The 56,686-nt window shown below is 59.1% G+C and carries 53 protein-coding genes and 1 pseudogene (2 of these 54 running past the window's edge); 22 read left to right on the plus strand and 32 right to left on the minus strand.

Going from position 1 to position 56,686, the window contains the following annotated elements:
• Positions 1-1,003, minus strand: the 5' portion of a protein-coding gene (locus GTU76_RS02945; RefSeq protein WP_180698041.1) for an aldehyde dehydrogenase. 491 nt of this gene lie to the left of the window's left edge; 1,003 of the gene's 1,494 nt are visible here — the first part of the coding sequence; it begins with the start codon at positions 1,001-1,003; the stop codon falls past the left edge of the window.
• A 239-nt stretch (positions 1,004-1,242) separates the two neighbouring features.
• Between GTU76_RS02945 and GTU76_RS02950 the strand changes: the two genes are divergently transcribed.
• Both GTU76_RS02950 and GTU76_RS02955 read left to right on the plus strand, forming a co-directional pair.
• Positions 1,243-1,605 (plus strand): cupin domain-containing protein, encoded by a 363-nt coding sequence (locus GTU76_RS02950; RefSeq protein ID WP_016985820.1) that lies wholly within the window; start codon positions 1,243-1,245, stop codon positions 1,603-1,605.
• A gap of 158 nt (positions 1,606-1,763) precedes the next feature.
• Positions 1,764-1,973: a hypothetical protein gene (locus GTU76_RS02955; protein WP_007920378.1), complete on the plus strand. Its 210-nt coding sequence runs from the start codon at positions 1,764-1,766 to the stop codon at positions 1,971-1,973.
• 76 nt (positions 1,974-2,049) lie between these two features.
• Here the strand turns inward: GTU76_RS02955 and rpmG are convergent, their stop codons facing one another.
• Together rpmG and rpmB are read right to left on the minus strand one after the other, a co-directional pair.
• Positions 2,050-2,205, minus strand: coding sequence for a 50S ribosomal protein L33 (rpmG, locus tag GTU76_RS02960; RefSeq protein WP_007894709.1), 156 nt, complete (start codon positions 2,203-2,205; stop codon positions 2,050-2,052).
• An 11-nt stretch (positions 2,206-2,216) separates the two neighbouring features.
• The gene (gene rpmB / locus GTU76_RS02965) at positions 2,217-2,450 is read right to left on the minus strand and encodes a 50S ribosomal protein L28 (RefSeq protein WP_007920377.1); all 234 of its coding nucleotides are present in this window, start codon (positions 2,448-2,450) and stop codon (positions 2,217-2,219) included.
• 448 nt (positions 2,451-2,898) lie between these two features.
• Between rpmB and GTU76_RS02970 the strand changes: the two genes are divergently transcribed.
• Positions 2,899-4,485: an ABC transporter substrate-binding protein gene (locus tag GTU76_RS02970; protein ID WP_175552667.1), complete on the plus strand. Its 1,587-nt coding sequence runs from the start codon at positions 2,899-2,901 to the stop codon at positions 4,483-4,485.
• Between the two features lie 133 nt (positions 4,486-4,618).
• Here the strand turns inward: GTU76_RS02970 and radC are convergent, their stop codons facing one another.
• A complete protein-coding gene (gene radC, locus GTU76_RS02975) occupies positions 4,619-5,293 on the minus strand; it encodes a RadC family protein (RefSeq protein ID WP_180698042.1) in 675 nt (224 codons plus the stop codon).
• 135 nt (positions 5,294-5,428) lie between these two features.
• Here radC and coaBC point away from each other — a divergent pair, with 135 nt between their 5' ends.
• The 4 genes and pseudogenes from coaBC to argB all read left to right on the plus strand — a co-directional run bounded on the left by coaBC (position 5,429) and on the right by argB (position 9,667).
• On the plus strand, positions 5,429-6,637 hold the full coding sequence (gene coaBC, locus GTU76_RS02980) for a bifunctional phosphopantothenoylcysteine decarboxylase/phosphopantothenate--cysteine ligase CoaBC (RefSeq protein WP_007920365.1): 1,209 nt from the start codon (positions 5,429-5,431) through the stop codon (positions 6,635-6,637).
• A 5-nt stretch (positions 6,638-6,642) separates the two neighbouring features.
• Positions 6,643-7,098: a dUTP diphosphatase gene (gene dut, locus GTU76_RS02985; RefSeq protein WP_016985816.1), complete on the plus strand. Its 456-nt coding sequence runs from the start codon at positions 6,643-6,645 to the stop codon at positions 7,096-7,098.
• A 269-nt stretch (positions 7,099-7,367) separates the two neighbouring features.
• A pseudogene (locus GTU76_RS02990) lies at positions 7,368-8,744 on the plus strand (phosphomannomutase/phosphoglucomutase); the annotation flags it as partial.
• 17 nt (positions 8,745-8,761) lie between these two features.
• Positions 8,762-9,667 carry an acetylglutamate kinase gene (argB, locus tag GTU76_RS02995; protein ID WP_007954443.1) on the plus strand — a complete coding sequence of 302 codons (906 nt, stop codon included), beginning with the start codon at positions 8,762-8,764 and terminating at the stop codon, positions 9,665-9,667.
• 169 nt (positions 9,668-9,836) lie between these two features.
• Here the strand turns inward: argB and pyrE are convergent, their stop codons facing one another.
• Complete coding sequence (gene pyrE, locus GTU76_RS03000) at positions 9,837-10,481, minus strand: orotate phosphoribosyltransferase (RefSeq protein WP_008078597.1); 645 nt, start codon at positions 10,479-10,481, stop codon at positions 9,837-9,839.
• Between the two features lie 82 nt (positions 10,482-10,563).
• On the opposite strand from pyrE, the gene GTU76_RS03005 reads away from it, so the two are divergent.
• Positions 10,564-11,343, plus strand: a complete 780-nt coding sequence (locus GTU76_RS03005) for an exodeoxyribonuclease III (protein ID WP_007920349.1) — start codon at positions 10,564-10,566, stop codon at positions 11,341-11,343.
• A gap of 75 nt (positions 11,344-11,418) precedes the next feature.
• Here the strand turns inward: GTU76_RS03005 and gltS are convergent, their stop codons facing one another.
• The 3 genes from gltS to rph form a co-directional block, all read right to left on the minus strand.
• Positions 11,419-12,627, minus strand: a complete 1,209-nt coding sequence (gltS, locus tag GTU76_RS03010; RefSeq protein ID WP_026000658.1) for a sodium/glutamate symporter — start codon at positions 12,625-12,627, stop codon at positions 11,419-11,421.
• A 363-nt stretch (positions 12,628-12,990) separates the two neighbouring features.
• A complete protein-coding gene (locus GTU76_RS03015) occupies positions 12,991-13,359 on the minus strand; it encodes a DUF4870 domain-containing protein (protein WP_007920344.1) in 369 nt (122 codons plus the stop codon).
• Between the two features lie 28 nt (positions 13,360-13,387).
• Entirely contained in the window at positions 13,388-14,110 is a 723-nt protein-coding gene (rph, locus tag GTU76_RS03020; protein WP_016985814.1) for a ribonuclease PH, read from the minus strand.
• A gap of 269 nt (positions 14,111-14,379) precedes the next feature.
• Between rph and GTU76_RS03025 the strand changes: the two genes are divergently transcribed.
• The 6 genes from GTU76_RS03025 (at position 14,380) to GTU76_RS03050 (ending at position 19,683) form a co-directional block, all read left to right on the plus strand.
• Entirely contained in the window at positions 14,380-15,243 is an 864-nt protein-coding gene (locus GTU76_RS03025) for a YicC/YloC family endoribonuclease (RefSeq protein WP_180698043.1), read from the plus strand.
• Positions 15,244-15,255: 12 nt separating this feature from the next.
• Positions 15,256-15,876 (plus strand): guanylate kinase, encoded by a 621-nt coding sequence (gene gmk, locus GTU76_RS03030; protein ID WP_180698044.1) that lies wholly within the window; start codon positions 15,256-15,258, stop codon positions 15,874-15,876.
• Between the two features lie 167 nt (positions 15,877-16,043).
• Positions 16,044-16,307, plus strand: a complete 264-nt coding sequence (rpoZ, locus tag GTU76_RS03035) for a DNA-directed RNA polymerase subunit omega (RefSeq protein ID WP_016985812.1) — start codon at positions 16,044-16,046, stop codon at positions 16,305-16,307.
• 57 nt (positions 16,308-16,364) lie between these two features.
• Entirely contained in the window at positions 16,365-18,470 is a 2,106-nt protein-coding gene (gene spoT, locus GTU76_RS03040) for a bifunctional GTP diphosphokinase/guanosine-3',5'-bis pyrophosphate 3'-pyrophosphohydrolase (protein WP_007920338.1), read from the plus strand.
• A gap of 24 nt (positions 18,471-18,494) precedes the next feature.
• Complete coding sequence (locus tag GTU76_RS03045; RefSeq protein ID WP_003229509.1) at positions 18,495-18,875, plus strand: RidA family protein; 381 nt, start codon at positions 18,495-18,497, stop codon at positions 18,873-18,875.
• Between the two features lie 67 nt (positions 18,876-18,942).
• Positions 18,943-19,683 (plus strand): hypothetical protein, encoded by a 741-nt coding sequence (locus tag GTU76_RS03050; protein ID WP_175552669.1) that lies wholly within the window; start codon positions 18,943-18,945, stop codon positions 19,681-19,683.
• A 140-nt stretch (positions 19,684-19,823) separates the two neighbouring features.
• Here GTU76_RS03050 and GTU76_RS03055 read toward each other — a convergent pair whose 3' ends face one another.
• On the minus strand, positions 19,824-20,681 hold the full coding sequence (locus tag GTU76_RS03055) for an SDR family oxidoreductase (RefSeq protein ID WP_180698045.1): 858 nt from the start codon (positions 20,679-20,681) through the stop codon (positions 19,824-19,826).
• A 188-nt stretch (positions 20,682-20,869) separates the two neighbouring features.
• On the opposite strand from GTU76_RS03055, the gene exbB reads away from it, so the two are divergent.
• The 6 genes from exbB (at position 20,870) to GTU76_RS03085 (ending at position 27,679) form a co-directional block, all read left to right on the plus strand.
• Entirely contained in the window at positions 20,870-21,823 is a 954-nt protein-coding gene (gene exbB, locus GTU76_RS03060) for a tonB-system energizer ExbB (protein WP_175552671.1), read from the plus strand.
• Between the two features lie 6 nt (positions 21,824-21,829).
• A complete protein-coding gene (exbD, locus tag GTU76_RS03065; protein WP_016985807.1) occupies positions 21,830-22,258 on the plus strand; it encodes a TonB system transport protein ExbD in 429 nt (142 codons plus the stop codon).
• Positions 22,255-23,001, plus strand: a complete 747-nt coding sequence (locus GTU76_RS03070; RefSeq protein ID WP_180698046.1) for an energy transducer TonB family protein — start codon at positions 22,255-22,257, stop codon at positions 22,999-23,001. The genes exbD and GTU76_RS03070 overlap by 4 nt, the downstream gene beginning before the upstream one ends.
• 183 nt (positions 23,002-23,184) lie before the next feature.
• Positions 23,185-24,114 carry a hydrogen peroxide-inducible genes activator gene (locus GTU76_RS03075; RefSeq protein ID WP_007920331.1) on the plus strand — a complete coding sequence of 310 codons (930 nt, stop codon included), beginning with the start codon at positions 23,185-23,187 and terminating at the stop codon, positions 24,112-24,114.
• Between the two features lie 9 nt (positions 24,115-24,123).
• Positions 24,124-26,199 (plus strand): ATP-dependent DNA helicase RecG, encoded by a 2,076-nt coding sequence (gene recG / locus GTU76_RS03080; RefSeq protein WP_180698047.1) that lies wholly within the window; start codon positions 24,124-24,126, stop codon positions 26,197-26,199.
• Between the two features lie 79 nt (positions 26,200-26,278).
• Positions 26,279-27,679 carry an aminoacyl-tRNA deacylase and HDOD domain-containing protein gene (locus tag GTU76_RS03085; RefSeq protein ID WP_016985804.1) on the plus strand — a complete coding sequence of 467 codons (1,401 nt, stop codon included), beginning with the start codon at positions 26,279-26,281 and terminating at the stop codon, positions 27,677-27,679.
• A gap of 103 nt (positions 27,680-27,782) precedes the next feature.
• Here GTU76_RS03085 and GTU76_RS03090 read toward each other — a convergent pair whose 3' ends face one another.
• The gene (locus GTU76_RS03090) at positions 27,783-28,166 is read right to left on the minus strand and encodes a helicase (protein WP_016985803.1); all 384 of its coding nucleotides are present in this window, start codon (positions 28,164-28,166) and stop codon (positions 27,783-27,785) included.
• Between the two features lie 583 nt (positions 28,167-28,749).
• Here GTU76_RS03090 and GTU76_RS03095 point away from each other — a divergent pair.
• On the plus strand, positions 28,750-29,121 hold the full coding sequence (locus tag GTU76_RS03095; RefSeq protein WP_077575052.1) for a DUF6124 family protein: 372 nt from the start codon (positions 28,750-28,752) through the stop codon (positions 29,119-29,121).
• Between the two features lie 56 nt (positions 29,122-29,177).
• On the opposite strand, the gene GTU76_RS03100 is transcribed toward GTU76_RS03095, so the two are convergent.
• The 8 genes from GTU76_RS03100 to GTU76_RS03135 all read right to left on the minus strand — a co-directional run bounded on the left by GTU76_RS03100 (position 29,178) and on the right by GTU76_RS03135 (position 38,245).
• Positions 29,178-30,335 carry a hypothetical protein gene (locus tag GTU76_RS03100; protein ID WP_246376002.1) on the minus strand — a complete coding sequence of 386 codons (1,158 nt, stop codon included), beginning with the start codon at positions 30,333-30,335 and terminating at the stop codon, positions 29,178-29,180.
• A 16-nt stretch (positions 30,336-30,351) separates the two neighbouring features.
• On the minus strand, positions 30,352-31,323 hold the full coding sequence (locus GTU76_RS03105) for a hypothetical protein (RefSeq protein WP_180698048.1): 972 nt from the start codon (positions 31,321-31,323) through the stop codon (positions 30,352-30,354).
• Positions 31,324-31,419: 96 nt separating this feature from the next.
• Positions 31,420-31,968, minus strand: coding sequence for a hypothetical protein (locus tag GTU76_RS03110; protein ID WP_180698049.1), 549 nt, complete (start codon positions 31,966-31,968; stop codon positions 31,420-31,422).
• A gap of 19 nt (positions 31,969-31,987) precedes the next feature.
• The gene (locus GTU76_RS03115; RefSeq protein WP_180698050.1) at positions 31,988-32,359 is read right to left on the minus strand and encodes a hypothetical protein; all 372 of its coding nucleotides are present in this window, start codon (positions 32,357-32,359) and stop codon (positions 31,988-31,990) included.
• 4 nt (positions 32,360-32,363) lie between these two features.
• On the minus strand, positions 32,364-32,819 hold the full coding sequence (locus tag GTU76_RS03120) for a hypothetical protein (protein ID WP_425503627.1): 456 nt from the start codon (positions 32,817-32,819) through the stop codon (positions 32,364-32,366).
• Positions 32,820-32,887: 68 nt separating this feature from the next.
• The gene (locus tag GTU76_RS03125; RefSeq protein WP_180698051.1) at positions 32,888-35,338 is read right to left on the minus strand and encodes an alpha/beta fold hydrolase; all 2,451 of its coding nucleotides are present in this window, start codon (positions 35,336-35,338) and stop codon (positions 32,888-32,890) included.
• A gap of 9 nt (positions 35,339-35,347) precedes the next feature.
• Positions 35,348-36,742 carry a TIGR01777 family oxidoreductase gene (locus tag GTU76_RS03130; protein ID WP_180698052.1) on the minus strand — a complete coding sequence of 465 codons (1,395 nt, stop codon included), beginning with the start codon at positions 36,740-36,742 and terminating at the stop codon, positions 35,348-35,350.
• Positions 36,743-36,880: 138 nt separating this feature from the next.
• Positions 36,881-38,245, minus strand: coding sequence for a lysozyme inhibitor LprI family protein (locus tag GTU76_RS03135; protein WP_180698053.1), 1,365 nt, complete (start codon positions 38,243-38,245; stop codon positions 36,881-36,883).
• Positions 38,246-38,256: 11 nt separating this feature from the next.
• On the opposite strand from GTU76_RS03135, the gene GTU76_RS03140 reads away from it, so the two are divergent.
• Positions 38,257-38,529, plus strand: coding sequence for a hypothetical protein (locus GTU76_RS03140; protein ID WP_157786313.1), 273 nt, complete (start codon positions 38,257-38,259; stop codon positions 38,527-38,529).
• A gap of 173 nt (positions 38,530-38,702) precedes the next feature.
• Here the strand turns inward: GTU76_RS03140 and GTU76_RS03145 are convergent, their stop codons facing one another.
• From GTU76_RS03145 to tssH, 14 genes are all read right to left on the minus strand, one after another.
• On the minus strand, positions 38,703-39,212 hold the full coding sequence (locus tag GTU76_RS03145) for a hypothetical protein (protein ID WP_180698054.1): 510 nt from the start codon (positions 39,210-39,212) through the stop codon (positions 38,703-38,705).
• Positions 39,202-42,237: a hypothetical protein gene (locus GTU76_RS03150; protein ID WP_180698055.1), complete on the minus strand. Its 3,036-nt coding sequence runs from the start codon at positions 42,235-42,237 to the stop codon at positions 39,202-39,204. Before GTU76_RS03150 ends, GTU76_RS03145 begins: the two co-directional genes overlap by 11 nt.
• A 16-nt stretch (positions 42,238-42,253) precedes the next feature.
• Positions 42,254-43,273: a tetratricopeptide repeat protein gene (locus GTU76_RS03155; RefSeq protein WP_026000654.1), complete on the minus strand. Its 1,020-nt coding sequence runs from the start codon at positions 43,271-43,273 to the stop codon at positions 42,254-42,256.
• A gap of 5 nt (positions 43,274-43,278) precedes the next feature.
• The gene (locus GTU76_RS03160; RefSeq protein WP_180698056.1) at positions 43,279-45,327 is read right to left on the minus strand and encodes a type VI secretion system Vgr family protein; all 2,049 of its coding nucleotides are present in this window, start codon (positions 45,325-45,327) and stop codon (positions 43,279-43,281) included.
• Positions 45,328-45,355: 28 nt separating this feature from the next.
• Positions 45,356-46,357 (minus strand): serine/threonine-protein kinase, encoded by a 1,002-nt coding sequence (locus tag GTU76_RS03165; RefSeq protein WP_180698057.1) that lies wholly within the window; start codon positions 46,355-46,357, stop codon positions 45,356-45,358.
• Entirely contained in the window at positions 46,354-47,082 is a 729-nt protein-coding gene (locus GTU76_RS03170; protein ID WP_007920303.1) for a PP2C family protein-serine/threonine phosphatase, read from the minus strand. Before GTU76_RS03170 ends, GTU76_RS03165 begins: the two co-directional genes overlap by 4 nt.
• Positions 47,082-50,621 carry a type VI secretion system membrane subunit TssM gene (tssM, locus tag GTU76_RS03175; protein ID WP_180698058.1) on the minus strand — a complete coding sequence of 1,180 codons (3,540 nt, stop codon included), beginning with the start codon at positions 50,619-50,621 and terminating at the stop codon, positions 47,082-47,084. The genes GTU76_RS03170 and tssM overlap by 1 nt, the downstream gene beginning before the upstream one ends.
• A 13-nt stretch (positions 50,622-50,634) precedes the next feature.
• Positions 50,635-51,510: a type IVB secretion system protein IcmH/DotU gene (gene icmH, locus GTU76_RS03180; RefSeq protein WP_016985783.1), complete on the minus strand. Its 876-nt coding sequence runs from the start codon at positions 51,508-51,510 to the stop codon at positions 50,635-50,637.
• Between the two features lie 5 nt (positions 51,511-51,515).
• Entirely contained in the window at positions 51,516-52,847 is a 1,332-nt protein-coding gene (gene tssK / locus GTU76_RS03185; RefSeq protein ID WP_007920300.1) for a type VI secretion system baseplate subunit TssK, read from the minus strand.
• A gap of 2 nt (positions 52,848-52,849) precedes the next feature.
• On the minus strand, positions 52,850-53,350 hold the full coding sequence (gene tssJ / locus GTU76_RS03190; protein ID WP_007920299.1) for a type VI secretion system lipoprotein TssJ: 501 nt from the start codon (positions 53,348-53,350) through the stop codon (positions 52,850-52,852).
• Positions 53,351-53,355: 5 nt separating this feature from the next.
• Positions 53,356-54,552 (minus strand): type VI secretion system-associated FHA domain protein TagH, encoded by a 1,197-nt coding sequence (tagH, locus tag GTU76_RS03195; RefSeq protein ID WP_116028532.1) that lies wholly within the window; start codon positions 54,550-54,552, stop codon positions 53,356-53,358.
• Positions 54,553-54,570: 18 nt separating this feature from the next.
• Positions 54,571-54,711, minus strand: coding sequence for a hypothetical protein (locus GTU76_RS03200; protein ID WP_007920296.1), 141 nt, complete (start codon positions 54,709-54,711; stop codon positions 54,571-54,573).
• A gap of 93 nt (positions 54,712-54,804) precedes the next feature.
• Positions 54,805-56,325: a sigma-54 interaction domain-containing protein gene (locus GTU76_RS03205; RefSeq protein WP_016985781.1), complete on the minus strand. Its 1,521-nt coding sequence runs from the start codon at positions 56,323-56,325 to the stop codon at positions 54,805-54,807.
• A 10-nt stretch (positions 56,326-56,335) separates the two neighbouring features.
• A protein-coding gene (tssH, locus tag GTU76_RS03210; RefSeq protein WP_180698059.1) for a type VI secretion system ATPase TssH crosses the window boundary here: on the minus strand, positions 56,336-56,686 show its 3' end. It continues 2,307 nt past the right edge of the window; only the last 351 of its 2,658 coding nucleotides appear in the window; the start codon falls outside the window, past its right edge; it ends in the stop codon at positions 56,336-56,338.

Raw genomic sequence — 56,686 nt, forward strand, 5'->3', positions numbered from 1 at the left:
GCGGATTGCCCGGTTTCCAGGTTTTCAGCGCCTCGATCACCATCGGCAGGAATGTGTCCTTGATCGAACGCTCGACCAGCAGACGCGAACCGGCGGTGCAGACTTCGCCCTGATTGAAGGCGATAGCGCTGGCGGCGGATTCGGCAGCCGCTTGCAGGTCCGGCGCATCGGCAAAGACGATGTTCGGGCTCTTGCCGCCGGCTTCCAGCCAGACGCGCTTCATGTTCGATTCGCCGGAGTAGATCATCAGTTGCTTGGCGATCTTGGTCGAACCGGTGAACACCAGCGTGTCGACATCGTTGTGCAGGGCCAACGCCTTGCCGACGGTGTGACCGTAGCCGGGCAGCACGTTGAGCACGCCTTTCGGGATCCCGGCTTCAACCGCCAGCGCGGCGATGCGGATGGCGGTCAGCGGGGATTTTTCCGATGGTTTGAGGATCACCGAGTTACCGGTCGACAGCGCCGGGCCGAGTTTCCAGCAGGCCATCATCAGCGGGAAATTCCACGGCACGATGGCGCCGACCACGCCTACCGGCTCGCGGGTCACCAGACCGAGCTGGTCGTGCGGAGTCGCCGCCACTTCGTCGTAAATCTTGTCGATCGCTTCACCGCTCCAGCTCAGCGCTTGCGCCGCGCCCGGAACGTCGATGTACAGCGAATCGCTGATCGGCTTGCCCATGTCGAGGGTTTCGAGCAGGGCCAACTCTTCGGCGTGCTGTTTCAGCAGGCCGGCGAAACGGATCATGGTGGCTTTGCGCTTGGTCGGTACCAGGCGCGACCAGACGCCGGAATTGAAAGTAGCGCGGGCGTTTTCCACAGCGCGCTGGGCATCGGCGGCGTCACAGCTGGCAATCTTGCCGAGCAGACGGCCATCGACCGGGCTGATGCACTCGAAGGTTTCGCCGGAGACGGCGTCGGTGTATTCGCCATTAAGGTAAGCGCGGCCTTCGATTTTCAGGTCGCGGGCGCGTTGTTCCCAGTCGGCACGAGTCAGGGTGGTCATTTCGAGTGTCCTCCGCTTGTTGAATACGAGCGCCGCGCGATCTTCGCCAGCGTCCTCAAGAATTCTGCCCGGCCGGCCGTTTTTTCGGCCAGAGGCACCCGCCACCCTAAACCAGCGGCCGGGGTTGTTTCAATATATTTGACATAAGGCGGCCATACGGCCTTGCGGTGTTGATTTTAATCAACATAGACTTTTGCCCTTTCCAGCCAATCGCGCCGTATTCACGGGGGATAACAACAATGAACATCCAGAACGTCGTCGACATCAGCCTGACCAGCAGCGAAGCCGAACGCTATCGTCCGGATCCAGCGAAAGTGCTCAAGGGTGACCCGGAGCAAGCCGTGTTCCATCAATACGACAGTCCGTGTGGGCAAATGGGCGTTGGCGTGTGGGAAGGTGCGGTTGGGCAATGGACAGTGAATTACACCGAGCATGAGTACTGCGAGATTTTGCAGGGCGTTTCGGTGCTGCGTGATGGTGAGGGCAATGCCAAGACGTTGCGCGTTGGTGACCGGTTTGTGATTCCGGCGGGGTTTCGTGGCACTTGGGAAGTGCTGGAGGCTTGCCGCAAGGTCTATGTGATCTTTGAACAGAAAAGCTGATCCTACACACACGGTGACGAGCAGGGTAAGGCATATCCAGCAGATTTGAGTGAAACTTCGGCTGGGCGCTTAGGAATCGAGAAAAGATCAGTCAAACCAGGAGGTTAGTCTGATTCGATGAATAGGGGCCTCAACTCAAACCAAAGCAAGGAGGCACAATGTCCAGCCAATGCAATCTCTACAACGCGCAATTTTTCCTCGGTGATGTTGCTACTACTGACAATCTGCTCGCTGTGCGCAACGCAGCCGGAGTAACAAAGCATCGCCTCGAAGTGCCGGACGGCATGTACAACCTGCGCACTGATGCGGACCGCATCAGAGTCCTGGTCAACGAGAAAAACGAGATCATTGAACTGATCTGTGGTTGATCGATCAGGCTTCAAGGCAACAAAAAAGGCCCGTATCGTGAGATACGGGCCTTTTTCGTAAGTCGGGAAAAATCAATTACTTGATTTTGCCTTCCTTGTAGATCACGTGCTTGCGAACAACCGGATCAAATTTCTTGATCTCGATTTTGTCCGGGGTAGTACGCTTGTTCTTGTCGGTAGTGTAGAAGTGACCAGTACCGGCGCTCGAGATCAAACGAATCAATTCACGCATGATTAGCTCCCTTAAATCTTGCCATCGCGGCGAAGTTCGGCGAGCACGACAGTGATGCCACGCTTGTCGATGATACGCATGCCTTTGGCAGATACGCGCAGACGCACAAAACGTTTCTCTTCTTCAACCCAGAAGCGGTGATGCTGCAGGTTCGGCAGGAAACGACGACGGGTTTTGTTGTTTGCGTGGGAAATGTTATTCCCAGTCACCGGACCCTTACCGGTAACTTGACATACTCTCGACATGCCTCAGCCCTCTAAAACCACATGCCCAACCCGGCATGGGTTGGCCGCTTAATCTCTCAGTCATTTGGCGCCAGGCGCCGCGTTTCTTTAGAGGTCTTACCGGCTACACCTACAGTGAAGGAACCGGGCCCCTAGAAAAGAGCGCTGCTTTATACCAGAAAGACTGGGGTGCAACAACATTCGGTGTGCAATCAATCCACAAAAAGGCGCTTTTTTGGCCTGCGGACGCCTTGGATAAAGGCTGGCAGCGGATTTTACCACTCGTCGCAGAAAACCATCCTTGCGTGCGATTCAGACTTCAAGCTGCGCCACGTGGTCTGAAAAACCGCCATCACTGTGCCCCGAAAATACAAAAAGGGGATAGTCATTTGTAATCCAGCCCTCTAGGGTAGGCCTTTTCCAGACTGCACTTGCAGATGGGCCTTCGATCTGTAAAAGGAAACCGACCATGCGCCTCGCTGCCCTACCCCTGTTGCTCGCCCCGCTCCTGCTGAGCCCTCTGGCCCAGGCCGCCGCGCTGAGCGTCTGTACCGAGGCCAGCCCGGAAGGGTTCGACGTGGTGCAATACAACTCGCTGACCACCACCAACGCCTCGGCCGATGTGCTGATGAATCGCCTGGTGGATTTCGACACCGCCAGTGGCAAGGTCGTGCCGAGCCTGGCCGACAGTTGGGAAGTCAGTACCGATGGCCTGACGTATGTGTTCAAGCTTCATCCGCAAGTGAAGTTTCATACGACCGACTACTTCAAGCCGAGCCGCGAGCTGACTGCCGAAGACGTCAAATTCAGCTTCGACCGCATGCTCGACCCGGCCAACCCGTGGCACAAGGTCGCGCAGAGCGGCTTCCCCCATGCCCAGTCGATGCAGTTGCCCGCGCTGATCAAGAAGATTGACGCACTCGATCCGCTGACCGTGCGCTTCACCCTCGATCACCCGGACTCTACGTTCCTGGCGACCTTGAGCATGGGCTTCGCCTCGATCTACTCCGCCGAATACGCCGACAAACTGATGAAGGCCGGGGCGACGGACAAGCTCAACAGCCAGCCGATCGGCACCGGCCCGTTCGTGTTCAACCGTTTCCAGAAAGACGCGGCGATCCGCTACAAGGCCAACCCGGACTACTTCGGCGGCAAGCCTGCGGTCGATCCGTTGATCTTCGCCATCACGCCGGACGCCAACGTGCGCCTGCAAAAGCTACGGCGCAACGAATGCCAGATCGCCCTCTCGCCGAAACCACTCGACGTACAGGCCGCGCTGAAGGAGCCGACGCTAAAAGTCGAAAAAACTGACGCGTTCATGACCGCTTTCGTTGGCATCAACAGCCAGCATCCGCCGCTGGACAAGCCGGAAGTGCGTCAGGCGATCAACCTCGCCTTCGACAAGGCCAACTACATCAAAGCAGTGTTTGAAGGCACCGCCGAAGCGGCCAATGGCCCTTACCCACCGAACACCTGGAGCTACGCGAAAAATCTGCCGGGGTATCCTCACGATGTCGCCAAAGCCAAGGCGCTGTTGGCCAAGGCCGGACTGAAGGACGGCTTCCAGACCACCATCTGGACGCGTCCGTCGGGCAGCCTGCTCAACCCGAATCCAAGCCTCGGTGCGCAGATGCTTCAGTCGGATCTGGCGGAAATCGGTATTCAGGCGGAAATCCGCGTGATCGAGTGGGGTGAATTGATTCGCCGCGCCAAGGCCGGCGAGCATGATCTGCTGTTCATGGGCTGGGCCGGTGATAACGGCGACCCGGACAACTTCCTCACGCCGCAGTTTTCCTGCGCCGCGGTCAAGTCGGGCACCAACTTCGCCCGTTACTGCAATGCCGATCTGGACAAGCTGATCAGCGCCGGCAAGACCACCAGCGAACAAGGTGTGCGCACCAAGTTGTACGAGCAGGCGCAAGCGCAGATTCAGCAGCAGGCGTTGTGGCTGCCGCTGGCGCACCCGACGGCGTATGCGCTTACGCGTAAGGATGTGCAGGGTTACTCCGTGAGCCCGTTTGGCCGGCAGGACTATTCCAAGGTCAACCTGAAATAACCTGCCCGGCACGTCACCTGTAGGAGTGAGCCTGCTCGCGATGGCGTCATTTCAGTCAACCCATTCGGTGACTGGAAAATTGCTATCGCGAGCAGGCTCACTCCTACAGGGGTTTAGCGTTTCCCCCTAAGCTTTACATCCAGCCACACTCAGCCATCGACAGCGGTTCACCATCGCCGACGATGAAGTGATCCAGAACCCGCACATCAATCAGCTCCAGCGCCTTCTGCAGGCGCTTGGTCAGCAGCCGATCTGCCTGACTGGGGTCGGTATTCCCCGATGGATGGTTGTGGCACAGGATCAACGCCGCCGCGTTATTGGCCAAACATCGCTTAACCACCTCGCGGGGATGCACGCTGGTGTTGTCGATGGAGCCGCGAAACAGTATCTCGAAGGTCAATACCTGATGTTTGGAGTCGAGAAACAGGCAACCAAACACCTCATGCGGCTCGTGACGCAGCATCGCTTTCAGATAATCGCGAACAACCTGAGGGTTTTCCAGGGCTGGTTTCTGCCGTGATTTCTCAGCCAGATGCCGCCTGTTCATTTCTTGAGCGGCTTGCAGTTGCGCAAACTTCGCCGGCCCGAGCCCCAATTGTTTGCTGAATGCGTCCTGATCGGCCTCAAGCAGCAAACGCAGGCTGCCGAATTGAGTCAACAGATTGCGCGCCAGGTCCACGGCGCTGATTCCGGGCAATCCGGTGCGCAGAAAAATGGCCAATAACTCAGCGTCCGAAAGGCTCGCTGCCCCGTGCTCCAATAACCTTTCCCGCGGGCGTTCCGCCGCAGGCCAATCGCGAATACTCATACACATTCCCTGTCTGTGGGCGCCGCTGTTCCGTAGCGGTCGCTGTGATATCGTAGCCCATCTTTTTTGCGGGCGAATTCACCCTGGGGAGGGGGTTTCGCCACGTATGCCACCCACGAAATGAAAGGCAGACCTATGCAGCGGCTGTATCGGAAACGCATCGTTCTGGGCGTCGGCGGCGGTATCGCTGCCTACAAGAGCGCCGATCTGGTTCGTCGCCTGATCGACCAGGGCGCCGAAGTGCGCGTGGTCATGACCCATGGCGGCGCCGAGTTCATCACCCCGCTGACCATGCAGGCCTTGTCCGGGCACCCGGTGCACCTCGACTTGCTCGACCCGGCCGCAGAAGCCGCGATGGGCCACATCGAGCTGGCGAAATGGGCAGATCTGGTGCTGATCGCCCCGGCCACCGCCGACCTGATCGCGCGTCTGGCGCAAGGCATTGCCAACGATTTGCTGACCACGCTGGTGCTGGCCACCGACGCTGTTGTCGCTGTCGCGCCGGCGATGAATCAGGCGATGTGGCGCGATCCGGCGACCCAGGCCAACCTGCAACTCCTGGAAAGCCGTGGCCTGAAGACCTTCGGCCCGGCGTCTGGCAGTCAGGCCTGCGGCGACGTTGGCATGGGCCGGATGATGGAAGCCACCGACCTCGCACAATGCGCGGCGGACTGCTTTCAGCGTCAAGCATTGACCGGCAAGCACGTGGTGATCACCGCCGGTCCGACCCAGGAAAACATCGACCCGGTGCGCTACATCACCAACCACAGCTCCGGCAAAATGGGCTTTGCCCTCGCTGAAGCTGCGGTTGAGGCCGGCGCCCGCGTGACCCTGATCAGCGGCCCGGTGCACCTGCCAACGCCAGATCGCGTCACGCGCATCGACGTAGTCAGTGCCCGCGACATGCTCGCGGCTTGCGAATCGGCGATCCCGTGCGACGTGTTCATCGCCTCGGCAGCCGTAGCGGACTACCGCCCGGAAGTCGTTGCCCCGCAGAAATTGAAGAAAGACCCTACGAGCGGCGACGGCTTCGTCCTGCAAATGGTGCGCAACCCGGACATCCTGGCCACCATCGCGACCCGTCCCGACCGTCCGTTCAGTGTCGGCTTCGCCGCCGAGACCGAACATCTGCTCGACTACGCTGCACGCAAGCTGAAGGACAAGAATCTCGATTTGATCGTCGCCAACGACGTCGCCAATCCGAGCATCGGTTTCAACAGCGAAGAAAACGCCTGCAGCGTGATTGACCGTGCGCTGCACGCCACGGTTTTCGCCCAGACCAGCAAGAGCAAGATCGCTCGCCAACTGGTCACTTTTATCGCCGAACGTCTGAACCAGGTTTAATTTACATGCACGCTTTGCAAGCCAAGATCCTCGACCCACGCATCGGTACCGAATTCCCGCTGCCGCAATACGCCACCCCGGGCTCCGCCGGCCTCGACCTGCGCGCCATGCTGGAACAGGACATCGTGATCAAACCGGGTGAAACCGTGCTGATCCCCACCGGTCTGTCGGTCTACATCGGCGACCCGAACCTTGCCGCGCTGATCCTGCCACGCTCGGGCATGGGCCATAAGCACGGCATCGTGCTGGGCAATCTCGTCGGTTTGATCGACTCCGATTACCAGGGCCCACTGATGGTGTCGTGCTGGAACCGTGGCCAGACCGATTTCACCATGACCGTCGGCGAACGCCTGGCGCAACTGGTGCTGGTACCGGTGGTGCAGGCGCACTTCGAAATGGTTGAAGAGTTCGTCGAAACCGAACGCGGCACCGGCGGCTTTGGCCACACCGGCACCAAGTAACCGCTGTCATCTCCTGCAGGAGCTGCCGCAGGCTGCTTCTACAGGGGAAAATTTCAGACAGATCAGCTGAAAGGTTTAACACCGTAAATCAAGGTTTTGCCGGCCCAGAGCCACGCCAGCCGAGGTGTCATGGCCCTTTCACACCACGAACTCTCTGTGAAAAACGCCGTCATACCCTTCAGTTTGAGCCTGCCGTCGAACGATTCGTCGGTCTGTCCCGCCCCTTTCTAGATGGAGCATTTGTGCAGATGAGCACCCCAGCCAAGATTGCCCCGAAGCTGCCCGACAGCATTTTCCGCGCCTATGACATTCGCGGCACCGTGCCGGAATTCCTCAATGCCGAGACCGCTTACTGGATCGGCCGTGCCATCGGTTCGCAGAGCCTGGCCCAAGGCGAGCCGAATGTGTCCGTCGGTCGCGACGGTCGCCTGTCCGGCCCGGAGCTGGTTGCAGAACTGATTCGCGGTATCGCCGAGAGCGGCTGCCACGTCAGCGATGTCGGCCTGGTGCCGACGCCGGCGCTGTACTACGCCGCCAACGTGCTGGCCGGTAAATCCGGCGTAATGCTCACCGGTAGCCACAACCCGTCGAACTACAACGGTTTCAAGATCGTCATCGCCGGCGACACCCTCGCCAACGAACAGATTCAGGCCCTGCATGAACGCCTCAAGACCAACAACTTGAGCAGCGGCACGGGCAGTGTCACCCAGGTCGAAATCCTCGACCGCTACAACACCGAAATCGTCCAGGACATCAAACTGGCCCGACGCATGAAAGTCGTGGTTGACTGCGGCAATGGCGCGGCCGGCGTGATCGCCCCGCAATTGATCGAGGCGCTGAACTGCGAAGTCATCCCGCTGTTCTGCGAAGTCGACGGTAACTTCCCGAACCACCACCCGGATCCGGGCAAGCCTGAAAACCTCGTTGACCTGATCGCCAAGGTCAAGGAAACCAACGCCGACATCGGTTTGGCCTTCGATGGCGACGGCGACCGCGTCGGTGTGGTGACCAACACCGGCAGCATCGTCTACCCGGATCGTCTGCTGATGCTGTTTGCCCGTGACGTAGTCGCACGCAACCCGGACGCGGAAATCATCTTCGACGTCAAATGCACCCGTCGTCTGGTGCCGCTGATCAAGGAATACGGTGGTCGGCCGCTAATGTGGAAGACGGGCCATTCGTTGATCAAAAAGAAAATGAAACAATCCGGCGCGCTGTTGGCCGGTGAAATGAGCGGGCACATCTTCTTCAAGGAGCGCTGGTTCGGTTTCGACGACGGCATCTACAGCGCCGCACGTCTGCTGGAGATCCTCAGCAAGGAAAAATCCACCGCGGAAGAGCTGTTTGCGACCTTCCCGAACGATATTTCTACGCCGGAAATCAATATCCATGTGACCGAAGAGAGCAAATTCAGCATCATTGATGCACTGCACGACGCACAGTGGGGCGCAGGCGCTGACCTGACCACCATCGACGGCGTGCGAGTCGATTACGCCAAAGGCTGGGGCCTGGTGCGCGCGTCCAACACCACTCCGGTGCTGGTGCTGCGCTTCGAGGCCGATGACGAGGCTGAACTACAGCGCATCAAGGACGTGTTCCACGCCCAATTGAAACGCGTTGCCCCTGATCTCCAACTACCGTTCTGATCCACCCGGAGCCCTGAATGACCCTCGAACGCGATGCCGCCGCCAACACTGCCAAGGTCCTGTCCGAAGCGCTGCCTTACATCCGACGCTATGTCGGCAAGACTCTGGTGATCAAATACGGCGGCAACGCGATGGAAAGCGAGGAGCTGAAAACCGGCTTCGCCCGCGACATCGTGCTGATGAAAGCCGTGGGCATCAACCCGGTGGTCGTGCACGGCGGCGGCCCGCAGATCGGTGATCTGCTCAAGCGCCTGTCGATCGAAAGCCACTTCGTCGATGGCATGCGCGTCACGGACGCGGCGACCATGGACGTGGTGGAAATGGTCTTGGGCGGTCAGGTCAACAAAAGCATTGTCAACCTGATCAACCGTCACGGTGGCAGTGCCATCGGCCTGACCGGTAAAGATGCCGGGCTGATTCGCGCGAAGAAGCTCACCGTCACCCGTCAGACCCCGGAGATGACTCAGCCGGAAATCATCGACATCGGTCATGTCGGCGAAGTGGTCGGCATCAACACCGAGTTGCTGAACCTGCTGGTCAAAGGCAACTTCATCCCGGTGATTGCACCGATCGGCGTGGGTGAGAACGGCGAGTCGTACAACATCAACGCCGATCTGGTGGCCGGTAAAGTCGCCGAGGCGCTGAAAGCCGAGAAGCTGATGCTGCTGACCAACATTGCTGGCCTGATGGACAAGTCGGGCACCGTGTTGACTGGCCTGAGCACGCAGCAGGTCGATGATCTGATCGCCGACGGCACTATTTACGGCGGCATGCTGCCGAAGATCCGTTGCGCACTGGAAGCGGTTCAGGGCGGCGTAGGTAGCTCGTTGATCATCGATGGTCGCGTACCGAATGCGATCCTGCTGGAAATCTTCACCGACACCGGTGTGGGCACGTTGATCAGCAATCGCAAGCGTCCGTAAGCTTTAGCGCAAACAAAAAGACCCCGCTCAGCCTGGCTGAGCGGGGTCTTTTTTTTGCACTGCAATCCCTGTGGGAGCGAGCTTGCTCGCGAAAGCGGTCTCTGCATCACATCAATATTGAATGTGAAGGCCTCTTCGCGAGCAGGCTCGCTCCCACAGTGCTCCGCCGCTAGACGCCGAACTGCGCGCGATAAGCTTCCACGGCTGGCAGGTGTTGCTTGAGCTGCGGATCATCGGCGAGGAATTCCAGCACCTGATTCAGCGACACAATGCTGATCACCGGGATGCCAAAGTCGCGCTCGACTTCCTGGATCGCCGACAACTCGCCGTTGCCACGCTCCTGACGGTTCAGCGCGATCAGCACGCCCGCAGCTTTGGCGCCGTCCTGGGAAGCGATGATCTGCATCACTTCGCGGATTGCCGTACCAGCGGTGATCACGTCGTCGATGATCAACACGTCGCCAGTCAACGGAGCACCGACCAGACTACCGCCCTCGCCGTGGGCCTTGGCTTCCTTGCGGTTGAAGCACCACGGCAGATCGCGGTCGTGATGTTCGGCCAGCGCGACAGCAGTAGTCGCCGCCAACGGAATGCCTTTGTAGGCCGGGCCAAACAGAACGTCGAAGGGAATGCCGCTCTCGGCAATGGCTGCAGCGTAGAAACGCCCCAACTGCGCCAGGGCCGAACCCGAGTTGAACAGGCCGGCGTTGAAGAAGTAAGGACTGGTGCGCCCGGACTTCAGGGTGAACTCACCGAAGCGCAAAACGCCGCGATCGATGGCAAAACGAATGAAATCGCGCTGATACGCTTGCATGAAAAAAACCCCAAATACCACGGATTTAGCTAATTAGCTTGACGCCGTGTATCATACACGCACGCGATTTTTGGGGCCATTTATGCGGATCATCAGTGTGAACGTCAATGGTATTCAGGCGGCAGTCGAGCGTGGTTTGCTCAGTTGGCTGCAAGCACAGAATGCCGACGTCATCTGCCTGCAGGACACCCGTGCCTCCGCCTTTGAACTGGATGACCCAGCCTTCCAACTGGATGGCTACTTCCTTTATGCCTGCGATGCTGAAGTCCCTGCCCAAGGCGGCGTGGCTTTGTATTCGCGGTTGCAACCGAAGGCTGTCATCAGCGGTCTCGGTTTCGAGACGGCCGACCGCTACGGGCGCTACCTGCAAGCAGATTTCGACAAAGTCAGTATTGCCACCTTGCTGCTCCCTTCGGGGATGAACGGCGATGAGGACTTGAACCAGAAGTTCAAGCTCATGGACGACTTCGGCAAGTACCTGGACAAACAGCGACGCAAACGTCGCGAGTACATTTATTGTGGCTCGCTGTACGTGGCGCAGCAGAAGCTCGACATCAAGAACTGGCGCGACAGCCAGCAATCCCCGGGCTTCCTGGCGCCAGAACGCGCCTGGATGGACGAGATTGTCGGCAACATGGGCTATGTCGATGCCCTGCGCGAAGTCAGCCGTGAAGGCGACCAGTACAGCTGGTGGCCGGATAACGAACAGGCCGAGATGCTCAATCTGGGCTGGCGCTTCGACTATCAGATCCTGACCCCAGGGCTGCGGCGCTTCGTGCGCAGCGCACGCCTGCCGCGTCAGCCACGGTTCTCGCAACACGCGCCGCTGATCGTCGACTACGATTGGACGCTGACCATCTAAGCGTTGGTTCGAAGTTGAAAAAATGCCCGTATCGCAAGATACGGGCATTTTTTTGCGCATCCGTTCGAGTCAGGTTCAAACAGCGGCGAAGAACGGCAAGGCCAGGTAGAGCTTGATCACGATGACATTAATAATGTCGATGAAGAACGCGCCAACCATCGGCACCACCAGAAACGCGATCTGCGAGGGACCGTAGCGCTGCGTGACCGCTTGCATATTGGCAATCGCGGTCGGCGTGGCGCCCAGGCCAAAACCGCAATGCCCCGCCGCCAACACTGCCGCATCGTAATTGCGGCCCATCACCCGGAACGTCACGAAGATCGCGAACAGCGCCATGACCAGCGCCTGCACCGCCAGGATGATGAAAATCGGCAACGCCAGTGCAGCCAGATCCCACAACTTGAGCGACATCAGGGCGATCGCCAGAAACAGCGACAGGCTGACATTGCCCAGTACCGAGACTTCACGCTCAAACACCTGATACAAGCCCAGCGCTGAAAGACCATTGCGCAGCACCACGCCTACAAACAGCACACAAACGAACGTCGGCAATTCGAGCGCAGTCCCTTGCAGCCAACCATTGATCAGGTTACCGGCCAACAGGCTGATGGCGATCAGTGCCAGGGTCTCGATAAACGAGAAGGGCGTGATTGAGCGCTCCTTGTTCGGCTGTTCAAAACCCTTTGGCAGTCGCGGCGCTTCCTGCTGATTGCAGCCAGGGACCTCCACACGCTTGATGAGCAGGCGCGCAACCGGTCCACCAATCAGGCCGCCCAGCACCAGACCAAACGTCGCGGAGGCTATTGCCAGCTCGGAAGCGGAGGCCAGACCGTACTTCTCGCTAAATACCGTACCCCACGCAGCACCCGTGCCATGGCCGCCCGCCAAGGTAATGGATCCTGTCAGCAGCCCCATCAACGGGTCGAGCCCGAGTATTTTTGCCAGCCCGATCCCCATCGCATTCTGCACCACCAACAGCCCAGTGACCGCCAGCAGAAATATCCCGACGATCCGGCCACCTTTCTTCAGACTGGCAAAGTCTGCGCTCAGACCGATGGTGGCAAAAAAGGCCAGCATCAGCGGTGTCTGCAGAGAAGTATCAAAACGAACTTCAATATCGAATGTTCGCAGCAGCAATAAAGTCAGGGCAACTACCAGGCCGCCCGCTACAGGCTCAGGAATATTATAACTGCGCATGAAACCAACACGCCTGACTAGCCCGCGCCCTAGTAGAAGCACTAGAGAAGCGGCCACAAGTGTTCCGTAAAAATCGAGCTGAATCATTGGAATTATTCTTGATTATATATTCAGAGGCGAACTTTTTACCTGTGCTCGCCTCATGAACCGGCTGATTGTCTCAACACTGATTACTGTGGAATTCAAGAGCCTTCGATGGCTTGAATATATCTTAATATTTCAGGAGAAATATTAGCCCGGCAACTTTAACAATCGCCATCTGTGATTCCAAGGATATGAACCAGAACCAAGGCACTACAGTTGTGACCAAAAGTGTAATTACGCCATTGATATAAAATATTACTTGCCACTCATCGCAACAAGATTATTCCTACACACCAAAGAGATTACTTTAGTTGCGCAAATAAAAATGCCCTGACATGTCAGGGCATTTTTAAACTGGGCGAGCTTTTATTTGATCAACCGCCAGGTAAACGGATATCGGTACGGGAAGCCTTCATTAGCCTTCACCCCCGCAATGATCGTCAAAACCAGTGCGCCGATAGCCAGTATTCCCAGCAGAAAGAACCCGATGATCAGCACCATCAGCAGGAAGCAGATCAACGATGCGATGGCGACGGTGATCTGAAAATTCAGCGCCTCTTTACCTTGAGCATCGATGAACGGGTCCGTTTCGCGCTTCATCTGCCAGAGGATCAACGGTCCGATCAGATTGCCGAACGGAATCCAGATCCCCAGCAAGGCGGACAAGTGACAAAACATCGCCCATTGGCGAACCTCCTGGCTCGGTTTGGGCAGCAGCTCTTGCTCGTCACTCATCGCGTCCTCCTTGCGGTTATCAACCTGCTCAGTCGGCCAGTGCAGCCTTTTGCAGTTCGAAGATTTCGTTCATGCCCTGCTTGGCCAGCTCCAGCATGGCGTTCAAGTCTTCAGGCTGGAACGGCGCGCCTTCAGCGGTGCCCTGTACTTCGATGAAGCCACCGGTGCTGGTCATCACGACGTTGAGGTCGGTCTCGGCAGCGGAATCTTCAAGATAGTCCAGATCCAGCACGGCCTCGCCCTGATACATACCGACCGACACGGCACCAATCATCTGCTTGAGCGGATCGCCGCCCTTCAGGCCACCACGCTTCTTGATCACTTTCAGCGCATCAACCAGCGCAACCATGGCACCGGTGATCGAAGCCGTGCGAGTACCACCGTCGGCCTGGATCACGTCGCAGTCGACGTACAGGGTCACGTCGCCCAGCTTGGACATGTCCAGCGCCGCGCGCAGGGAACGGCCGATCAGACGCTGGATTTCCAGGGTGCGACCGCCCTGCTTGCCACGGCTCGCTTCACGCTGGTTACGCTCGCCAGTGGCGCGCGGCAGCATGCCGTATTCGGCAGTCAACCAACCCTGCCCCTGGCCCTTGAGGAAACGCGGCACGCCGTTTTCGACGCTGACGGTGCAGATGACTTTGGTATCACCGAATTCGACCAGTACGGATCCCTCGGCGTGTTTGGTGTAGTTGCGGGTAATGCGGATCGAGCGGAGCTGATCGGCAGCGCGACCACTTGGACGTTTCATAGGGAATACCTGTACTGGGGACGGAAAACTGCCGAGCATTATAGAGCCCTGCACCGCGACTGGGCACTCGTTAAAAACCCGGGCGACGACCGAAGGCCCTGAAACACCCATTACCGACGGGCTGCAGCCCTTTGTCACACCGTGTGTTTGGGCGCATTCGCCGCACTGCGCTACAATCCTGCGCCTTTGTTGCCAGTCGGCTTAAATTCATTCATATCGCGCTCGCGAAATTCACGTTTCGCGCCGATCTGCATTGCGAGGTCACCGCCATGGTGCACAGCATGACCGCCTTCGCCCGCGTCGAAAAAGCCGGCGCACAGGGCACCCTGAGCTGGGAGCTGCGCTCGGTCAACAGCCGCTATCTGGAGCCCCACCTGCGCCTGCCGGAGTCGTTTCGCGACCTCGAAGGCGCGGTACGTGAAGCGCTGCGTCAGGGCCTGTCGCGAGGCAAACTCGAATGCACCCTGCGTTTCACCGAAGAAAGCACCGGCAAAACACTGCAAATCGATCGCGAGCGCGCCGCGCAGTTGGTCGCCGCCGCTGAGACGGTCGCTGGTCTGATCAAGAATCCTGCCGCATTGAGTCCGCTGGAAGTGCTGGCCTGGCCCGGCGTGCTGGTAGGCGATGCGACCGACCCGCAGGCATTGAACGCCGACGCGCTGGCCCTGTTCAATCAAGGCCTGAAAGAGCTGAAGGCTGGCCGCGAGCGCGAAGGCGCGGAGCTGGCACGCCTGATCAACGAACGCCTGACCTCCATTGAAGAAGACGTGGTGACCCTGCGTGAACTGGTGCCGCAAATGCTTGCGACCCAGCGCCAGAAAGTCCTCGATCGCTTCGCCGACATGAAGGCCGAACTGGATCCGCAGCGTCTCGAACAGGAAATGGTCATCCTCGCGCAAAAGAGCGACGTGGCCGAAGAACTGGATCGCTTGAGCACCCACATCATCGAAGTGCGCCGGGTGCTCAAATCCGGTGGTGCCGCCGGTCGGCGCCTGGACTTCCTGATGCAGGAACTCAACCGCGAAGCCAACACACTGGGCTCCAAGGCCTTCGACCCGCGCAGCACCCAAGCCGCCGTCAACCTCAAGGTGTTGATCGAGCAGATGCGCGAACAAGTGCAGAATATTGAGTAAGGCTACCCCGACATGACCCACAGCACCGGCACCCTGTACATCATTTCCGCGCCATCGGGCGCGGGCAAGAGCAGCCTGGTCAAGGCCTTGACCGACGCCATACCGGAAATTCGCGTTTCGGTTTCCCACACTACTCGCGCCATGCGCCCGGGTGAAGTGGACGGCGTGAACTATCACTTCGTGACCCGCGAAGAGTTCGTGAAGATGGGCGAGCATGGCGACTTCCTCGAACGCGCCGAAGTCTTCGGCAACTTCTACGGCACCTCGCAAAGCCGCCTGCAGCAGACGCTGGACGAAGGTCACGACCTGATTCTGGAAATCGACTGGCAAGGCGCCGAGCAAGTACGCAAGCTGATGCCGCAAGCACGCTCGATCTTTATCCTGCCGCCGTCGCTTCAGGCCCTGCACCAGCGCCTGACCAACCGCGGCCAGGACAGCGATGAGATCATCGACGGCCGGATGCGCGAAGCGGTCAGCGAGATGAGTCACTATGTCGAGTACGACTACCTGATCATCAACGACGATTTTGCTCACGCACTGGACGATCTGAAGGCGATTTTCCGCGCCAATCAACTCCAGCAGAAACGCCAGCAGGTATGTTTCGGCAAATTGCTGGCCGAATTGCTCGGTTAATCAGCACTTCCCAAAACCGCTGCAAGCGCTTTACATTGGTACTTGCAGCGCGTCGAAGGGTCTGGTCAAAAAATCAGCGCTTCCCTAATCGCTGGTGATTTTTTAAACTGCTCAGTCCGCTCGCCCACCCGGGCAGCGCGCATATTGCATTCGCTCCGAGGAATACCATGGCCCGCGTAACCGTTGAAGACTGCCTGAACCACGTGGAAAACCGTTTTGAACTGGTCATGCTGTCCACCAAGCGTGCCCGTCAACTGGCCACCGGCGGCAAAGAGCCACTGGTCCAGTGGGAAAACGACAAGCCGACTGTTGTCGCCCTGCGTGAAATCGCTGAAGGCCTGATGAGCTACGAGTTCATCGCCGAGCAGGAAATCGTCCAGGATGAGCCGCTGTTCGCAGCGTTCGAGGACGAGTCCAACGAGGCCGTCTAAGCCTATGCCTGGTCGACGTAGCACGGCGCGGGATCACAGCTTACGGCAGGAGTCATCATGCCGAGCATAGACGCCCTCGCCGATCGCTTATCGACCTACCTCGGCAATGACCAGGTCAACCTGGTCCGCCGAGCGTATTTCTACGCCGAACAAGCCCATGACGGTCAACGCCGTCGCAGTGGCGAGGCGTACGTCACGCATCCTCTTGCCGTGGCCAATATTCTTGCCGACATGCACATGGACCATCAGAGCCTGATGGCCGCGATGCTGCATGACGTGATCGAAGACACCGGTATCGCCAAAGAAGCGCTGCAAGCGCAGTTCGGTGAAACCGTGGCCGAACTGGTCGACGGGGTCAGCAAACTGACCCAGATGAATTTCGAGACCAAGGCCGAAGCCCAGGCTGAAAACTTCCAGAAAATGGCCATGGCCATGGCGCGCGACATTCGTGTGATCCTGGTCAAGCTTGCCGACCGCCTGCACAACATGCGCACGCTGGAAGTGCTGTCCGGCGAAAAACGCCGCCGGATCGCCAAGGAAACCCTCGAAATCTACGCGCCCATCGCCAACCGGCTGGGCATGCATGCGATCCGCATCGAATTCGAAGACCTCGGCTTCAAGGCCATGCACCCGATGCGTTCCGCGCGGATCTACCAGGCGGTCAAGCGCGCCCGGGGCAACCGCAAGGAAATCGTCAACAAGATCGAAGAATCCCTTGGCCATTGCCTCGCTATCGACGGCATCCAGGGCGAAGTCAGCGGTCGCCAGAAACACCTCTACGGCATCTACAAGAAAATGCGCGGCAAGCGTCGGGCCTTCAACGAGATCATGGACGTCTATGCGTTCCGGATCATCGTCGACAAGGTCGATACCTGCTACCGCGTACTGGGTGCTGTACATAATTTGTACAAACCGTTGCCGGGGCGCTTCAAGGATTACATCGCGATTCCCAAGGCCAACGGCTATCAGTCGCTGCACACCACACTGTTCGGCATGCACGGCGTACCGATCGAGATCCAGATCCGCACCCGCGAAATGGAAGAGATGGCCAACAACGGCATCGCCGCCCATTGGCTGTACAAATCCAGCGGTGACGAGCAGCCGAAAGGCACTCACGCCCGCGCCCGCCAGTGGGTCAAAGGCGTGCTGGAAATGCAGCAGCGTGCCGGCAACTCGCTGGAATTCATCGAAAGCGTGAAGATCGACCTGTTCCCGGACGAGGTCTACGTGTTCACGCCCAAAGGCCGGATCATGGAGCTGCCGAAAGGCTCTACGGCGGTCGACTTTGCCTACGCGGTGCACACCGACGTCGGCAACAGCTGCATCGCCTGCCGGATCAACCGTCGTCTCGCGCCGCTGTCCGAACCGCTGCAAAGCGGCTCCACGGTCGAAATCGTCAGCGCTCCGGGCGCACGACCGAATCCGGCATGGCTTAATTTCGTGGTCACCGGCAAGGCGCGCACGCACATCCGCCACGCGCTGAAACTGCAACGCCGCTCCGAATCCATCAGCCTCGGCGAACGCCTGCTGAACAAAGTCCTCAACGGTTTCGACAGCTCGCTGGAGAAGATCCCGGCTGAACGCGTCAAAGCAATGCTCACCGAGTACCGCCTCGAACTGATCGAAGATTTGCTCGAAGACATTGGCCTCGGCAACCGCATGGCTTACGTCGTTGCCCGCCGCCTGCTCGGCGAAGGCGAACAGCTGCCAAGCCCGGAAGGCCCGCTGGCGATTCGCGGCACCGAAGGTCTGGTGCTGAGCTACGCCAAATGCTGCACGCCGATCCCGGGCGACCCGATCGTCGGGCACCTGTCGGCGGGCAAAGGCATGGTCGTGCACCTCGACAACTGCCGCAACATCAGCGAAATCCGGCACAACCCGGAAAAATGCATCCAGCTCTCGTGGGCCAAGGATGTCACCGGCGAATTCAACGTCGAACTGCGCGTCGAGCTGGAACACCAGCGCGGCCTGATCGCCCTGCTGGCCAGCAGCGTCAACGCAGCCGACGGCAATATCGAAAAAATCAGCATGGACGAACGCGATGGTCGCATCAGCGTGGTCCAGTTGGTGGTCAGCGTCCACGATCGTGTGCACCTGGCCCGCGTGATCAAGAAGCTGCGCGCCCTGACCGGGGTGATCCGCATCACCCGCATGCGTGCATAACTCAACCATTACAAGGAGTCATACATGACCAAGACTGTTATCACCAGCGACAAGGCCCCGGCCGCCATCGGTACTTACTCCCAGGCGATCAAGGCCGGCAACACCGTTTACATGTCGGGCCAGATTCCTCTGGACCCAAAAACCATGGAACTGGTTGAAGGCTTCGAAGCCCAGACCGTCCAGGTGTTCGAGAACCTCAAAGCCGTGGCCGAAGCCGCTGGCGGTTCGTTCAAGGACATCGTCAAACTGAACATCTTCCTCACCGACCTGAGCCACTTCGCCAAGGTCAACGAGATCATGGGCAAGTACTTCGACCAGCCATACCCGGCCCGCGCCGCCATCGGCGTAGCTGCCCTGCCGAAGGGCTCGCAGGTTGAAATGGATGCCATTCTGGTCATCGAGTGATGCGCACGGCGCGGCCTTCAAACGCCGCGCCGACTGCTGCAAGAAAAGGTTTTGAAAGGATTCCACCATGCGCAAAGCGCTAGCTCTCCCGCTGCTCGCCATTTTCCTCGGCGGCTGCGCCAGCAACCCTGCCGACCGTGACATCAGCGGCACCTGGATCAACCAGGTGGCGATCGATGCCGCAGCCAAGGGCGGCCCCCTGCGCGAAGCGCTTCAGGCTTACGGCCCGAACCTTGAGTGGGACGTCAACACCAAGGCCAGCCAGGCCCGCTACACCAACGGTTTTGAGAACGTCGAAGGGCGGCTGCTGGGTGAAAAATCCGGCGCCTGGAAAGTCGACTTCTATGGCAGCTCCGCCAGTGAGCTGAAACGCGACGGCGGGCAACTGCAGCAAGCCGCCAGCGACAACGAACCCGAGCAGGTGTTCGACCGCGCACAGATTCCGGTGCCGGAAGGCGCGCCGATCGGCGCCAGTTTCGAACGCGCGCTGTATTCCGCCTACATGGGCGGTAGCTGGACAATCGCCAGCGGTCAGGGCGAAGGCAGCACCGTGCAGTTCCAGGCTGATGGCCAGGTTTCCGGTTTGCCGGGGGCCGACCGTTATGCCCTGTGCCTGGCGGGCGATTGCGCGTCGATGAGCAACGGTAACGACAGCATGTGGTTGCAGCAGAACGGCCAGGGCAATAACTGGATCTTTGTGCGCAAGGGCAAAGAGCTGGAAATCCTGCAAGCAGTGAACTCCGCTCAAGCGGACGAACAACCGCAGTTCACCGCAGGTGAGCGCAAGTGGTTGCTGGAAAAACAGTAACCCGCTTCTGAAACCGCTGAAGATCAAATGTGGGAGCGAGCTTGCTCGCGAATGCGGTGCAACAGCCAACAGAGATGTTGGATGTTAAGCCCTCTTCGCGAGCAAGCTCGCTCCCACATTCGTTTTGTGGTGTTTGGAAGTCAGCAGCGTCCTTCTAAAATGGCGGCATAACCTTCGCGGTAGCTCGGGTAGGTTGGCGTCCAGCCCAACGCTTTCGCCCGGGCATTGCTGCAGCGCTTGCTGCCGGTGCGCCGCACGCTGGCATCTTCAGACCATTCGGTAACGCCCAGATACTCCCGCAACCAGCCTACGACTTCAGCTAACGGCGCTGGCGCATCGTCGACACCGATGTAGAAATCCTCCAGCTTCACACCCTGCCGAGCCTTCTCCAACAGAAACGCCAACAACCCTGCTGCGTCATCGGCATGAATCCGGTTGCCGTACAACGGAGGTTCGACCGCCACGCGATAACCGCGACGCACTTGGGTCAGCAGCCATTCACGGCCCGGCCCGTAGATCCCGGTCAAACGCAGGATGCTCGCAGGAATACCACTCTTAAGCGCGACCTGCTCAGCCTCAAGCATCAATCGCCCGGAATAACCGGCAGCGATGGTCTCTGAGTTCTCATCGACCCACTCACCCTCCTGCTGTCCATACACACTGCTGCTGGAAACGAAGATCAGTCGCTCAGGCACCTGCCCATAGTCATCCAGCCAACTCAGCACATTCTGCAAACCCTGCACATAAGCCGCGCGATAACCGGCTTCGTCGTGATCGGTGGCCGCAGCGCAATACACCAGATAGTCCACCGCCCCAACCGGCCAAGTGGCCGGGCAGTCCTCATTGAACAGGTCACCGGCGACGCCGATCACGCCGTCAGGCAGCTTCGAAACGTCCCGGCGCAGGCCATGAACTTCCCAGCCAGCCGCCAGCAATTGCTTGGCCAGACGACTGCCGACATCACCACAACCGGCAATCAAAACAGAAGGCGCGGACATCAAAAAACTCCTATCGGAAAGACACAGACTAGCCTCGGGACAGGACGAGCGGCTAGCAATGCAGGAAAAAAAGATACTCTATTACTTTTGTTAACAAGAATTACTTGCAATAATGCACGTCACTTTTGTTCTCGGCCTCACGAGGCCTGGAAGAGCATCAACGTTTTTCTATCTCAGGTCCGGCCAGCATGACACGTAATCAAATCCCCGCTTCGCCAACCAATCGACCTCGCGCCTGGAGCGCAGTGGCGGCTCTGCTGCTCAGCCTGATGCTGGCGCCGACTGCCGCTTTCGCCGACGCCCAGGCACCTGCAACGCCAGCCACCACCGAGCAAAGCGCACCAGCCGCTGCTACGGCTGCCCCGGCCGCTACCGATCCGGTGCAAGCGGTTGACGCTGCCGACGTCCCTGAAGTTCTTGAAGCCGACAACAGCCTGGGCATGGCTCACGACCTGTCGCCGTGGGGCATGTACCAGAACGCCGACATCATCGTGAAAATCGTGATGATCGGTCTGGCCATCGCTTCGATCATCACCTGGACAATCTGGATCGCCAAAGGCTTCGAGCTGATGGGCGCCAAGCGTCGCCTGCGTGGCGAGATCGCCGCCCTGAAGAAAGCCACCACCCTTAAAGAAGCCAGCACCACTGCCGGCAAGGAAGGCACCCTCGCCAACCTGCTGGTGCACGACGCCCTCGAAGAGATGCGCCTGTCGGTCAACAGCCGCGAGAAGGAAGGCATCAAGGAACGCGTCAGCTTCCGCCTCGAGCGTCTGGTAGCAGCCTGCGGTCGCAACATGAGCAGCGGCACCGGCGTCCTCGCCACCATCGGTTCCACCGCGCCGTTCGTCGGCCTGTTCGGTACCGTGTGGGGCATCATGAACTCCTTTATCGGCATCGCCAAAACCCAGACCACCAACCTTGCTGTCGTAGCGCCCGGTATTGCTGAAGCACTGCTGGCCACTGCCTTGGGCCTGGTTGCGGCGATTCCTGCGGTAGTGATCTACAACGTCTTCGCCCGCTCCATCGCCGGTTATAAGGCGCAGGTTTCCGATGCGTCGGCAGAAGTGCTGCTGCTGGTCAGCCGCGACCTCGACCACCAGCCTGAGCGCAGCTCGCAGCCGCACATGGTCAAAGTGGGGTAATCGGCCATGGGCCTGCATTTGAAAGAAGGCGCAGACGACGATCTGGCCGAGAACCACGAAATCAACGTCACGCCGTTCATCGACGTGATGCTGGTGCTGTTGATCATCTTCATGGTGGCCGCTCCGTTGGCCACCGTGGACATCAAAGTCGACCTGCCTGCCTCGACCGCCAAACCGGCGCCGCGGCCAGAGAAACCGGTGTTCCTCAGCGTCAAGGCTGACCAGCGCCTGTACATCGGCGATGATGAAGTCAAAGCCGAAACCCTTGGCGCCGTGCTCGACGCCAAGACTCAGGGCAAGAAAGACACCACCATCTTCTTCCAGGCCGACAAAGGCGTGGATTACGGCGACCTCATGAGCGTGATGGACAAGCTGCGCGGCGCCGGTTACCTGAAGGTCGGTCTGGTCGGACTTGAGACGGCAGCCAAGAAATGATCACGACGCGCCATAAGCTGACGCGTTACAGCGGTAGCCTGGCCGTGGTGCTGGGCGTTCATGCGCTGGCCATCGCGCTGGCGCTGAACTGGACCGCCCGCCCGCCCATCGAATTGCCGCCGCAGGCAATGATGGTCGAGCTGGCCCCGGTTCCGGCCCCGCCACCGCCTGCTCCGCCGAAAGTCGTCACACCGCCGCAGCCACCGGCTCCGGTTGAAGAGTTGCCGATTCCGAAGCTGGCCGAAGCACCGAAAGCTGAAATCGCGGTGCAGAAGCCCAAGCCGAAGCCAAAGCCTAAACCGCCGAAGCCGGTCGAGAAGAAGCTGCCTGATCCACCGAAGGAAAAACCTTCCGAGGAGAAACCGGCCGATACACCACCGACCCCGGCACCGACGGAGAAATCCGCTGCACCGGCGCCCGGCCCGTCGCCGGCACAGTTGGCCGCCAAGGCCAGTTGGCAGGGCACCCTGCTCGCGCATTTGGCCAAGTACAAGAAGTACCCGCAAAGTGCACAGGCACGGGGCAAGGAAGGCTTGAACCGCCTGCGTTTTGTGGTGGATGGCGAAGGTAATGTGCTGTCGTTCGAACTGGTGGGCCGCTCTGGCAACGCTGATCTGGACCGGGCCACCCTAGAAATGATCCGCCGCGCACAACCGTTGCCCAAGCCACCGGCCGACATGTTGACCAACGGCTCGATCGAAATTGTTGCGCCGTTTGTTTACTCCCTCGAACGCCGCCGTTAAGTAGCAAGATCAAAAGATCGCAGCCTTCGGCAGCTCCTACATTGGAATGCATTTCCCTGTAGGAGCTGCCGAAGGCTGCGATCTTTTGCTTTTTGCAGTAGTCGCATTGAGCGCTCAGTCTGATAACGTGCGTCTATCGATTGCAGCCGGTATGCTTGGCCCGCATCTTCATGGACGCTTGCTATGACCCTCACAGAATTACGCTACATCGTAACCCTCGCCCAAGAGCAGCATTTCGGCCACGCCGCCGAACGTTGCCACGTCAGCCAGCCGACCCTGTCGGTGGGCGTGAAAAAGCTTGAAGACGAACTCGGTGTGCTGATTTTCGAGCGCAGCAAAAGCGCCGTGCGCCTGACCCCGGTCGGCGAAGGCATCGTCGCCCAGGCGCAGAAAGTCCTCGAGCAAGCGCAAGGCATCCGCGAACTGGCCCAGGCCGGCAAGAACCAGCTGACCGCGCCGCTGAAAGTCGGTGCGATCTACACCGTCGGCCCGTACCTGTTCCCGCACCTGATTCCACAACTGCACCGGGTCGCCCCGCAGATGCCGTTGTACATCGAAGAAAACTTCACCCACGTGCTGCGCGACAAACTGCGCAACGGCGAACTCGACGCGATCATCATCGCCCTGCCGTTCAACGAAGCCGACGTGCTGACCCTGCCGCTCTACGACGAGCCCTTCTACGTCTTGATGCCGGCCCAGCACCCGTGGACGCAAAAAGAAACCATCGACGCCGGCCTGCTCAACGACAAGAGCCTGCTGCTGCTCGGTGAAGGCCACTGCTTCCGCGATCAGGTTCTCGAAGCCTGCCCGACGCTGACCAAGGGCAACGACGGCGCCAAGCACACCACGGTTGAATCCAGCTCGCTGGAAACCATCCGCCACATGGTCGCGTCCGGTCTGGGCATCTCGATCCTGCCGTTGTCGGCCGTCGACAGCCATCACTACGCCCCCGGCGTGATCGAAGTGCGTCCGCTGTCGCCACCGGTGCCGTTCCGCACCGTGGCCATTGCCTGGCGCGCGAGCTTTCCACGGCCAAAAGCCATCGAGATCCTCGCCGACTCCATTCGCCTGTGTTCGGTGGCCAAGCCAGCGGCACCGGTTACGGCCGGTTAAGCGAGCGTCATGACGGAGCTGTCGCAAGTGACGGTGACGGCACTCAAGGGTGTCGGCGAAGCCATGGCCGAGAAACTGGCCAAGGTCGGTCTTGAGAACCTGCAGGACGTGCTGTTCCACCTGCCGCTGCGCTATCAGGATCGCACTCGTGTGGTGCCGATCGGCGCGTTGCGGCCGGGACAGGACGCCGTGGTCGAAGGCACCGTCAGCGGCGCCGACGTGGTCATGGGCCGCCGGCGCAGCCTCGTCGTGCGCTTGCAGGATGGCACCGGCGGTCTCAGCCTGCGCTTCTACCATTTCAGCAACGCGCAGAAAGAAGGCCTCAAGCGCGGCACGCGGGTTCGCTGCTACGGCGAAGCCCGGCCCGGCGCGTCAGGACTGGAAATCTACCACCCGGAATACCGTGCCATTACTGGTGACGAACCGCCGCCAGTGGATGAAACCCTGACCCCGGTCTACCCGCTCACCGAAGGCCTGACTCAGGCGCGTCTGCGCCAGTTGTGCATGCAAACGTTGACCCTGCTCAAGTCAGACACCCTGCCCGACTGGCTGCCGACCGAACTGGCCCGCGACTATCAACTGGCGCCGCTCGCCGATGCGATCCGCTACCTGCACAACCCGCCCGCCGATGCCGATGTCGATGAACTCGCCCTTGGTCATCACTGGGCGCAGCATCGTCTGGCTTTCGAAGAACTGCTGACCCATCAGCTGTCGCAACAGCGTCTGCGCGAAAGCATGCGTTCGTTGCGCGCACCAGCCATGCCGAAGGCGAAAAAGCTGCCACCGAAATACCTGGCCAACCTCGGCTTCAACCCGACCGGTGCGCAACAGCGCGTCGGCAATGAAATCGCCTACGACCTCAGTCAGCACGAACCGATGCTGCGCCTGATTCAAGGCGACGTGGGCGCGGGCAAAACCGTGGTCGCCGCCCTCGCTGCGCTGCAAGCATTAGAGGCTGGCTATCAAGTCGCGCTGATGGCGCCAACCGAGATTCTCGCCGAGCAACACTTCATCACCTTCAAGCGCTGGCTCGAACCGCTGGGCATCGAAGTCGCGTGGCTGGCCGGCAAGCTCAAGGGCAAGAACCGCGTTACCGCGCTGGAACAGATCGCCAGCGGCGCGCCGATGGTGGTCGGCACCCACGCGCTGTTCCAGGACGAAGTGCAGTTCAAGAACCTCGCGCTGGTGATCATCGACGAACAGCATCGTTTCGGTGTGCAGCAGCGTCTGGCGCTGCGGCAGAAAGGCGTCGGCGGACGCATGTGCCCGCACCAGCTGATCATGACCGCCACGCCGATTCCACGGACATTGGCGATGAGCGCCTACGCCGACCTCGACACCTCGATCCTCGACGAACTGCCGCCCGGTCGAACCCCGGTCAACACCGTGCTGGTCACCGACACCCGCCGCGTCGAGGTCATCGAACGCGTGCGCGGTGCCTGCGCAGAGGGCCGTCAGGCCTATTGGGTGTGCACGCTGATTGAAGAATCCGAAGAGCTGACCTGCCAGGCCGCCGAAACCACCTTCGAAGACCTCACTCTTGCCCTCGGCGAACTGAAAGTCGGGCTGATCCACGGGCGTATGAAACCCGCCGAGAAGGCCGCCGTGATGGCCGAATTCAAGGCCGGCAACCTGCAACTGCTGGTCGCCACCACGGTGATCGAAGTCGGCGTCGACGTGCCCAACGCCAGCCTGATGATCATCGAAAACCCCGAACGCCTCGGCCTTGCGCAACTGCACCAGTTACGCGGCCGTGTCGGTCGGGGCAGCGCAGCCAGCCATTGCGTGCTGCTTTACCATCCGCCGCTGTCGCAGATCGGCCGCCAGCGCCTCGGCATCATGCGCGAGACCAACGACGGTTTCGTCATCGCCGAAAAAGACCTCGAACTGCGCGGCCCCGGGGAAATGCTCGGCACTCGCCAGACCGGCCTGCTGCAATTCAAAGTCGCCGACCTGATGCGCGACGCCGACTTGTTACCCGCCGTCCGCGACGCCGCGCAAGCCTTGCTGGAACGCTGGCCAACCCACGTCAGCCCATTACTCGATCGCTGGTTGCGTCACGGGCAGCAATACGGCCAAGTGTGAGCACCGTCGCAGTTTCTGACAGATCGTTCCGACCAAGCTGGTTATACTCCTGCCATTGTTTCAAAAACGGATACAGACCATGACCGAAGCCGCTCTCGCCCCCGAATCCCCGCACGCGCCGTCTGTCATTCGGCTGCTGCTAGGCAAGCTGGGCATCGCCTACGAAGAAGTGCTCGACCACCACGGCCTCAATGCATCGCGCAAGGTACAAGCCGTGTTGCTGGACGATGCCGTCGGCGCGCTGATGGTGCTGTTTCCGCAGAGCCAATTGCTCGACCTCAACCGCCTCGCCGAACTGACTGGCCGTCGCCTGACCGCCGTGTCCACCGAGCGCCTGGAAAAGATGCTCGGCAAACACAGCCTGAGCCTGCTGCCGGGCTTGCCGGCGCTGACCAGCTCGCCATGTCTTTACGAAGAAAGCCTGCTGCGCGAACCGAAGTTGCTGATCAACTCCGGCGAGCCGGGCCTGCTGCTGGAAATCGCCAGCGAAGACTTCAAGACCATGCTGACCAAGGCCAGCGCCGCCAACTTCGGCGAAGCCCTGAGCAGCATCCGCCCGAACCTCGACCGCCCGGACGATGACCGCGAGGAAATCACCCAGGCCGTGCAAGCGTTCACCGCGCGGCGCATTCAGCAGCGTCTGGAAGCGACCATCGAAATTCCGCCGCTGGCCGAAACCGCGCAAAAAATCATCAAGCTGCGCGTTGACCCCAACGCCACCATCGACGACATCACCGGCGTGGTTGAAACCGACCCGGCGCTGGCCGCGCAAGTAGTAAGCTGGGCGGCGTCGCCGTACTACGCCTCGCCGGGCAAAATTCGCTCGGTGGAAGATGCGATCGTCCGCGTACTCGGCTTCGATCTGGTGATCAACCTTGCGCTGGGCCTGGCCCTCGGCAAGACCCTGAGCCTGCCGAAAGACCACCCGCAACACACCACGCCGTACTGGCAGCAATCGATCTACACCGCCGCCGTCATCGAAGGCCTGACCCGCGCCATGCCGCGCGCCCAGCGCCCGGAAGCCGGCCTGACCTATCTGGCCGGTCTGCTGCACAACTTCGGTTACCTGCTGCTGGCCCACGTGTTCCCGCCGCACTTCTCACTGATCTGCCGCCACCTGGAGGTCAACCCGCACCTGTGCCACAGCTACATCGAGCAACACCTGCTCGGTATCAGCCGCGAACAGATCGGCTCGTGGCTGATGCGCTACTGGGACATGCCCGACGAACTGGCCACCGCCCTGCGCTTCCAGCACGACCCAAGCTACGACGGTGCCTACGCCGAATACCCGAACCTCGTCTGCCTGGCCGTGCGCCTGCTGCGCAGTCGCGGCATCGGCTCCGGCCCGGATGAAGATATTCCGGATGCGTTGCTTGAACGTGTGGGCCTGACCCGCGACAAAGCCAACGACGTCGTCAGCAAAGTGCTTGAAGCCGAAGTCCTGCTACGCGAACTGGCCTCGCAGTTCAGCCAGGCCTAAAAGCTTGCTCGCGAAGAATCCAACTCGGTCTACCAGACCGCCCCTGATCGTTCCCACGCTCCGCGTGGGAATGCATCCCGTGACGCTCCGCGTCACCAAAGGCTCAAGCCTTAGGCTTAGCCTTCCTCGGCACCAAATACTTCATCAACCCCTGAAACCACATCACCAGCGCCGGATTGCCCTTGAGCTGGATCGACTTGTCCTGAATCCCCTGCATAAACGCCAGCTGCTTGTTCTTCGCCTGCATCGTCGCAAAGCCATAACCGGCATCTTTAAACGCAATCGCAAACGCCGGCTCTGCCACCACGCCAGACTTGCTGGTGATGCGCTGATCCTTGACCACAAAATGCCGCGCCACTTTCCCGTCCAGCGTCTGCAGCTGAAACACCAGATCCTTGTCACCCAACTGCTGCTGGAACGCAGGATTTGTCCGGCTGGCCTTACCCATCAACAAACCCATCATCCACAGAAGAAAACGAAATTTCATGCGCACAGCCTCAAAAGGAAAATGAACGGCCGGGGCAGTGTAAGGGATTCGGACGATAACGCCAGTATCTGACTCTGTTGGAAGAGGATGTAGTCCAATTCCCGCACGATGACCGCCAAGTCACGATTCAACGTTTCCCCCTGATCGTTCCCTCGCTCCGCGTGGGAATGCATCCCGAGACGCTCCGCGTCTCACCACTCACCTTTCCTACACCTGTTGAAACACATCCCTGTAGGAGCCGGCGAAGCCTGCGATCTTTTGATCTTCCGGCCCGCGAATCTATGGGAAATTTCCTGCAAAGTGCGGTGCTGTCCATGAACTAGGCGAGTTGGCTGGCTATCGATAGGCTCTGTGTGTCGCCGCAGATTGGCGATACGGACGTGCAAGTCCGGTTGGAGTACACATTGGTTATGGCAATTCGCCGAGCGTTTTCCTATGCTCGCGGATCGTTATGGCGGCTGTGTATGGGAGGCCTTCGGGTCTGCCGGGTTACTCCACCGGTCTTGCACACCTATGCACAGCTGCCACCACTTTCGAAGTGCGAGCGAAACGGTGTCGGCTCCTTAAACTGGAGTAAGACCGAATGATCAAACCAACACCCAATCCCCCAGAAAACCCGGATATTTCGCCCTACGAATCTCTGGAATCAAAGAAATTCCACGAAGCCGCCGAACGCGCCCTCGACCACCATTTCAAACCAGCCGTCGATCCACATCCCAAACGTGAGAACGGCCTCTTCAAACTCTCCCCCGGCACCGACGCCGAAGCCCTCATGGCCAACGCCTCCGAAGACCTCCTGTCCATCAGCGTCATCGCCTGCGACCTCGCCGACGACCTCCACGGCTCTCGCCGCTCGGTGGCGCTGGCCCTGAGCAGGATGGCGGACGGGGTGAGATTGATGGTGGAAGGGACGCTCGACCAGATTGAAGTGCGAAGCGTGGCGGCCAAGCCGTAGCGAGATTTGCGGATGAAAAAAGGGGACGTTAAGTCCCCTTTCTGCAGTCGTCTTCGCTATCTAAAGTCTTCAGCGCTTTTAGGCAGTGCCTCTATACCCTGACGGGCAACCCGACTAACAAATGAATAACCACCCGCGCTGCAAGACTGCCGGAACACCACCTTGTCATCCTTGAGCACCGTCAGAAAACTCCCAAACGCCTGATTAACGAGGTAGGTATACGGGCCCTTTTTGAATTTGATGTTGTTCAGGTTAACGCTGCCTTCCGACGCATCCACTACGAAGAACTTGCCCTTGGGAGGCACGTTTTTCTGCGGATAGAGCATTTCTATCTTTCCCGGAACACCGTAACGGTATTGAACATATCCGGCAGTGGGCTTGTTGTTCCCTTGCGCGCAAACAGAAACCGTTTTACCCCCCGACAAAGGACAGCTGAAGTAGATGTCTTCTTCGGCGGAGCACAACGTTCCATCCTGCCCGCCCTTCAAAGGCGCTGTTTCTTGCGAGACGCGTTCTGGTATTTGAGTGACATCGGCGCAATTGGACAAACACACCAGCTTCGAAAGCTCCGGAACATCACTTTCAGTAAACAGGTACGTCGCTGAACCGTCACGGTTGCGGGCGTGGTAAACGGGAACACTGACGGCCAGCCCCTTGGCTGATACGGGCACTGCCTTGTCTTTTCCTGAGACCACCCAGCCCTCAGCACCACCGCACAACGCCTCCAAGGCAACGTCGCTGAAGGGTTCTTTCGTTGGCACTGCGAACGGCTTGGCATCACCTCGGCAGTCGTAGCCGTGCCAGTAGGGTCCGGTGTTCGGGTCAATGTCTATCGAGAAAATATAGGCGCCGTGGAGAACTACTTTTCCGCTGTCATAGGTAAAAACCAGCCAACGTCGGGACTTTGCTTGGGAGTAGTTTTCATTCTCCAGGATGTAACGCTTGCCATCTCGATACAACCAGAAACCACTCATTGCCCCGGCCGACTCTGCTTCCTCGGAGAAACGTTGTCCGGAGATTGCGTCCACAAGAACGTTATCTTTCAGCGCCAACGCGCAGCCGCTGTCGGCCTTCATGCATGACTTGAGGGACGGGAACATCGGCCCCGCAGCCACAGAGAAAGAACACAACAATAACGCGATCAAGACTATTTTTTTCAACTTGCTTCCCTGCTCATGATTTACGGATCTGATTGAACAGACTTCTTTCTTCAACCCAGTTCTCTGCGTTTTAAAGCGAGTAATCCATCACTTCTTCCAACTGCCAGCATTGCCCACGGACAAACCGATACTCGAAGACGTAGTCGGTATCTGGCTTCTGCAGGATCGCAATTGCCTTGTCGCCCCGCTCTTCCTTGACGGTCAACGTCAGGCCCTGGGCCTCTCGCTTTGCTTGATCCGGAATGACAGGAAACTTAAGTTGATCGCCGCTGAGACTGCGCTTTTCCATCTCGGGCTCGGGATCGCCGGCCACGGTCGTGGCCATTCTCAGCGGTTGTTGTACGAAGGCTTTTTGCACATCTGCGCGTTCGGAGAAAGCTGAGAGGAACGCTGAAAAGTCGGTCGAAGGGCAAGCAACATTGGACGTATCAACCTCGGCTTTGAGTGGATTCTGGCCGTTGTCCTGATGCAGTTTTGAATCCGCAATTATCTTTGCATCCAAGTCTGCCAAGCGCTTTTTAATGCTGGTCGCATCCTTGTAAGCACATTCGACCTTTACATCATCCGCCAGATTTCGACCGTCGAGACAGTTCTCAAGCTCGGGATCTGGTGGGCCGCCGCTAAAAAACCGCAAAGCCAATTGTTCGCCATCCTTCACCAGTGGCAATTCCAGCACCGAATAGGAATCACCTTCGAATTGACTGTGCGAGACTTTTTGTTTTGTCAGAACAAACATGGACTTCCCCGCTTGCTCCGGGAATTTGCGCTCGAAGAAGAACACCGAGGCAATCTGCTCACCTTCGACTTTCCACACATAATTCAGCGAAGGCTTCACCGCATTCATGGTGGTGTAGAAGATCTCGGCATAAGGAACATGTCCTTCCCTAACTTGACCTTTGAGGTTGTTCTTCAAAAAGAACACTGTGATCTTTTGATCACCGAGCGAGGCAACCACAGGCGGATGCAGCTCACCGATGGTTTGTGGGTCACTCGCTATTGCCTGCTGAGCCAACAAGGCAACCACGAATCCGAGCGCACTCATACAACTTAAGAGCCTGGCCAATTCCACTCACTTCCCTGTTGATCAATCTTCGAATGTTAATGCTGATGGTTTCACGATGACTCAGGTGCGTCACACTTAAGGCTGGCCATAGACGATCCTCTTCACCACCGGGCTTTCTGACATTAACTGTCTCTTCGTAACGCCATAGGCCTTGATCAGCTCGTCCCGAGATCCCTTCGAGCCAAACGAGCGCTGGTTATTATCGAAGCTGTATTGCTCCAATCGCCCTGCTGTCGAGTAATACCCATGCCACTCCCCGCAGGCACCACAACCGCCATAGCCGCCTATCGAAACAAGACTGCCCTTGGTGCCTTCCACGCAATCCATCGCCACAACGACATTGCTCAACATCTTCGTCTTCGCACCGTCGGAAGTGAGTTGTGAAACTTTGCTGATATCGCGTCGAAGCACTTTGCCGCCGATTTTGATGGTCTGGTCGGAGCAGACCGGGATGACGTGGGTTTGCGCACCATCCACCGTCACCGATCGGCGGGACGACACCAACACCACTTCAACACCGCCGCACTGCATGACATCGCGTTGGGTGTAAGCATCCGTCGGCGCGGCGAAGGCTGGGAAAGAGAACAACCATGCCAGGCCCCCGGAAAACAAAAGCTGATTCATTGAGAAATCCTTTTCGCCGTTAGCCGGCCTTTTGTTTTGTCAGGCACTTTGCATAGCCGTCCGCAAACTTGGCGTCGAATGACAACGCCACCGGTTCATCCAGCTCGGCCGAGGTGTTGAGCAATTCGTGGGTAGCCGAGGTGTATTTGATCCAGCCAATCGTGCCGGTGCCGTCGGTGTCGAAAAACAGCTGAGCGCGCACTACTTCACCGTCGTCCTCGTCGATCAGCAAATTGACCTTGTCCTTGCCGACATAACGAAACGGAAAATCGCTGCTCCTGACAAGCTCAGTAAGGTAGCCGTAGCAACTCCCTTCGCTGGCAGTCGCGGGCAGTGAATGAGGTAAAAGCGAAAGCGCAATCAGCACCGACCGAATGAAAAACCGGTTCATCCACTCACTCCTCATCCATCGGCGACGATTCCACATCGGTCATGCTTAGCAGCCGAAACTCATTGTTCACAAACTCGTAGTAACGATCCCGGTTACCACTTTCCAAAGCATTCCCATGCGCATCTTCTTCGCCGTCGAGCGTGATGCCGGACACGATGATCAAGCGGCTGTCGGGCTGGTAAACCATGCCGAACGTGCTGCCGTCGTAAGCATTCGGCAGACCACCAACAACCTCACCGGTCTGGGCGTCCAGCACTTCGCCACAAATGGCGCTGCCGCCACAGCCGAGCCTGTGCAGGATGTAATGACCGGCGAAGTTGACCTTGCCTTTCAGGGCTTGCACCCGTGCCTGATCCATCATTGGGCTGCTGTTTTCTTGCGGCACCAGCTTATGGTTGGGGCCGGTGAAAACTGGCGTGACGGTGTAATCCTTGAAGGCTGGATCGGCAGCGAAGGCCATGGCGGTTGAAATTGCCAAGAGACTGCCCGCTACCAGTGACAGCCAGTTCATACGCAACAACAGTGTTTTCACTTCCTATCCTTCGAATTCATCAGTTCCAACTCACCATCCCGATACAACACCTCACACCCCACCCACGCCGGATCCACCTGCGGCATCACCGCCGATGGCTTGCGCAGCTCCCGCAGCAACGTCGAGCCATGCGACAAGCGCCCACCCATCCGCGCAATTACTGCCCGCGCTGTTTGATAGTGCGCGTGTCGCCCCGGATCGAGGGTGTCTTCGAGCAAAATATCCTCGCCGAGGATGCCCCGCACCTGCCCCGGATAAATCATGAACCCGGTGGCCAGCTCCGCACCTTCGCGACCGTCCTGCCAGAAGCTGCCATCGCGGGTGCGCACATCGGGGTGCGGTGCAAACCAATGTTCGCGATCCGCCAGCGGCATGGCGTGGTGCAGACGGAAGAAGACGCGCATCAGGTTGTCGCGGTACCACTCGCGCACTTGCAGGTAGTAGCCGCGCAGGCCCGGCAGGCCGCTCGAATGCGCGAAGCGGATCAGCCCTGACCATTGAGGGAATGGCTGTAGCGGCAGTTCGCTCGACGCGGGTCGAGGTGTAGCCGGATCGGTTTCCCACGGCAATCGATGCGGACTGTTTTCAAGGTTGTCGTAAGCGGTCGGCGGGCGGCCCAGCCAATCACCGCCGCTGCTGGCCAGCGCCGTGGCGATGCACAGATTGCCTTGCACCACGAACACGTAAAACCGGGTGAACCAGTCCGCGAGTTGTTGGCCATCGGCAGCTTGGGCGACGAGTTCGGCCAGCTCTCGATCGAAACGCTGCAAACCATTTTCAAGGTTCAGCAAATGCCCGCGAGCCTTGCGTTGCATACGCAAAAACAGCGGCAACGAACACAGCATCTTCAGCGATTGCCACGGCAAGTGCGGAGTCGCCCCGCCAACTTCACCGGCGTAGTTGCTGGCGCTGATGCCCCAGTCGGCGAGTCGGGCGAGAAAAAGGTCATTGTTGATGTAGGACGCGCCGCCGAACACTGCGGTGAACGGCTCGTTGTCCTGCAACACCCGCGCATCCCAACGCGCCATGATCGCCGGGATACTTACGGCGGCGCGGCGCTGGGCGTACTCCACCAGTACGCTCGGTTGCGGCGGCAGGATCTCGGCGATATTCGCGGCGGTCAGGTGTCTGCGCCAGCCGTAATCGCTGATCGGCCGGTATTGCAGCAGCCACAGTTGCGCGCCGTCCCAGGCCCATTCAACATCGCCGGGCACGTAGTGGAACACGCGCAACACGTCTTGCAGAAAGTGCCAGAGCAGGTCTTCGGTCAAACCGTGGGATGGCGTGAACGTGCCGCTTCGCCACGCATCGCCAACCCGCGAAAGCGTTGCTCGCGAAGGGCTGACGTGACCGTCGGCCAGCGATTCGAGATGGCCTTCAACCCACTCCAGCTCTACCGAGAGATGGCGCACAAAAGCGATCCCGGACACTACCGGGGTGATGAAGCGCTGCACCACCACTTCCTCGACGCCTTCGGCCGTCAGTTCGGCAATGCGTGTTGGCACATTGGCGGTCGGCTCGCGCAGATAGGTGGCGCTCAAACCGGCATTCGCCGAGTCGGCCTGATCCTCGCCATAACTGGAGGAGCGCACCGCCCAGGTCACATCAGGTTGGGCGGCGAGAAATGCCGGCAGGCGCGGATCGCTGCAATCGTTGAGCGTCAGCGCTGCCGGTACCGCTTGCCGCGCCAGTTCAGCCAGGCGCAAACGCCCACCCTTGGTGTGCGCGACAAACCCGCGCTGGCCCGACTCCAGCCACTGCGCGAATTCGGCGGGCGAGTCGATCCACGGGTAATGACCCCAACCGGGTTTCAGGCTAATGGTCAGATCAGCGCGGGCGAGAATCGCCGACCATGCCGCCGCTTGCTCGATGCCGAGCACCGCGTCCTGATCGCCCCAGACCAGCTCGACCGGATCGGTGATCCACTCCAGCAGCGGCAGCGCAGTGTCGGCGCGAACCAGATCCCAGTGCGGTACGAACGCACGGCAGCGCGCATAACCGGCGCCCATGCGCTGGTACTGCGCGGGTGTCCAGGTCTGGTTGGAGAACTTGCGCGCGAACAGCGTGGGTTTGTTCGACAGCAGCCAGTGAATGGTCTTGCGAATCGGCAGCGGCGACATCAGTGCCGGCAACCGCCGCTGCCAGAGAAACGCCCCCACCGGCGCCAACAAAACGCTGCGGGAAAAGTGCCCGGGACGACGTTGCAACGCATGCAACACCAGCAACGCATTGACCCCGACTGCCATGATCGCGCTGCCCTGCTGCGTCATCGCCAGCAAGGTCTGCGCGTAGTCCGCCAGATCCTCGCAAGGCGGTTGCGGATTGGCGCCGAAGCCCGGCAACTCCAGCGGCACCACGTCGTAGTGCTGGAAGTGCGGCAGTGCGTCGTCCCACCAATCGGCAGCGCTGCCGTTGCCGGCCAGCAGGTACATCAACGGCTTGCTCATGAGCGATCCTCAGGTCAGATCGCGCAGAGCGGCGTCGAGAGTTGGATAACGGAATGTGTAGCCGGCCGCGGTCAAACGCTGCGGCACCACGCGCTGACCGTCGAAAAACAACTGCGCCATCTCCCCCGCCATAGCGCGCACCGGCGCAGCGGGAATGTGCAACCACACCGGACGCTTGAGGACCTTGCCGGCCTGCTCGGCGAACGCGGCCTGACTGACCGTTTCCGGCGCGACCATGTTGTAGGTGCCACGCAGATTTTCGTCGTTGAAAGCCCGCGCGATCACCTGAAGCACATCATCGCGATGCACCCAACTCATGATCTGCCGACCATCGCCCATGCGCCCGCCGAAACCCAAGCGAAACGGCAGCAGCAACGGTGTCAACGCACCGCCGGGGCCGAACACTACGCCGAGACGCAGCACTACCTGACGCACGCCAAACTCAGCGGCCGGTTGCGCGGCGGCTTCCCAGCGCGCGCAGAGTTCGGCCATGAAACCTTCGCCCTTGCTGGCGTGTTCGTCGAGGTTTTCGCTGGCATCGCGTACGCCGTAGAAGCCGATGGCCGAGGCTTGAATCCATAGCGCTGGTTTGTGCTTGGTGTTCTTCAGCCAGGTCATCAACGCTTCGGTGGTGCCGACTCGGCTGGCGAGCAGTTGCGCCTGACGCTTGGGAGTCCAGCGCGGGCCGGCGACGGGGGCGCCGGCGAGATTTATCACTACGTCGAAGGTGTCGTCGTGGCTGAGTTCGCTGAGTGAATGCACACAGCGGACGCGGCCGTTGAATAGATTGGCCGCGCTCAACGGATCGCGCGTCAGTACGCTGACCGAATGGCCGGCGTCTAGCAGTTGGTTGACCAAGGCTTCACCGATAAACCCGGTGCCGCCAGTGATCAGCACACGCTTGAAAGCGCCGCCGGCAAACGGGTTGGATTGGCTCGGAGTCTTTACTGAAGGGGATTTTCGGCGGTCATGCCGATACAGCCAAAACAACGGTGGCAGTAAAACCAGCAACGCAAAACCATCGAGCCACAGGTGCGACCAGACCTGTTGTTGCGCTGAGAGCCACATGTCCTGCGGCGCCCATAACAGGATGCCGGCGCTCAACCAGCCCCAGACTGCCGGGGCTTTCAAGCGATTGCCCAAGTGCACCAGCGCGAGCATGTACAGCGAATAACTTTGCAACGTCGCGCCGAACAGCGCGAGCCACCAGACTTGTTGTTCGTGGCCGGCCGCAGGTACCGCATCAGCGCCCCAGAATGCGAGTTCGAGATTGTGCAGGTAGCCGTCGAGTAATCCGGAATGCCCGGCCCAGGTCAGGGTGAGACCGGCGAGTATGTGCACGATCGCAGCGGCGTATAACCAGAGCACTAACGCGGGGCGAAGGGAGATCGAGGGGGCTGGCATTCCGTGTCCTGAGCGCATTCCTTGGGGGTGGGGAGTTTAAAGGAAAATCGCGGTCGTCAGATGCTCAAAAACTAAACGTTTTACCGGACGGATTCAGACCCAACGACTGCGAAAACGCATCAGACATGACCCGGCATTTCAGATGCAGTGGCTGGCCTTGATCGGTGCTGCGCCTGTCGATCCCAATCGCCCCACGTTGAAGATGCCCAACTGATTACCTTTGTCAGCCGCCATCTGATAACAGGCTAACGCCCGGGACATATCCTTCGTTCCAAACTCGCCACCTTCAAAGGTCGAGGCCAGATAATTCATCGCATCAGCGGAGCCCATGGAAATAGCACGAATAACCTGCTCTTTTGCCTGCTCGGGATGGAGGCAAGGGCCGTTATAGTCAGTGGAGTTTCCTGAACAAAGAAACGTGGCATAGGCCAACGCGCCACTCGGTATTTTCGAGGCCGCTTTGAATAGCGCCTCAACCTTCGGGGTTTCCAACTGAGACGCCATTTGCGAAAGGCTCAGGCTTGCCGCCGACAGGCTCGCCTGTGCGTCACCCGACTCCGCAGCACAGACAAAATTTTCCAGCGACGCTTCAATCAACTCCACAGTCAGCGGGTATTGCTCAAGAAACCCCAGCCCACCTAGCGCTTCGGCACGCTGATAACAGAAGTTCTCGGCGCGGCTCATTCCCGGGTTATCTGTTGCGACAAGATCCTTCTCGCTGATCGACCAATCCTCAATCCCCTCAAGCACCCAGCACGCCTGACGAGAGAAGTTGAAGATTTTCACATTGCTGTTGCCCGCTCGCTTATCCACCACGTTGACGTGACTATCATCGACCTCTTCGATTTCAACTCCAGGTGTTTTGCCGGGCGTGATAGCGGCCATCAGCGGGTAGGTGAACGTTGTTCCACTGACACCCGAGGTCGAAGGCTCAAAGGTACTACGTTCCTTTCCCGCCACCGGTTTCAACACCAGCGACTTGACCGTCATTGCAGTGAGACGGCGTTGTGATTCGCTGTTGGCGGAAAACGCAGTCAGGAAAACAGGGAACTCCTCCGAAGGACAAGCGCCGCTGGCTGGCGCCGTTGAAGTGCTCTTATCGGAAGCAAGAGCAGGGACGATCTTGTCCAGATACGCCGAACGCTCATGACTCATTCTGGCGATGCACGAGTTGACAGCGAACACATGCGCCGGCATCCCCGTCTCGATTTCGAATGCCTCCAAAGGGCAGTTCGCATCGCGCAATTTCAACCACGCACGTTGCGACTCTTTGACGTTCGCTGCGTACTCCGCGCCCAATGCCGGATCTGCTCGATAGTCAGATTCAAGCCGCGTCATTAACTGCTTGTAGCTGACATTCAACTGCGCATCGGCAGCCTTCTTCGACGCCTCCGAGCAGGGCACCATTTCCAGGCTTGAGGTGACATTGCGGCAGTCGTCCTGCGCGTAGGCGGCTGAAGCCGGCAGTAGCACGGCCAGCAGAGTAAAAACAAAACGTTTCACGTTGTTCTTCCTTGAGTCATTCAGGTTTTGCGTTTGGTGAATCGGGTGATGCATTGATCTGGTCCGTTCATGCCCCAGTAAGTGCTGAGCAACGTCTTACGTTTTTTGTCGACGCGCAGGTTAACGAAGCCATCGCCGCAGTCCGGCTGCAACTCTTCAAACGTGCCGGATTTGGGGCTGATTTCGTGTCGACACCGTTGACGGGACTCAATGTGGTGGTTTCAGCTAAGGCAGGCATCGTCCAAGTCAGACCGATTAGTGATGCCGCTAAAGGGTTGAACTGAATTTACCCGCCCTACTCCCACCTGCGCCCGGAATCCCAGGAGTGCAAACGGGTCGTTGCAACATCAGGGATAGTCGATGGCGACAAGGCAGGAAATGAACACGCTGGAGAAAGGGGAGGTGCGGACTTAGCCAGAGGCACATCCGTCACCTTTCCCCTTGGAATAAACCAAATTTACTGATCGACAAGTTCGATCAGAGTGAGCTTCTTGCCATCGAACTCGTAGAAGCGCTGCCGGTTACCCTCCTCGAGGTCGTTACCCTCTACATCCACTTCCGGATCGGCCGCTACACCCATAATCTCGAGCAATTTGCTGTCTGGCTTGTAGACGGCCGCGTAGGGTGCGGTACCGTCATTTCCGATGATGTAGTAGGCATTAGGAAAGGACGTAACAACCTGCCCCGTTTTCACGTCAAGAATTTCGCCACAGATAGACCCGCCGCCACAGCCGTTTGCGTAAACAACATAATGGCCTGCAAAACTTACCGGTTGCTTGATGGCTTTTTTACGCCCCTCAGCCCAGCTTTTATTTTCATCACTGGCAACAGCATCGTGCTGTTGACCCTTAAAAACCTCGTCGACTTTATAGTTTTCGAACCGAGGCACATCGGCCTTGGCAAAACACGAGAAGAGAAAAAGCGCGCCCAGCCAAAACAAGCGGGACGCTGATAACTTACTTGCCATTGTTTTTTGACTCCTCGAGAACACGAACCATGTCAGCCGGCAAAATGTGAGCGGTATTGAGACCGTCGCCCGCATAATACGACTGTCCCTCAAAGCTGGCGACCCTCGCGAGCATCACCGGTTTGCCGTCTTTCATTTCGATGTTTCCGTGCTCATCTTTCTTCGGCACCGGGCTAATGGTCTTGCCCTTTCTTACACCTGCCGAGGCGAATTCCAAGGCCCAGGCATAGGCAGCTTTTTCGACGTCGCCATCGCCTTCCAGATACTGGATGAATGCCTTGCGCTTAACTTTTATCAAGTATTCCTCAAAAATCTTGTCCTGAGTCTCTTCGTCAAACTTAAGCGTGGAAGCAAGTTCGAGCTTTTTCACAGCACCATTGATCGTATCAGGAACCATTTGATAGCGACCCGCCGCAAAAATATCCCGATCCTTCTGTTTCTGCTGTAGTTCAGCGATGGTCAACGTAGTCAAATCAGTTTTATAAAACGCTTTCAGTCCACCCTTGGTCCTGTTGTAAGCCGTGTAATCATTATTCGACTCAACGCTCGCGAGCAAATTGGCAAACGCACTGTGCGCCCAACCTTTTCCAGGCACCGCAAACTTCATGAAATTATTGACGAACGCAATCGGGTGAAAATGATAGACCTGTTTCGGAAGAGGCATCTGTAACGCACCCGCCAGCTCATCCCAAAAAACAAGCTTGTCAATCCGCTCTTTTTCATGTTCCAGTAACTTTGGCGACTCAGCGAGCAGTTGATCAAGACGACTCCACTTGGGCTCGGAAGACTTCGCCTGCCACTCGGTGGGGTGGTAAGCAATCAACTTTGTCCATTTATCCCGGAACTCCACATTCTTCAATGCCGAGTTCAAGTCCGCGGAGGTAACTTCACCATCTTTGTCACCCAAAGCGTCGAGTTTCGCATGGAGCTCCTTGAAAAAAGGCGGCATCGAGTCCGGATCAAGAAAACCATCTGAATTCTCATCGCCCTCTTTGACAACTGCATATCCCAACTTTGCCCAATCATGTTGAGATATCAACTGAGCACCTGAAGACGTAAAGGTAACATCTGCCTTTTTTATCAGGCCCGTCAGCTTTTTATCTTTCTCTGTAACGGTCGGCTCATACCACTCAACCCCTTTTGAGTCTTTGAACACAGAAACCGATCCCATAGGAACTATATGTTTGGACTCAAGGGTCGCGGGCTGTCCCGTGGACGCCTTACTGGCAAATACCGTGCCCGCCGGCAGATTCAGGTAACTCATGCCAATTTTCAGGGCTGCTTCATTCTGCAAGAATTTATCGAGACCCGTATCACTGGTGAATATCTCAATATGAGCGTGATATTTGCTAGAGATTGAACCCTCAACTTTCCCGAGGTTCTCCTGCAAGCCTAAAAACCCTATTGGATGGCCTGCTTTTATCGCTGCTTCGCAAGCAATTACCTTATCGAATTCGGCAGGTGTGACTTCGGCCCACGTGACCATCCGAGCGTTACCGATATCTTCGACGCTCGCCCAGAATGTTGACGGAGCCGTCCCTGCGCCTCTCAAACCGCCAGACAGGCAGGTGCACTCAGCCATCCGAACCAGAGAACTTCCAACCTTCAGATTAAATACTTTGGTACCGTCGAATTTAATTTCACTGTTCAAACAGAGGGCCATTTCTCCCAGCGGTTCACCAGCACTTTCACCGTTAGCAACAGCTTTGGGCGCTGCGAACAACGGCAATCCGTTCGGGGCGCTGACACGAGCCTTAACCAGCCCTTTCCAATAGCCTGGCCGGGTTCGTTCCGGCGGTAATATTGCGCTCCAGATCGCGGTGTCTTTTTTATTCTTGACTGCCACACCGTCTTTCTTATAAGCAAACCAAGATTCTTCCCCTAACTTCCTGTTAGGCACCTTGCCACTTAACAACTTACCTCGGGCATAAGTGATACCGTTGCTGGCAAGCTTTTCTTCTAGAACTTCAAAGACAGAGCCCGCAGAAATCAGCCCATACTTCACGCATTCCGGACCTTCCTCAGAATCACTGCGGGCAGTAAAATCTCCCACCGTGAACTTTATCTTCGGCTTACCCAACTCCTCCTCTGTAGGCAAATAGCCTTTATAGGGCATCAAGTGCATATAAAGACTGAAAAATACCAGCTTATTTTGTTTCCCTTTGTTCGGGCCCTCTTCCGGGTTAGCGGGCGACTTGTAGTCATGCCGAACCAGGCAGAAAGAATTAGAGTATTTAAGCTTGGCCGGTTTATCTCCAGCGTACTCCGACTGTAAATAATCTTCGTTGAGGCGATAGGCTACAACCACACCATCCGCCATGCATCGTACGGGCTCGTCTTTCACACAGTAGGATGCACTGGCATTGCTAATATGAATGCCACCGTGCCAAAAGTTATAGCTACCCAAAAGGTATTGACCTGAGGTCTCATTTTCGATGGCGGTATACAGTTCATTGGCACTGTCGAACTGTTTCCCATCAGCCTTTCTTATGGGGAATTGAAAGTTTAGAACAGGCTCCGGTCCAGCAGGCGTCGGTGCAGGAGCGGGGGCAGGGGTAGGTTGTTCCGCTGCGCCGGTTCTATACTCTTCTTTAGCCCTGAGAAACTTTGTAGGAATCGGCCAGTAGAAGGCCGGATCTTTAGTGCCAAAATAAGTAAATGATGGCCCTTTCCTCGTCTGCGCGCCGAAGAACTTGCCTGCAGTACCGGTGGGATTAACGTCAACAACAATACCGGTATGAAATAACTTATCCCCACCACCCAGCGGATCTTCATTAATCCAAAGAGCGATATCACCTTTCTTGACGTCGGGTGGCACCACGGTTGTGTAGTAAGTGGAATCCACCATTACACGGGTATCTTGATACGGGATTTTGTAGCCAGCCCCCGTCAGCAACAAATTAACCATGTGCGAGCAGTCGATTAATTTATTACCGGCCGCATTTGTTTTTATGCCATCGCCACCCATCTTGTACACGTAGCCACGGTTTTCGTAATTACCCGTTAAATCTAATGGTTCTGTCATTTCTGCATCCTGCAAATCAATAGCAATGGCTGGTTTCTGTGGCGTCAGCGGTTTGCGATTTCAATCTGGTTAAATTACTCAGGGCGATGGCATTTCCTTTACTGGCGGCCAAGCGATAGCAATCCAGTGCTCTGGAGGCATCCTTGGTTACCAATCTTCCGGTCTCGAACGTATCACCCAGTTTATTTTGAGCATCGGAAGAGCCCATCGATGCGGCGCGAATCAATTCCCTTTCTGCTTCTTCAGGATGCTGACAAGGGCCCTCGGGGTCTGTGTCATTGCCATAGCAATAGAATGTGGACAATGCAGAAGCTCCGCTTGCCAGAGTAGTAGCGGCGGCCTTGAACAGGGCTTCGACCTTCTCTGTTTCCAATTGAGAAGCCATTCCGGAAAGACTCAGACTGGCAGCACTGAGACTTGCCTGAGGATCGCCGGAAGCTGCTGCACACAGGTAGTTTTCCAATGCTGCTTCAAAGAGTTCTCCGGTCAGGGAGTATTTGTCCAGGCCACCAAGGCGCCCGTAAGTTCGCGCACGCTGATAGCAAAAGTTCTCGGCGGTACTCAGGGTCGGCGTGGTCGCTTCAACAAGGTCTTTATCATTGATCGACCAGTTCTCGACGCCCTCGAGTACCCAGCATGCCTGACGAGAAAAATTGAAAATCTTGATGTTGCTGTTACCCGCTCGCTTGTCCACAACGTTGACGTGACTGTCGTCGATTGTTTCGACTTCAACCCCGTCTGTCTTGTCTGTGGCTAAAGGTGCCATCAGCGGAAACACCAATGTGGAACTGTTGATCTCCGTCGTTTGCGGCTCAAGAGTCCGCCCCTCTCCTTCGGGTTTCAACACCAGCGACTTCACCGTCATCGCAGTCAACCGCTGCTGAGTTTCGGCATTCGCAGAAAACGCCGGCAGAAACTGGGAAAAGTCCTCGGACGGACATTCATCCGCATAAGCGCTGCCATGAAACAGGCTCAACAGCGACGCGGTGAAAACCGCTATCGCGATGCCATTGCTCTTCTTCAAAACACCATTCATGTCGATCACTCGGAAAACACAAAAAAAGCCTTCGGCTTAACCTTCTCAGACACCGCATTCCCCAACGCCTGATCCATCAAACTCCCCGCCTTATCCTTATCCGCCGCCCCCGGCAGCACCGGCGGTTTAATCCCGATCCCCGTGCCGGAGCCAGCCGAGCCCCCGGCATTGATCTTGATCACCGGCCCAACCACCGTCACCCCACCGCCATCAAGCTTGATAAAGCTCCCACCCCCAAGGATGGTCAGCTCTGTCCCCGCCTCAATAACAATCTTGTCCCCAGCCTTGAGGTGAATCTCTTTCCCCACACTGGTCAGCTGCGCCGTGCCGAGTTTGACGTGTTGGTTCTGCCCAATCGTCAGGTGATCATCCAGCTTCGCTTCAATCTTGCGATCAGAGATCGTGGTGCGGTGTTCTTCAGCCTTCAGCTCGGTGTAAGTGTTCTTCACCACCGTGTCGTGACGTTCATTGCCGACCCGAATCTTCTGGTCATGCTCAACGTTTTCATCCCAATCACGCTGGGCATGAATGTAGATCTGCTCCGCACCTTTCTTGTCTTCGATGCGCAGTTCGTTGTACCCACCGCCACCCGGTGAGCTGAGGGTTTTGAACACGCTGCGAGTCTTGTTCGCCGGTAAGGCGTACGGCACAGGGTTTTCCTTGTGGTACAGGCAGCCGGTGACGAGGGGCTGGTCGGGGTCGCCTTCGAGGAAGGTGACGAGGACTTCCATGCCGATGCGCGGGATGCTGATGGCGCCGTAGCGGTCGCCGGCCCAGGAGCTGGAGACGCGCAGCCAGCAGCTGGTTTTGTCGTCGGCGAGGCCTTCGCGGTCCCAGTGGAACTGGACTTTAATGCGGCCGTACTGGTCGCAGTGGATTTCTTCGCCTTTGGGGCCGGTGACCATGGCGGTTTGGCTGCCGAGGACGCGCGGTTTCGGGTGTTCGAGGGCCGGGCGGTAGAACACGTCCCACGGGGTGGCGAGGAAGGTGTTGCGGTAGCCTTGGTGGAAGTCGTCCTTGTTGTCGGTGGTGTCGCTGGTCACGCCTTCTTCGAGGACTTGCGGCTGTTTGCCTTCATGGAAAATTTCGGTGAGCAGCCACAGGTCGTTCCACTCGCTGCGCGGGTGGTCGGACATGGCCATGAAGTGGCCGCTGACCAGTTTGGTCTGGTCGCCGCGACCTTCGGCCTGGCGGTAGTCGGCGCGGTGGCGTTCGAGGGCGCGCTGGCTGAGGAACTTGCCACGGGCGCGATCGATGAAGCGGCCCGGGTAGTCGTAGTCTTCGAGATCCGGCTCGGCGTCTTTGCTATCGAGAGCGCCTTCGGGTTTGTAGGCGGCTTCCATTTGCAGGCGCGGTTTTTCGAAGTCGTAGTCGCGGCGCGTGGTGCGGCTGGTGCGGGTTTCCAGGCGCAGTTTGAAGCCTTTGATTACCGGTTCTTCGGCGACCATGCCGCTGCCTTGCACGTACGCAGTTGGCTGGCCGAGATCGGGGAACACGGTCTGGTCGTCGCCGAACACCAGCAGGTGGCCTTTGTCGCTGTGCTGGAAGTGGTAGTGAATGCCTTCCTCTTCGCACAGGCGCTGGACGAAATGCAGGTCGGTTTCGTCGTACTGCACGCAGTAGTCGCGATCCGGGCACGGCTGGCTGAGCTGGAAGCTGTAGGCGTTGCCCTTGATGCCGTGCTCTTCGAGGATCAGCGCGATGATTTTCGGCGCTGACATCTGCTGGTAGATGCGCTGGTTGGTGCGGTGATGCAGGTATTGCAGTTGCGGCACCATCGACACTTTGTAGCGGGTCAGGCGCTTGCCGGCATCGCCTTGGGCAACACGGTAGATCTGGCCGTGGATGCCCGAGCCTTGTGGATCGAACGCGAGAAACGCTTGCTTGTGCAGCAGTTGTTCGAGGTCCAGATCCGGGTTTTCGCTGACCAATTCCAAGTCGAAACGATACGGCTGGCTGATACCTTCGGTGCCGGTGAACGACAGCACTTGCAGGTCGCCGACGTAGTCTTCCACTTTGAGGCTGAAGTGGGTTTCGTTAGCTGGGTTGAACATAAAGTGCTCCCTGTTCGAATGTCATCCGTTAGGCCCGAAGTCGCAACCGTTGCAGCCAGGACGAAGTGGCGCCCAAGGCGTCACGCAATTGTTGGGCAGTGATGCCGCGTTCTGCCGGGTTGAAGCTCAGCGCGGTTCGCAGCGCTGGCCAGCCGTGTTTCGGTAAGTTCGCCGGTGCTTGCAGTTCGCGCTCCAGGTGCTCGTCGCGGGCCTGAGTCGAGGGCAAGCGGCGGAACGGGTGTTTACCGCCCGCCAGTTCGTAGATCACGCAGGCCACGCCGTACACGTCCGCGCTGGCCGACAACTGTTGGCCCTCAAGCAGTTCGGGGGCGGCGTAGCCCGGGGTCCAGGCGTTGAAGCGCTCGCGGCTCAGGTGCGGCAGGCCGGGCATCACGCCCTCCTCTGCCTGACCGAGGCCGAAGTCAAAGAGGCGCAAGCCGTCTTCGCTGAGCATGACGTTGCTCGGTTTCATGTCACCGTGCAGCACGCCGCGACCGTGGGCGTAGGCCAGCGTGTCGAGCAGCGGCAGGACGATGTCGCGCAGTTCTTGCCACGGCAGGCCGAGGGGCCGCTCGCAGAGCAATTTGTCCAGGGTCAGGCCACGCATGTATTCCATGGTGATGAAGGCCCGCTGGCAGTCGGTGTCGACTTCAAAGGTGTGCGCACGCACGACGTTGTCGTGGCGCAGGCGTCGGGTCAGGGCGAACTCGCTGTAGAGCAAGGCACTGGCGTCCGGCGATTCGGCAAATTCTTCGCTGAGGATTTTCAGCGCGATGTAAGGATCGGGATCACCGAACTGTTCGTGCAGCAGATCCCGCGCCCGGTAAACGGCGCCCATGCCACCCGCCCCGAGCAGACGCTCGAGGTGGTAGCGACCGGCGAGTACGTCCGGCAGTGCACCGATGCTGGCCTTGGTCGGCGCCAGCAAAGGTTCTGCCTTGTTCTCCTTGGCGAAGGCGAAGTAGGTCAGGTTGTTGGCCTGTTCTTCGCTCATCAGCAAGTCGTCGACTGAGGATTCGATTTCAGTCATTGGCGGATCACCACGGCTGTCAGGTTGTCGCGCGCGGCGCCACGCAGGGCGCCGTCGAACAAACGTTCCAGCGCCACGTGCGGCGCGCTGAGGCTGAGGGCGTTGCCGAGGGCATCGCTGCTCAGGCCCTGATACAAACCATCGCTGCAGAGCAAAAACGCATCGCCCGGATAGACCTCGAGTTCGAGGACGTCCAGGGTCAGTGTTTCGGCCGCACCAACAGCTCGGGTCAACGCCTGAGCCGCCGGGTGCGCTGCCGCTTGTTCGACGCTCATTTGCTGTTCGTCGATCAATTGCTGTTGCAGCGAATGGTCCTTGGACAGCTGATACAGCCGCTGCCCACGCCACATGTAACAACGGCTGTCGCCGGCCCAGATGCAGGCCGCGCGATTGCCTTCCACCAGCAGCGCCACGACGGTGCTGCCCATGATGCTGTCGTGACGTCCGGCGGTGACCGTCAACTCCTGCCCCAAACGCCGGTTCAGCCAGTGCAGGCACTGGCGAATGGCTTTGAGGCGTTCGTCGAAGTCCTCGTGTTGCGGCAGTTCAGCCAGGCTGGCGACGATCAACTGGCTGGCAATGTCGCCACCCTGATGACCGCCCATGCCGTCCGCGACCACCCACAGCCCCTGCTGTGGCGAGTCGAGGAAAGCATCTTCGTTGCGCGCCCGCACCTTGCCCGGGTCGGTACGCGCCGCGCTGCGCCAGGCACTGGCCACCAGCATCAGAGCTGCACCGGCATACGGAAGGTGCGCAGTACGCCCATGTCGAACGGGTTCGGCGTGCGCTGGCTGGTCAGCAGGTAGTTGGCGCGCAGGCCACCTACGTCGGCTTTCAGCACCAGCACGTCGCGACCGCTCAGGTACTCGGTCTGCATCAGGTCGAACAGGCGGAACAGCGACCAAGGGCCGGAGTTCTTCTCGATGCCGATCGGGCGACCGGCCATTTTGTCCATGACCAGACTGGTGCGACCGTCTTCAGCGTCGGTCGGCCATTTGAACGACATTGGCAGGATCGGACCGTGGCGGTATTCCATGGTCTTGTCGCCGAACTTGAACTCGGAACGGCTGACCGCCGGATCGAGGGTGTACGGCTCCAGTTTGAACTGCACGGTCGGCTCGGCCGGGTTGATCGAGAAGAAGCTCTGACGAATCGTCAGTGCCGCCGCCATCTGGTCGAGATACATCTTCGATACCGGCAGGCTGTGACCATCGACACTGCGCATGCGGTAGTTGCCAGGATCGCCGCTGACGAACGGACGCAGGTAGCTGTCGAAGAAGCGGTCGACGGTGCCTTGCGCGCGGAAGAACTCGCGGAAATCGCTGATCGCCACGTCGCTGGTGCTGCTGGCGCTGAACGGATAACGCTTGCTGATGGTTTTGCCATACACGCTGTACAGCTCGTTCTGATAACGGCCGTTCAGGTATTGGTAAGCATCGTTGAGCACCAAACGCCACGAGTCTTCGGCCAGCACGTTGAACCACACGCTGAGCGGACGCGGCAGACGGCTGGACGCATTGCGCAGGTTGGTCAGCGCATCACGCTGGCCGCTCATGCGGGTTTTCGCCATTTCGAACGCGGCTTGTTCCGGCGTGCTGGAACGGGCCAGGCCGGCCAGTTGCAGTTGCAGGTCGTTGAGCGCGCTCAGCGCAGGCGTGAGGTCCGCCGCCGGGCCGTTGTTGTCATCGAGCAAGCGATGCAGCGGTTCGAAGCGGCGTTGCAGCGACTTCTTCGCGGTGTCCGGCAGGGTCTTCGCCACGTTCAGGGCCGAAGCCTTGTCCGCTGCGGCGGCGGCAAGTTTGCCGACTTTACCCAGTTTGCCCTTCTGCCCGGCCAGCGCATCAGCAGCGTCGCCAGCTTCTTCGACAGGGTCTGCAGCCGCCTGGAAGCGCGTGTTCTCGCGCACTTCGGTGAGCAAGGCCAGTACCGGCGAGTTGGCCGAGGTCAGGCCCGCCAATTGCTCGGCGCCTTCACCCGCATCGCTGATTGGCGGCAGTGCAACCTGGCCAACGGCTTCGCTCCAGTAGTTGGCGTAGTCGCGGAAATACAACTGCTCCAGCTCGACCATCAGACGACGCAAGTCCATGTCGCTGATGCCTGCGCCTTCGCCCAGCACCCAGTTGTCACGCAGGATGTCGGTGACCAGCGCCGAACCCTGTACCGAGAAATACTGCTGATAACCGGTTTGCGTGTAGAAGCCCGGGATCACGTATTCGGTGCCGATAAACAGCGAACCTTGTGGGCCGAGGTGTTGGCTGAAGCGATAGTCCGGCAGGTTGCGCGCCTGCTCGCGGAGCATGCGGTAAACCACCGTGGCCAACGATTCGCTGCGCAAGACCTGACGCGCCTGAGTGACCAGTTGGTCGTTCAGCGGGTAGATAAACGGCTGCTTCAGCAGACGCTCCAGATGCGCGCTCAAACCGTTCTGCACCGCGGTGTTGCCGGTGTAGCGCGTCGACCAGTCAGTGGCGACCCAGTCCTTGAGCCATGCGGCATCGCGACGGTCCTTCATGTTCAACATCAGGTACGCGCGCAGGCTGTTGAGCAGGCGGTCGCGGTCCTTCATGTTGGCGCGGATCTGCCCTTCGAGCATGGTCGCTACCCGTGGCAGCAGTTGCTTTTCAAGCTCGCGCTCGTAAGCCTCTTTGACCACTGGATTGACGTCTTCGCCCTGATACAGACCACCACGTTCGTGATACGAAACGTCGCCCTTCTTCGGGAACACCTGGGTTGCGGCGTAGCTGCTGTCGAGGGTTTTCAGCACGCCCATGGCGTCATCACGCGGCGACAATGCTGTGCGCTGTTGCGTCCAGTTCTGCGCCAGATTGCGCAGGTTTTCCAGACGCTCATAGTTGGCCGAGAAACCGCCCGCCCAAAGCATGCCGAACAGTGCCAGTGCCGCCAGTGCGCCGACGTACAACGCACGTTGGCCCCAATGAATACGGCTGCGTTCGCGCTTGTCCAGACCGGCCAAGTCGGATTCGGGGAAAATCACCTGGCTGAACAAATGATGGATGAACCGCGAGCGACCGCTGCGCAGGGTCGGCAGCACGCCGGCGCTCATGCCGAGGCTGGCGCCGATGCCGGCGGTGGTCGCATCCATCTCTTGGGTCAGGTGCGGCGCGCTGGTCAGGTAGAAACCACGCAGTTGCGTGGCACGCTGATAACGGTTGCCAGTGAACGCCATGTCGACGAACAGGCACAGGCGCTCGCCGATCTGCCCGAGTTGATGCGGGAAGTCGAGGATGCGGCCACGGCGCTGAGTGTCGCGCTCGGAGTGCATGCGCATGATCACTTGGCTGTTGAGGCGACGCAGCAGTTCTTCGAACTCATTGCGCAACACAGCGACGTCGGTGCCGACCTGATCCTTGCGAAAACTGGTGCCGAGCACTTGATCGCTTTCTTCGCGGGTCAGTTGATCGAAGAACTCGTCGAAGCCGAGCAGCTTGTCAGCCTTGCTCAGGACCAGATAGACCGGTACGTCGACATGCAGTTTCTGATGCACGTCTTGCAGACGGCCGCGAATCTGGCGCGCGAGGGTGTCGATGTCCTGCTCACTGCCGCCGAGCAGGGTTTCCACCGGAATGGTCACCAGCACGCCGTTCAACGGACGCCCGCGACGACGCTTGCGCAGCAGCTCCAGCAATGTCGTCCAGGCACCGCCGTCGACTTCCACATCCGGTTGCGTGGTGTAACGACCGGCGGTGTCGATCAGCACACCGTGGTCGGCGAAGTACCAGTCGCAATGACGGGTGCCGAGGGTGTCGCGGGTCAGCTTGCGGTCGATCTTGTTGATCGGGAATTCCAGACCGGAGAAGTCCAGCAGACTGGTTTTGCCCGAGGCCTGCGGACCGATCAGCAGGTACCACGGCAAGTCGCTGCGCCAGCGCTCGCTGCGGCCGCGATACAGGCTCGACGTCTTCAGGGTTTTCAGCGCGTCTTTGAAGCGCGCCTTCAACTCCTTCTGTTCTTCGTCGATCAGCTCTTCGCGGCGAATGCGGTCCTGGCCATCCTCGCTTTCTTCCTCGGCTTTCTTGCGGATACCGCTGCGCCAGCTGACGAAGACCATGGTCAGGCCCCAGATCAGGAACAGCACAGCGATGGTCAGCAAGCGCGAGGTCGAGCTCTCCCAGAACTTGTAGTCATCAACCGCCAACAACGGGCCGACGAACCACACCAGCAGCGCCACGAACAGCACCAGCAACAAGGTCCAGACCCAGGTCTGGCGCAGGAAGGCGCCGACTTTCTTGAAAAACTTTTTCATCACACGTCCCTGTTTACGGCTGCGACTGCGGTTGCACCGCGGCCGGATCAAGCGGCTGATATGGTTGCAGAACGGTGTCGCGCTGCTCGCCCAAGACCCAGGCGAAGCCCGAATACATCACCACCAGACAGACGAAAGTGAACAACACCACCATCCACGCCGGCACGATGCGCACCAGGTTACGGCGCTGATCGTTCAAGCCTTCCCAGTGCGGCGACAGCTCGCGCGGCACGTCGCCACGCAACTGACGGATCTGCCGATACAGAGCATCGCGGATGCCTTCAAGTTCGAGCATGCCGCGCGCTTGCACGCGGTACTTGCCCTCGAAACCGAGGGACAGGCACAGGTACATCAGTTCGAGCATCGGCAAGTGCTTGACCGGGTTTTTCGACAACCGATCGAGCAACTGGAAGAACTTCTCGCCACCGAAGGTCTCGTTGTGGAAGCTGCTCAGCAGGCTCATCTGCGACCATTCGCTTTCGTTGCCCCACGGCGTGGTCACGACAGCTTCGTCGACCACGGTGCAAAGCACGTAACGCGCGGCCATCACCTGGCTGCTTTCGGCGCCGTTGTGCAGGGCGCGTACTTCAAACAGTTTCAGCCCGGCAGTCAGACGCTCGTTGAGTGCGTACAAGTCTTCGCGGGTTTCGCTGTGCTTGAGGCGCACCACTTCCGAGAGCAGCTCGGACGAAGCAGCGACCAGCGAATTGAGGCTGATGTTGAACGCTTCTGCCGGGCGCAGGCGCGCGGCGTAGATCATGCGTTCTTCCAGTTGCTCGAAACGCGGCGGCGCGGCGAAGTCGGTCAGCGGACTCGATGCCGGTCCGTGGCCCTGACGATCGAGCAGGACGGTTTTGTCGTCCTGGTTGTAATCCGTTTCCTTGATCATGTCGGTCAGTTCCTGATGGCCCAGAATTTCAGTTCAAGCTCGGCGAATTCGCCGGACACGTGGAACGCGAAACCGCCGGAGCGCTCGAGTTGTGCCAGGTCTTCGGAACTGAGTTCGAGGATGAAATAGGTTTTGTTCGAGTGGAACGCGATCTGCCGTGGGGCCACCGGCAACGGTTTGACCTTGATCCCCGGCAAGTGCAGGTTGACCAGTTGGCGGATACGCTCCACCGGGCCGACCTTGAGGTGCGCCGGCAAGCGGTGGCGCAGTTCTTCGGAGTCGCAGTTGGCACTGGCTGCCAGCACGAACGATGCCGAGCCGAGCAGTTTGTGGTCGTGCAACGGCGAGACGATGATGCCGTACTGACGCGCTTGCAGGATCAGTTCGATGGCGTGCTGTTCGAGCACCATCGACAGCACCTGACGAATCGCTTCCATCAGTTTGCGGAAGCTGCCGCCCTGGTCAGCGTGGGAGTAGCGGCTGTCCAGACGCGGACGTTTGCTTTCGCCGGAGAAGGTCGCCAGATCGCCGAGCATGGTCAGCAGCGTGCGGTACAACTCTTCCGGGTGCACCTGCTCCAGACCGAGGTAGTGGCGCAGCAGCAGTTCGGTACGGTTGATCAGTTGCAGCATCATGAAGTCGCCGACTTCGGCACCGCCGACCTTGCCGTTGGAGCGGATGCGCTCGGCAATCGTGTCACCACGGTGGTTGAGCATGCTGATGACTTCTTTCAGACACGACAGCAGATAGCTGGAGGCGTGGGCCTGAATGTAGGTCGGCACGAAATCCGGATCGAGGCTGATCACGCCGTCCGGCGTGGTGTCGAGCACGTCGCAGATCTTTAGCTTCACGTAGGCCTGATCGCTCTGCTGCTCGCCGAGCAACAGTTTGAAGTCCGGGCGACCGCAGCTGACCTGGCTGGCGGAATCGTCGCCGGCGTTGGAATCAGCGACTTCGGCGTCGTACGCGGTGTAACGCGCGAGCACGTCGGACTGCTCCGGACGGCGCGACTCGATGTGGTTACCGGTGACCAGCGGCAGCGCCAGGTAGATCGGTGTGTTGCCGGTGTTCGGCGGCACGTCCAGCGCCAGCGGCTCGGTGTTGCCACCGAGTTCGAACAGGCTGCCGTCCGGCAGAATCCCCGAGGCTTCACTGATCACCAGTTTGCCCATGTTGAGGAACTGCAAGTCGATCTCCAGATTGAGGAAACCCCAGGTGTAGCCACCCAGCAACTGGGTGCGGGTTTTCATCTGGTGATCGTAATAACGATCGTTGTGCTGGAAGTGCTGCGGGCGCAGCAGCATGCCTTCCTGCCAAATGACTTTATGGGTATTCATGATCAGTCATCCGCCTTGGCGAGCACTTGATTGGTGTTGCGGATGCCGGTCTGGTCCAGAGTCAGATCGACTTCGGTAACTTCCAGCGGAGTGATCTGAACGGTGTGGCGCCATTGGGTGTCGGGCAAGTCGCGGTAAGCGGCGAGAACGCCAACATAAAGGCTGCCCTCTTCCACTTTGAGCTTCATCTCCACGGTTTCACCCGGGCGCAGTTCGAGTTCTTCGCTGGCCACCAGGTCCGGGTTGAGGGATTCCTTGGCGCGCTCGTAGAGGCTGAAGAAGTCAGCGTTCTCGAAGGTCACCGGGTGCTTGAGTTCGAACAGGCGCACGACGATCGGCGACGGCCGACCATTGAGGTCCGGGTTGAGCTGATCGCTGCCGGTCAGCTTCAGGTTGATCTTGGTCACTTTCGAGTACGGCGACAGCGACGAGCAACCGGCGAGCAGCACCAGCACGGTGAGCGCAGTCAGCGTCTTGAAAAAAGCGGTCGAGCGGCGAGACATGCGCATCATCCTTGGTGGTCGGTGTGGAGGGTGGAGATCAGGCGGATCTGTTCTTCGTAAGCCTGGGCAAAGTCGCGGGCCAGCAGACGCTCGCTCCAGTCATCGTCCTGACGCAGCGCCTGGTGATAACGACCGAACGCTCTCCAGCGCCCGCCCGATGTCGCGATCAACGGCTTGTTGTCACGCTCGAAACGCAGGGTCAGTTGCTCCGGCGAGAAATGCTCCAGCGTGCCGCGTACGGCGGCGCGGCTGGCGGTCAGCAGGGCCACTTGATGCGCCTGCAGATCGCGGAACGCGCGGGAGATGGCTTGCTCGGCCGGCAGATGACCGGGCTTGCTTGGCTGCAACAGAATCTGCAGGGCTTCGCTCGGATCGACAGCGAATTTCAGCGGGTTCTTGTTGGTGCCTTGCACGGTGGTCTGGGCCAGACGCAGCTCGTTTTTCAGCTCGGAACGGGTGCGCAGGCTCTGCTGCAAACCGCCGATGCTCTGCCGCAGCAAGCGCGCGGCGTTCAGCGCCAAGGTTTCGCGCTCGTCGTGGCTGAGGCCTTTGACGTCGACACCCAGTGCAGCACCGAAGTGCTCCCAGAAACCTTCGCTCTGGCGCTCAACGGCTTTCGGCGCCGGAGCAGGCTCAGGTTCGACAGGGGCGGCAATCAGCTCCGGCACCATCAGGCTTTCCATGTCGATACGCGCGTAGTCGGCACGCTGACGGGAATCCTCAGGCTTGGTGTTCGGCGCCAGCAGTTCGTCGATTTCCGAGTACACGCGCTCTTGCTGTTCGAGGGCATTGAGTGGGTCGAGATCGAGGAACGCATCGTCAGGAATGATGCTGCCAGCAGCGCGCGGACGGCCGACTTCACCGTCGAAGGTCGCCGGGTCGCGTACCAGGCGCGCGCGAATCTCGAAGTCGCCCAGCACGTAGGTGCTGCCGTGCTCGATGCGCACCGGTTCGCCTTTGTGCAGGCGTGCACCGCTCTCGCCATCCTGGACACCGTTGCTGCTGGTGTCGGTGAGGAAGAACGTGCCTTCGCGGTAGCTGACAATCGCGTGGTGATTGGACAGGTGACGCTTGCGGTCAGGGATGATCCAGTCGCAGTCCTCGCCCCGCCCGATCACGCCACCGGCCTGTTTAAAGGTCTTCTGGCACAACTCGGTGGGCACGAACTGCTTGGTGTTCAGCATTTCGAAAACCAATTCCATGTTTGATGCTCCTTGCGGTCACTTGCCGCGATTGACCGCTTGCGGATCACCCAACGGGCGATAGTCGTTGTCGTTGAATTTGTAGTTGCCGCTACAGCCGCCCAGGCCGCATAGAACGACGAGGGTCAGCAGGACAGCTTGCCAGTGACGAACAGACATCAGAGGGTCTCCAGGGGTAGACAAAGTACAAAGCGCCGACCCTTGCGGGCGGCGCTGAAATTGGTTTTTGCGAGGATTTCGATGACGTTTTGCCTACCCATCGAAATCTCCCAGATTGATGTTCAAACGGCCGAGCCGATACAGCAGCGTGCGCCGTGGCAGACCCAGTTCGCGGGCGGCGAGGGTCTGGTTGCCGTCGTTTTTGCGCAGGCAATCGAGCAACAAAGTACGTTCGACCTGCTCCAGACGTTCGCGCAGATTCAAGTGGCTGTTGTCTTCCGGCATCGGCTCCATGCGCAGGGAGAAATGCTCGGCGAGCAATTCGCCGCCTTCGCACAACAGCACCGCGCGCTCAACGAGTGCCTTGAGTTCGCGCACGTTGCCGGGGAAGTTGTAGCCGGACAGGTGTTCCAGCGCCGCGCTCGACCAGCGCACCGGATCGCGCTGCAAATACGTGCAGGTCTTCTCGGCGAAGTGCTGAGCCAGTTCGAGGATGTCGCCTTCACGCTGACGCAGTGCCGGCAGCTCGATCGGGAATTGCGCGAGGCGGTAGTACAAGTCCTCACGGAATTTGCCTTCGCTGACCAGCGTCGACAGATCGCGGTGGGTCGCGGCGATGATGCGCACGTCAATCTTGTGCGTATCGTTGGAACCTAGCGGACGGATCTCGCCTTCCTGCAACACGCGCAAGATCTTCGCTTGCAACGACAGCGGCATGTCGCCGATCTCGTCGAGCAACAGCGTGCCGCCATTGGCCGCATCGAACAGCCCCGCACGGTCGCGGTCGGCACCGGTGAAGGCGCCTTTGCGATAGCCGAACAGCTCGCTTTCCAGCAGATTTTCCGGGACCGCCGCGCAGTTCTGCACGATGAACGCCTGAGAACGACGCGGGCCGCAATCGTGAATTGCCCGAGCGACGACTTCCTTGCCGGTGCCGGTTTCACCACGCAGCAAGACGGTGTACGGGCTGTGCAGGACTTTGCTGATCAGCGAATGGGTCTGGCGCATCGCCGCGCTTTTGCCGATCAAGCCATAGCCACTGATGCTCGGCACGCTACGCGCGACTGTTGCCGATTCCGCCAGCGGCTGACGCAGGCGTTGCAACAAATGCAATTGGCCAAGCACGAACGAGCCGAGCTGGCCGAGGGAATCGGCGAAGCCTTGCAGGTGGGTACGACGACGGCTGGCGCACAGCAGCAGACCTTCGACCGCCTTGTGCTGATTGACCAGCGGCACGCACAGCAGCGACTGCCACGGCGAAGCCGCCGCCGGCAGAAAACTGGTTTCGTGCAGGCTGCCGCTCAAGTCGTCGAGGCACACCACGCGGTTCTGGCACAGGGCAAATTGCAGCAGTTGCTCACCGTTGTAATCCGCCGGCAGGCTCGCCGCTTCGCGTGGTTGCAGGGCGCCGTCGAGGCATTCGGCGTTCATCCCCAGGCACGTGTGGGTGGCGTCGAGCAGATACAGCTGCGTCAATTCGCAACCGCTCAACTCGGCCAGACCACGCACGAAGTCACCCAGCAACGCAGCACCGTCCGCCGCCCGCGACAGACTGGCGAACTGCGCCAGCAACGCTTCGGCATAGACCAGTGGCTGCGGCACCTGAGTGAACATCACGCCCACCTCAGGCGAACTCGCACGTCACGCTGGCTTCACCGTCGAGCGTGGCATGCACGCGCTTGAGGCTTTCGCCGGTGGCCATGGCGTCGAGCAGACGATCCGCAACCAGCGGCAAAACGTGCTGGTCGAGCAGATGGTCGATCAGACGCGCGCCGCTGTCGCTTTGCGTGCAGCGCTCGGACAGGTGATCGACGAGGTTCTGGCACCAGCTGAAATCCAGCTGACGACGGTTGAGGCGCTCGCCGAGACGACCGAGTTTGATCTCGATCAGCTCGCGCAGCACCGGGCCGCCGACCGGGTAGTACGGCACCACTTTCATCCGCGCCAGCAGCGCCGGTTTGAAGTGTTTGCTGAG

It is taken from the genome of Pseudomonas crudilactis (genome assembly GCF_013433315.1).
GTDB classification, from domain to species: Bacteria; Pseudomonadota; Gammaproteobacteria; order Pseudomonadales; family Pseudomonadaceae; genus Aquipseudomonas; species Aquipseudomonas crudilactis.

What these genes read in the sequence shown, in the direction of transcription:
- gltS (WP_026000658.1), bottom strand. Translation starts at nt 12,627, where the DNA reads ATGATTCAGCTCGATTTTTACGGAACACTTGTGGCCGCTTCTCTAGTG.
- GTU76_RS02950 (WP_016985820.1), top strand. Translation starts at nt 1,243, where the DNA reads ATGAACATCCAGAACGTCGTCGACATCAGCCTGACCAGCAGCGAAGCC.
- tagH (WP_116028532.1), bottom strand. Translation starts at nt 54,552, where the DNA reads ATGGAATTGGTTTTCGAAATGCTGAACACCAAGCAGTTCGTGCCCACC.
- GTU76_RS03095 (WP_077575052.1), top strand. Translation starts at nt 28,750, where the DNA reads ATGATCAAACCAACACCCAATCCCCCAGAAAACCCGGATATTTCGCCC.
- pyrE (WP_008078597.1), bottom strand. Translation starts at nt 10,481, where the DNA reads ATGCAAGCGTATCAGCGCGATTTCATTCGTTTTGCCATCGATCGCGGC.
- rpoZ (WP_016985812.1), top strand. Translation starts at nt 16,044, where the DNA reads ATGGCCCGCGTAACCGTTGAAGACTGCCTGAACCACGTGGAAAACCGT.
- GTU76_RS03115 (WP_180698050.1), bottom strand. Translation starts at nt 32,359, where the DNA reads ATGAACCGGTTTTTCATTCGGTCGGTGCTGATTGCGCTTTCGCTTTTA.
- GTU76_RS03050 (WP_175552669.1), top strand. Translation starts at nt 18,943, where the DNA reads ATGCGCAAAGCGCTAGCTCTCCCGCTGCTCGCCATTTTCCTCGGCGGC.
- radC (WP_180698042.1), bottom strand. Translation starts at nt 5,293, where the DNA reads ATGAGTATTCGCGATTGGCCTGCGGCGGAACGCCCGCGGGAAAGGTTA.
- GTU76_RS03005 (WP_007920349.1), top strand. Translation starts at nt 10,564, where the DNA reads ATGCGGATCATCAGTGTGAACGTCAATGGTATTCAGGCGGCAGTCGAG.
- GTU76_RS03075 (WP_007920331.1), top strand. Translation starts at nt 23,185, where the DNA reads ATGACCCTCACAGAATTACGCTACATCGTAACCCTCGCCCAAGAGCAG.
- spoT (WP_007920338.1), top strand. Translation starts at nt 16,365, where the DNA reads ATGCCGAGCATAGACGCCCTCGCCGATCGCTTATCGACCTACCTCGGC.
- GTU76_RS03045 (WP_003229509.1), top strand. Translation starts at nt 18,495, where the DNA reads ATGACCAAGACTGTTATCACCAGCGACAAGGCCCCGGCCGCCATCGGT.
- tssJ (WP_007920299.1), bottom strand. Translation starts at nt 53,350, where the DNA reads ATGTCTCGCCGCTCGACCGCTTTTTTCAAGACGCTGACTGCGCTCACC.
- GTU76_RS03170 (WP_007920303.1), bottom strand. Translation starts at nt 47,082, where the DNA reads ATGCTGGTGGCCAGTGCCTGGCGCAGCGCGGCGCGTACCGACCCGGGC.
- GTU76_RS03090 (WP_016985803.1), bottom strand. Translation starts at nt 28,166, where the DNA reads ATGAAATTTCGTTTTCTTCTGTGGATGATGGGTTTGTTGATGGGTAAG.
- GTU76_RS03120 (WP_425503627.1), bottom strand. Translation starts at nt 32,819, where the DNA reads ATGGCCTTCGCTGCCGATCCAGCCTTCAAGGATTACACCGTCACGCCA.
- rpmB (WP_007920377.1), bottom strand. Translation starts at nt 2,450, where the DNA reads ATGTCGAGAGTATGTCAAGTTACCGGTAAGGGTCCGGTGACTGGGAAT.
- GTU76_RS03130 (WP_180698052.1), bottom strand. Translation starts at nt 36,742, where the DNA reads ATGCCAGCCCCCTCGATCTCCCTTCGCCCCGCGTTAGTGCTCTGGTTA.
- gmk (WP_180698044.1), top strand. Translation starts at nt 15,256, where the DNA reads ATGACCCACAGCACCGGCACCCTGTACATCATTTCCGCGCCATCGGGC.
- coaBC (WP_007920365.1), top strand. Translation starts at nt 5,429, where the DNA reads ATGCAGCGGCTGTATCGGAAACGCATCGTTCTGGGCGTCGGCGGCGGT.
- GTU76_RS03085 (WP_016985804.1), top strand. Translation starts at nt 26,279, where the DNA reads ATGACCGAAGCCGCTCTCGCCCCCGAATCCCCGCACGCGCCGTCTGTC.
- GTU76_RS03200 (WP_007920296.1), bottom strand. Translation starts at nt 54,711, where the DNA reads ATGTCTGTTCGTCACTGGCAAGCTGTCCTGCTGACCCTCGTCGTTCTA.
- dut (WP_016985816.1), top strand. Translation starts at nt 6,643, where the DNA reads ATGCACGCTTTGCAAGCCAAGATCCTCGACCCACGCATCGGTACCGAA.
- GTU76_RS03150 (WP_180698055.1), bottom strand. Translation starts at nt 42,237, where the DNA reads ATGACAGAACCATTAGATTTAACGGGTAATTACGAAAACCGTGGCTAC.
- GTU76_RS02955 (WP_007920378.1), top strand. Translation starts at nt 1,764, where the DNA reads ATGTCCAGCCAATGCAATCTCTACAACGCGCAATTTTTCCTCGGTGAT.
- rph (WP_016985814.1), bottom strand. Translation starts at nt 14,110, where the DNA reads ATGAAACGTCCAAGTGGTCGCGCTGCCGATCAGCTCCGCTCGATCCGC.
- GTU76_RS03025 (WP_180698043.1), top strand. Translation starts at nt 14,380, where the DNA reads ATGGTGCACAGCATGACCGCCTTCGCCCGCGTCGAAAAAGCCGGCGCA.
- GTU76_RS03015 (WP_007920344.1), bottom strand. Translation starts at nt 13,359, where the DNA reads ATGAGTGACGAGCAAGAGCTGCTGCCCAAACCGAGCCAGGAGGTTCGC.
- GTU76_RS03070 (WP_180698046.1), top strand. Translation starts at nt 22,255, where the DNA reads ATGATCACGACGCGCCATAAGCTGACGCGTTACAGCGGTAGCCTGGCC.
- recG (WP_180698047.1), top strand. Translation starts at nt 24,124, where the DNA reads ATGACGGAGCTGTCGCAAGTGACGGTGACGGCACTCAAGGGTGTCGGC.
- GTU76_RS03110 (WP_180698049.1), bottom strand. Translation starts at nt 31,968, where the DNA reads ATGAATCAGCTTTTGTTTTCCGGGGGCCTGGCATGGTTGTTCTCTTTC.
- GTU76_RS03160 (WP_180698056.1), bottom strand. Translation starts at nt 45,327, where the DNA reads ATGTTCAACCCAGCTAACGAAACCCACTTCAGCCTCAAAGTGGAAGAC.
- argB (WP_007954443.1), top strand. Translation starts at nt 8,762, where the DNA reads ATGACCCTCGAACGCGATGCCGCCGCCAACACTGCCAAGGTCCTGTCC.
- tssK (WP_007920300.1), bottom strand. Translation starts at nt 52,847, where the DNA reads ATGAATACCCATAAAGTCATTTGGCAGGAAGGCATGCTGCTGCGCCCG.
- GTU76_RS03055 (WP_180698045.1), bottom strand. Translation starts at nt 20,681, where the DNA reads ATGTCCGCGCCTTCTGTTTTGATTGCCGGTTGTGGTGATGTCGGCAGT.
- GTU76_RS03155 (WP_026000654.1), bottom strand. Translation starts at nt 43,273, where the DNA reads ATGAATGGTGTTTTGAAGAAGAGCAATGGCATCGCGATAGCGGTTTTC.
- exbD (WP_016985807.1), top strand. Translation starts at nt 21,830, where the DNA reads ATGGGCCTGCATTTGAAAGAAGGCGCAGACGACGATCTGGCCGAGAAC.
- GTU76_RS03105 (WP_180698048.1), bottom strand. Translation starts at nt 31,323, where the DNA reads ATGAGTGCGCTCGGATTCGTGGTTGCCTTGTTGGCTCAGCAGGCAATA.
- rpmG (WP_007894709.1), bottom strand. Translation starts at nt 2,205, where the DNA reads ATGCGTGAATTGATTCGTTTGATCTCGAGCGCCGGTACTGGTCACTTC.
- icmH (WP_016985783.1), bottom strand. Translation starts at nt 51,510, where the DNA reads ATGATCAAGGAAACGGATTACAACCAGGACGACAAAACCGTCCTGCTC.
- GTU76_RS03165 (WP_180698057.1), bottom strand. Translation starts at nt 46,357, where the DNA reads ATGACTGAAATCGAATCCTCAGTCGACGACTTGCTGATGAGCGAAGAA.
- GTU76_RS03205 (WP_016985781.1), bottom strand. Translation starts at nt 56,325, where the DNA reads ATGTTCACTCAGGTGCCGCAGCCACTGGTCTATGCCGAAGCGTTGCTG.
- GTU76_RS03145 (WP_180698054.1), bottom strand. Translation starts at nt 39,212, where the DNA reads ATGGCAAGTAAGTTATCAGCGTCCCGCTTGTTTTGGCTGGGCGCGCTT.
- tssM (WP_180698058.1), bottom strand. Translation starts at nt 50,621, where the DNA reads ATGAAAAAGTTTTTCAAGAAAGTCGGCGCCTTCCTGCGCCAGACCTGG.
- GTU76_RS03125 (WP_180698051.1), bottom strand. Translation starts at nt 35,338, where the DNA reads ATGAGCAAGCCGTTGATGTACCTGCTGGCCGGCAACGGCAGCGCTGCC.
- GTU76_RS02970 (WP_175552667.1), top strand. Translation starts at nt 2,899, where the DNA reads ATGCGCCTCGCTGCCCTACCCCTGTTGCTCGCCCCGCTCCTGCTGAGC.
- exbB (WP_175552671.1), top strand. Translation starts at nt 20,870, where the DNA reads ATGACACGTAATCAAATCCCCGCTTCGCCAACCAATCGACCTCGCGCC.